At 65.1% G+C, this 56587-nt stretch carries 52 protein-coding genes (1 of these 52 cut by a window edge); 21 read left to right on the forward strand and 31 right to left on the reverse strand.

Annotated features, from left to right (window positions below; genetic code table 11):
• Positions 1-361 precede the first annotated feature (361 nt).
• The gene (locus CMN27_RS00145) at positions 362-1918 is read right to left on the reverse strand and encodes an NAD(P)/FAD-dependent oxidoreductase (protein ID WP_293623312.1); all 1557 of its coding nucleotides are present in this window, start codon (positions 1916-1918) and stop codon (positions 362-364) included.
• 220 nt (positions 1919-2138) lie between these two features.
• On the opposite strand from CMN27_RS00145, the gene fhuF reads away from it, so the two are divergent.
• The 4 genes from fhuF (at position 2139) to CMN27_RS00165 (ending at position 7895) form a co-directional block, all read left to right on the forward strand.
• A complete protein-coding gene (gene fhuF, locus CMN27_RS00150) occupies positions 2139-2891 on the forward strand; it encodes a siderophore-iron reductase FhuF (protein ID WP_293623314.1) in 753 nt (250 codons plus the stop codon).
• Between the two features lie 7 nt (positions 2892-2898).
• Positions 2899-4575 (forward strand): multidrug ABC transporter permease/ATP-binding protein, encoded by a 1677-nt coding sequence (locus CMN27_RS00155; protein ID WP_293623316.1) that lies wholly within the window; start codon positions 2899-2901, stop codon positions 4573-4575.
• A gap of 184 nt (positions 4576-4759) precedes the next feature.
• The gene (locus tag CMN27_RS00160; RefSeq protein WP_293623318.1) at positions 4760-6490 is read left to right on the forward strand and encodes an AAA family ATPase; all 1731 of its coding nucleotides are present in this window, start codon (positions 4760-4762) and stop codon (positions 6488-6490) included.
• Complete coding sequence (locus tag CMN27_RS00165) at positions 6477-7895, forward strand: UvrD-helicase domain-containing protein (protein WP_293623320.1); 1419 nt, start codon at positions 6477-6479, stop codon at positions 7893-7895. Before CMN27_RS00160 ends, CMN27_RS00165 begins: the two co-directional genes overlap by 14 nt.
• A gap of 74 nt (positions 7896-7969) precedes the next feature.
• Here CMN27_RS00165 and fhuB read toward each other — a convergent pair whose 3' ends face one another.
• The 4 genes from fhuB to CMN27_RS00185 all read right to left on the reverse strand — a co-directional run bounded on the left by fhuB (position 7970) and on the right by CMN27_RS00185 (position 12579).
• On the reverse strand, positions 7970-9934 hold the full coding sequence (gene fhuB, locus CMN27_RS00170) for a Fe(3+)-hydroxamate ABC transporter permease FhuB (protein WP_293623322.1): 1965 nt from the start codon (positions 9932-9934) through the stop codon (positions 7970-7972).
• Positions 9931-10782 (reverse strand): iron-siderophore ABC transporter substrate-binding protein, encoded by an 852-nt coding sequence (locus CMN27_RS00175; RefSeq protein ID WP_293623324.1) that lies wholly within the window; start codon positions 10780-10782, stop codon positions 9931-9933. Before CMN27_RS00175 ends, fhuB begins: the two co-directional genes overlap by 4 nt.
• A 74-nt stretch (positions 10783-10856) precedes the next feature.
• Positions 10857-11624, reverse strand: a complete 768-nt coding sequence (locus CMN27_RS00180; protein ID WP_293623325.1) for an ATP-binding cassette domain-containing protein — start codon at positions 11622-11624, stop codon at positions 10857-10859.
• 199 nt (positions 11625-11823) lie between these two features.
• Entirely contained in the window at positions 11824-12579 is a 756-nt protein-coding gene (locus CMN27_RS00185) for an IclR family transcriptional regulator (RefSeq protein ID WP_293623327.1), read from the reverse strand.
• A 109-nt stretch (positions 12580-12688) separates the two neighbouring features.
• Here CMN27_RS00185 and CMN27_RS00190 point away from each other — a divergent pair, with 109 nt between their 5' ends.
• The 4 genes from CMN27_RS00190 to CMN27_RS00205 all read left to right on the forward strand — a co-directional run bounded on the left by CMN27_RS00190 (position 12689) and on the right by CMN27_RS00205 (position 16892).
• A complete protein-coding gene (locus tag CMN27_RS00190) occupies positions 12689-13840 on the forward strand; it encodes an MFS transporter (RefSeq protein ID WP_293623329.1) in 1152 nt (383 codons plus the stop codon).
• A 193-nt stretch (positions 13841-14033) separates the two neighbouring features.
• Positions 14034-14465: a rhodanese-like domain-containing protein gene (locus tag CMN27_RS00195; protein WP_293623331.1), complete on the forward strand. Its 432-nt coding sequence runs from the start codon at positions 14034-14036 to the stop codon at positions 14463-14465.
• Positions 14462-15586, forward strand: a complete 1125-nt coding sequence (locus CMN27_RS00200; RefSeq protein ID WP_293623333.1) for an FAD-dependent oxidoreductase — start codon at positions 14462-14464, stop codon at positions 15584-15586. Before CMN27_RS00195 ends, CMN27_RS00200 begins: the two co-directional genes overlap by 4 nt.
• Before the next feature lie 274 nt (positions 15587-15860).
• A complete protein-coding gene (locus CMN27_RS00205; RefSeq protein WP_293623335.1) occupies positions 15861-16892 on the forward strand; it encodes a ketoacyl-ACP synthase III in 1032 nt (343 codons plus the stop codon).
• 28 nt (positions 16893-16920) lie between these two features.
• Here CMN27_RS00205 and CMN27_RS00210 read toward each other — a convergent pair whose 3' ends face one another.
• The 6 genes from CMN27_RS00210 to CMN27_RS00235 all read right to left on the reverse strand — a co-directional run bounded on the left by CMN27_RS00210 (position 16921) and on the right by CMN27_RS00235 (position 21474).
• On the reverse strand, positions 16921-17271 hold the full coding sequence (locus tag CMN27_RS00210) for an AzlD domain-containing protein (protein ID WP_293623337.1): 351 nt from the start codon (positions 17269-17271) through the stop codon (positions 16921-16923).
• Positions 17268-17963 carry an AzlC family ABC transporter permease gene (locus CMN27_RS00215; RefSeq protein WP_293623339.1) on the reverse strand — a complete coding sequence of 232 codons (696 nt, stop codon included), beginning with the start codon at positions 17961-17963 and terminating at the stop codon, positions 17268-17270. The genes CMN27_RS00210 and CMN27_RS00215 overlap by 4 nt, the downstream gene beginning before the upstream one ends.
• Positions 17960-18502, reverse strand: coding sequence for an XRE family transcriptional regulator (locus tag CMN27_RS00220; RefSeq protein ID WP_293623341.1), 543 nt, complete (start codon positions 18500-18502; stop codon positions 17960-17962). Before CMN27_RS00220 ends, CMN27_RS00215 begins: the two co-directional genes overlap by 4 nt.
• 77 nt (positions 18503-18579) lie before the next feature.
• Positions 18580-19452, reverse strand: coding sequence for an SDR family NAD(P)-dependent oxidoreductase (locus tag CMN27_RS00225; RefSeq protein WP_293623343.1), 873 nt, complete (start codon positions 19450-19452; stop codon positions 18580-18582).
• 94 nt (positions 19453-19546) lie between these two features.
• Positions 19547-20434 carry a LysR family transcriptional regulator gene (locus CMN27_RS00230; protein ID WP_293623345.1) on the reverse strand — a complete coding sequence of 296 codons (888 nt, stop codon included), beginning with the start codon at positions 20432-20434 and terminating at the stop codon, positions 19547-19549.
• A 95-nt stretch (positions 20435-20529) separates the two neighbouring features.
• Complete coding sequence (locus CMN27_RS00235; protein WP_293623347.1) at positions 20530-21474, reverse strand: NADP-dependent oxidoreductase; 945 nt, start codon at positions 21472-21474, stop codon at positions 20530-20532.
• Between the two features lie 416 nt (positions 21475-21890).
• On the opposite strand from CMN27_RS00235, the gene CMN27_RS00240 reads away from it, so the two are divergent.
• Complete coding sequence (locus CMN27_RS00240; RefSeq protein ID WP_293623349.1) at positions 21891-22553, forward strand: response regulator; 663 nt, start codon at positions 21891-21893, stop codon at positions 22551-22553.
• A gap of 155 nt (positions 22554-22708) precedes the next feature.
• Complete coding sequence (locus CMN27_RS00245) at positions 22709-23350, forward strand: hypothetical protein (RefSeq protein WP_293623351.1); 642 nt, start codon at positions 22709-22711, stop codon at positions 23348-23350.
• Between the two features lie 50 nt (positions 23351-23400).
• Here the strand turns inward: CMN27_RS00245 and CMN27_RS00250 are convergent, their stop codons facing one another.
• Both CMN27_RS00250 and CMN27_RS00255 read right to left on the reverse strand, forming a co-directional pair.
• Complete coding sequence (locus tag CMN27_RS00250) at positions 23401-24780, reverse strand: sigma-54 dependent transcriptional regulator (RefSeq protein WP_293623353.1); 1380 nt, start codon at positions 24778-24780, stop codon at positions 23401-23403.
• Positions 24777-26204 carry a HAMP domain-containing sensor histidine kinase gene (locus tag CMN27_RS00255; RefSeq protein WP_293623355.1) on the reverse strand — a complete coding sequence of 476 codons (1428 nt, stop codon included), beginning with the start codon at positions 26202-26204 and terminating at the stop codon, positions 24777-24779. The genes CMN27_RS00250 and CMN27_RS00255 overlap by 4 nt, the downstream gene beginning before the upstream one ends.
• Before the next feature lie 234 nt (positions 26205-26438).
• On the opposite strand from CMN27_RS00255, the gene pqqA reads away from it, so the two are divergent.
• Together pqqA and pqqE are read left to right on the forward strand one after the other, a co-directional pair.
• A complete protein-coding gene (pqqA, locus tag CMN27_RS00260) occupies positions 26439-26549 on the forward strand; it encodes a pyrroloquinoline quinone precursor peptide PqqA (RefSeq protein WP_293623356.1) in 111 nt (36 codons plus the stop codon).
• Positions 26550-26613: 64 nt separating this feature from the next.
• On the forward strand, positions 26614-27792 hold the full coding sequence (gene pqqE / locus CMN27_RS00265) for a pyrroloquinoline quinone biosynthesis protein PqqE (RefSeq protein WP_293623358.1): 1179 nt from the start codon (positions 26614-26616) through the stop codon (positions 27790-27792).
• A 155-nt stretch (positions 27793-27947) separates the two neighbouring features.
• Here the strand turns inward: pqqE and CMN27_RS00270 are convergent, their stop codons facing one another.
• The 7 genes from CMN27_RS00270 to CMN27_RS00300 form a co-directional block, all read right to left on the reverse strand.
• A complete protein-coding gene (locus CMN27_RS00270) occupies positions 27948-28190 on the reverse strand; it encodes a type II toxin-antitoxin system ParD family antitoxin (RefSeq protein WP_293623460.1) in 243 nt (80 codons plus the stop codon).
• A 214-nt stretch (positions 28191-28404) separates the two neighbouring features.
• Positions 28405-28680, reverse strand: a complete 276-nt coding sequence (locus CMN27_RS00275; protein ID WP_366515373.1) for a type II toxin-antitoxin system RelE/ParE family toxin — start codon at positions 28678-28680, stop codon at positions 28405-28407.
• Positions 28680-28949: a ribbon-helix-helix domain-containing protein gene (locus CMN27_RS00280; RefSeq protein ID WP_293623362.1), complete on the reverse strand. Its 270-nt coding sequence runs from the start codon at positions 28947-28949 to the stop codon at positions 28680-28682. The genes CMN27_RS00275 and CMN27_RS00280 overlap by 1 nt, the downstream gene beginning before the upstream one ends.
• Before the next feature lie 198 nt (positions 28950-29147).
• The gene (pqqD, locus tag CMN27_RS00285) at positions 29148-29432 is read right to left on the reverse strand and encodes a pyrroloquinoline quinone biosynthesis peptide chaperone PqqD (protein ID WP_293623364.1); all 285 of its coding nucleotides are present in this window, start codon (positions 29430-29432) and stop codon (positions 29148-29150) included.
• Positions 29429-30175: a pyrroloquinoline-quinone synthase PqqC gene (gene pqqC, locus CMN27_RS00290; RefSeq protein WP_293623366.1), complete on the reverse strand. Its 747-nt coding sequence runs from the start codon at positions 30173-30175 to the stop codon at positions 29429-29431. The genes pqqD and pqqC overlap by 4 nt, the downstream gene beginning before the upstream one ends.
• Complete coding sequence (pqqB, locus tag CMN27_RS00295) at positions 30172-31083, reverse strand: pyrroloquinoline quinone biosynthesis protein PqqB (RefSeq protein WP_293623368.1); 912 nt, start codon at positions 31081-31083, stop codon at positions 30172-30174. Before pqqB ends, pqqC begins: the two co-directional genes overlap by 4 nt.
• Positions 31084-31152: 69 nt before the next feature.
• Positions 31153-33078 (reverse strand): sigma-54-dependent Fis family transcriptional regulator, encoded by a 1926-nt coding sequence (locus tag CMN27_RS00300; RefSeq protein WP_293623370.1) that lies wholly within the window; start codon positions 33076-33078, stop codon positions 31153-31155.
• Between the two features lie 344 nt (positions 33079-33422).
• On the opposite strand from CMN27_RS00300, the gene CMN27_RS00305 reads away from it, so the two are divergent.
• The 5 genes from CMN27_RS00305 to CMN27_RS00325 all read left to right on the forward strand — a co-directional run bounded on the left by CMN27_RS00305 (position 33423) and on the right by CMN27_RS00325 (position 40689).
• Positions 33423-34934, forward strand: coding sequence for an aldehyde dehydrogenase family protein (locus tag CMN27_RS00305; RefSeq protein WP_293623372.1), 1512 nt, complete (start codon positions 33423-33425; stop codon positions 34932-34934).
• A gap of 720 nt (positions 34935-35654) precedes the next feature.
• On the forward strand, positions 35655-36296 hold the full coding sequence (locus tag CMN27_RS00310; protein ID WP_293623373.1) for a response regulator transcription factor: 642 nt from the start codon (positions 35655-35657) through the stop codon (positions 36294-36296).
• A gap of 64 nt (positions 36297-36360) precedes the next feature.
• Positions 36361-37632 (forward strand): histidine kinase, encoded by a 1272-nt coding sequence (locus CMN27_RS00315; protein WP_293623375.1) that lies wholly within the window; start codon positions 36361-36363, stop codon positions 37630-37632.
• Between the two features lie 164 nt (positions 37633-37796).
• Complete coding sequence (locus CMN27_RS00320) at positions 37797-40097, forward strand: TonB-dependent receptor (RefSeq protein WP_293623377.1); 2301 nt, start codon at positions 37797-37799, stop codon at positions 40095-40097.
• A gap of 274 nt (positions 40098-40371) precedes the next feature.
• Positions 40372-40689 (forward strand): hypothetical protein, encoded by a 318-nt coding sequence (locus CMN27_RS00325; protein ID WP_293623379.1) that lies wholly within the window; start codon positions 40372-40374, stop codon positions 40687-40689.
• A 153-nt stretch (positions 40690-40842) separates the two neighbouring features.
• Here CMN27_RS00325 and CMN27_RS00330 read toward each other — a convergent pair whose 3' ends face one another.
• The 8 genes from CMN27_RS00330 to CMN27_RS00365 all read right to left on the reverse strand — a co-directional run bounded on the left by CMN27_RS00330 (position 40843) and on the right by CMN27_RS00365 (position 49477).
• On the reverse strand, positions 40843-42354 hold the full coding sequence (locus CMN27_RS00330; protein WP_293623381.1) for a BCCT family transporter: 1512 nt from the start codon (positions 42352-42354) through the stop codon (positions 40843-40845).
• 391 nt (positions 42355-42745) lie between these two features.
• On the reverse strand, positions 42746-43552 hold the full coding sequence (locus CMN27_RS00335; protein ID WP_293623383.1) for an ABC transporter permease: 807 nt from the start codon (positions 43550-43552) through the stop codon (positions 42746-42748).
• 363 nt (positions 43553-43915) lie between these two features.
• Positions 43916-45151: an amino acid ABC transporter substrate-binding protein gene (locus tag CMN27_RS00340; RefSeq protein ID WP_293623384.1), complete on the reverse strand. Its 1236-nt coding sequence runs from the start codon at positions 45149-45151 to the stop codon at positions 43916-43918.
• 2 nt (positions 45152-45153) lie between these two features.
• Entirely contained in the window at positions 45154-46152 is a 999-nt protein-coding gene (locus tag CMN27_RS00345) for a PQQ-dependent catabolism-associated beta-propeller protein (RefSeq protein WP_293623386.1), read from the reverse strand.
• Positions 46152-46904 carry an ABC transporter ATP-binding protein gene (locus CMN27_RS00350; protein WP_293623388.1) on the reverse strand — a complete coding sequence of 251 codons (753 nt, stop codon included), beginning with the start codon at positions 46902-46904 and terminating at the stop codon, positions 46152-46154. The genes CMN27_RS00345 and CMN27_RS00350 overlap by 1 nt, the downstream gene beginning before the upstream one ends.
• Positions 46901-47698 carry an ABC transporter ATP-binding protein gene (locus tag CMN27_RS00355; protein ID WP_293623390.1) on the reverse strand — a complete coding sequence of 266 codons (798 nt, stop codon included), beginning with the start codon at positions 47696-47698 and terminating at the stop codon, positions 46901-46903. The genes CMN27_RS00350 and CMN27_RS00355 overlap by 4 nt, the downstream gene beginning before the upstream one ends.
• Positions 47695-48483, reverse strand: a complete 789-nt coding sequence (locus CMN27_RS00360) for an ABC transporter permease (protein ID WP_293623392.1) — start codon at positions 48481-48483, stop codon at positions 47695-47697. The genes CMN27_RS00355 and CMN27_RS00360 overlap by 4 nt, the downstream gene beginning before the upstream one ends.
• Complete coding sequence (locus CMN27_RS00365) at positions 48464-49477, reverse strand: ABC transporter substrate-binding protein (RefSeq protein WP_293623394.1); 1014 nt, start codon at positions 49475-49477, stop codon at positions 48464-48466. Before CMN27_RS00365 ends, CMN27_RS00360 begins: the two co-directional genes overlap by 20 nt.
• Before the next feature lie 302 nt (positions 49478-49779).
• On the opposite strand from CMN27_RS00365, the gene CMN27_RS00370 reads away from it, so the two are divergent.
• Positions 49780-50076 carry a c-type cytochrome gene (locus CMN27_RS00370; RefSeq protein ID WP_293623396.1) on the forward strand — a complete coding sequence of 99 codons (297 nt, stop codon included), beginning with the start codon at positions 49780-49782 and terminating at the stop codon, positions 50074-50076.
• 272 nt (positions 50077-50348) lie between these two features.
• Positions 50349-51641: an NAD(P)/FAD-dependent oxidoreductase gene (locus CMN27_RS00375; protein WP_293623398.1), complete on the forward strand. Its 1293-nt coding sequence runs from the start codon at positions 50349-50351 to the stop codon at positions 51639-51641.
• A 17-nt stretch (positions 51642-51658) separates the two neighbouring features.
• On the opposite strand, the gene CMN27_RS00380 is transcribed toward CMN27_RS00375, so the two are convergent.
• Genes CMN27_RS00380 through CMN27_RS00390 form a run of 3 tightly spaced genes read right to left on the reverse strand, consistent with a single transcriptional unit; the run spans position 51659 to position 54571 of the window.
• On the reverse strand, positions 51659-52594 hold the full coding sequence (locus CMN27_RS00380; RefSeq protein ID WP_293623461.1) for a quinoprotein relay system zinc metallohydrolase 1: 936 nt from the start codon (positions 52592-52594) through the stop codon (positions 51659-51661).
• Positions 52594-53388 carry a thiosulfate oxidation carrier protein SoxY gene (locus tag CMN27_RS00385; protein ID WP_293623400.1) on the reverse strand — a complete coding sequence of 265 codons (795 nt, stop codon included), beginning with the start codon at positions 53386-53388 and terminating at the stop codon, positions 52594-52596. Before CMN27_RS00385 ends, CMN27_RS00380 begins: the two co-directional genes overlap by 1 nt.
• 19 nt (positions 53389-53407) lie before the next feature.
• Complete coding sequence (locus tag CMN27_RS00390; protein ID WP_293623402.1) at positions 53408-54571, reverse strand: M48 family metallopeptidase; 1164 nt, start codon at positions 54569-54571, stop codon at positions 53408-53410.
• Between the two features lie 192 nt (positions 54572-54763).
• Between CMN27_RS00390 and gfa the strand changes: the two genes are divergently transcribed.
• Both gfa and CMN27_RS00400 read left to right on the forward strand, forming a co-directional pair.
• On the forward strand, positions 54764-55330 hold the full coding sequence (gfa, locus tag CMN27_RS00395) for an S-(hydroxymethyl)glutathione synthase (RefSeq protein ID WP_293623404.1): 567 nt from the start codon (positions 54764-54766) through the stop codon (positions 55328-55330).
• Between the two features lie 174 nt (positions 55331-55504).
• Positions 55505-56587 carry the 5' portion of a zinc-dependent alcohol dehydrogenase gene (locus CMN27_RS00400; RefSeq protein ID WP_293623406.1) on the forward strand. It continues 81 nt past the right edge of the window, so the window shows 1083 of its 1164 coding nt (coding positions 1-1083); it begins with the start codon at positions 55505-55507; its stop codon lies off the right edge, out of view.

Consider the following 56587-nt stretch of genomic DNA (forward strand, 5'->3'; position numbering starts at 1 on the left):
GCATCGGCGCAAGACAGGGTGTCCTTTGCTTTGGTTACTTTCATTTGGACAAGCAAATGAAAGTCACTCGCGCAGCAGCGCGAAACCCCAAGCCAAAACCGACCCCAGCGTTGATTAAAAACCCCCGAGCATCAGAGCTACCCGCCGCGTAGGTTGGCCTTAGGCCGAAGGCCGTAAGCCAACAAGGAACCACCCCGTGGCGCAATCGAAGGGCACAGTCGAACCGCCCCCCGCGAGCAGCGTTCCTTGTCGGCTTACGCTGCGCTAACCCGACCTACGCCTGCAGCGGACAGAAGCGCATAAAAAACCCCGGGCGTTCTAGATGAGCGCCCGGGGTCGGTTACCGCGTGATGGCCTCGCCTCAGGCCGCTTTCTTGCGCGAACGCGCAACCTTCGGCGCGCTCTGCTTCACCTCTTCGTATTCACTCGGCTTGAAACGCATCAGCCGCAGCTTGTACTCCCAGTTGAACCCGGGATACAGCGTGGTGTTCTTGCCCGAATCGGTCAGATACCAGCTGTTGCAGCCCGAGGTCCACGAGGTGTATTTCATCCGCCACTGGATGCCGCGGTTGAACTTGTCCTGCACGGCTTGCTTCACGTCGATGAAGCGCAGCTTCTTTTTCGCCATGTGGGCGATGGCTTGCAGGATGTAGTCCATCTGCTGTTCGGTAAAGGCCAGCACCGAGGTATGGCTGGGGCCGGTGTTCGGGCCCATCAGGAAGAACAGGTTGGGAAAGCCGGACACGGTCACGCCCTTGTAGGCTTCCGCGCCATCGTCCCAGGCGGTGTTGAGGTCGACGCCCTGGCGGCCCTTGGTGGGGAACGGCGCGGCCTTGCTGGGTACCTTGAAGCCGGTGGCACAGACGATGGCATCCACTTCGATGGTGCGCCCGTCCTGGGTGACGATGCCGTTTTCGGTGATCTTCGCCGGGCCGTCGGAAATCAGCTCCACGTTGTCGCGCTGCAGGGCCGGGTACCAGTCGTTGGAGATGAGGATGCGCTTGCAGCCGATCTTGTAGTCCGGCGTGACCTGCTCGCGCATGGCCGGATCCTTGACCTGCTTCTTGATATGCGCCTTGGCCATGTTCTCGGCCATGCGCTTGAACGGCCCGAAATCGGAAATGACGAAAGGCGCGAACAGTTCGTTGATCCAGTAGATCTTGGCGCGGCGGCGATACAGCTTGGACGGCGATTCCTGGTATTCGGCCTGCCGTTCGGCGCTGATGGGCCGGTCCGGCTTGGGCATGATCCAGCTCGGCGTGCGCTGAAACACGGTGAGCTGGTCGGCCTGCTTGGCCACTTCCGGCACCACCTGGATGGCGCTCGCGCCGGAGCCGATCACGGCGACGCGCTTGCCGGCCAGGTCGTAGTCGTCATCCCACTGGGCGGTATGCATGAGCTTGCCGGTGAAGCTGTCCAGGCCCTCGATCCGCGGCCAGGCCGGGTCGGCCAGCGCGCCGACGGCGGACACCACGACGTTGGCGGTCAGCGTTTCGCCGTCGGCCGTGTGCACGTTCCAGATGCCGGTGTCTTCGTCGAAATCGGCGCCCACGATGGTGGTGTTGAAGCGCACGTGCTGGCGCAGCTTGTACTTGTCGGTACAGCGCTTGATGTAGTCGAAGATCTCCGGCTGCTGGCCGAAGCTGCGCGACCAGGTCGCGCTCTGCTCGAAAGAAAACGAGTACAGATGCGAATGCACGTCGCAGGCCGCGCCCGGATAGTGGTTGTCGCGCCAGGTGCCGCCGACCTCGCTGCCGCGCTCCAGAATGGTGAAGCTGTCCACACCGGCTTCCTTGAGCCGGATGGCCATGCCCAGACCGGAAAACCCGGCGCCGATGATCGCGATATGCATATCGGTATCGATCTTCGGATGGGAGGTAAGCGGATTGAAGCGGGACACGAGTTCGGTAACGGCCATGGGGCGCTCCGTGGCGGTGCAAGTGGGTGCCAGCGGTCTGGCGGACTTCAAAAATATCAATTTCCGCTCTTTCTGACAAGGCGCAATGTCAGATTGGGCTGGCCGGTCTTACCGCATAAACTGGCAAGGGGCAGCCCGCCCGCGTTAACGTATTGATAATCATTCCTATCGTCTGGCGCGAGCGCGGCGCACAAGACTTCTAGCCACCGGCCCGGCTGCGATGTTCGCTGACCATTTCCATGATGATCTCGCCTCGTTTTCGGACGTGCTTCTGCACGCCGAGGCGGCGCCGTCCGCCCGCACCATCGATGCCGGCACGCTCACCGACCCGGCCCGCCTCAAGCCGCTGCTCGTCCACTTCGGCGAACGCCACGAATGCGCCGAGCCGCGGGCCCGCGCATCGCAGTGGTCCAAATTCTTCTTTGCCCGGCTGGGCATCGCCACGCTCGTCGCTCAGCTGTCCACCGACCGCGCGCTCGATTTCGATCTGAACAGGCTGCAGATCGTCTGCGACGACGACGCAACCGTTGCCCAGGTGGTGTTCACCAACGGCAGCGCGGCCATAAGCGACCGGCCGGGGCATGATTTCAGCGCGCTGGTGGACTCGGCGTTCACCCCGGTCATCACCACGCTGGCCCAGCATTGCCGGCTCGCCACCCGGGTGTTCTGGAGCAATGCCGGCGTGTACTTCGACTGGGCGCTGGGCGAGCTGGAACGCCAGCAGCGCATTCCGCCCGAACGCCTGGCCGCCGTGCGCGCCCTGATGACCTGTCGGCAACGCCCGGACGGCGGCTTCAACCCCTTCCACCGCATTCTCAAGCAATGCCCGCCCGGCACCCTCGACGGTAACGACGAACCCGTGGAACAGTGTCGCCGCCTGTGCTGCATGCGCGATCTCGAGCCCAGCCTGGGCCTGTGTTCAAACTGCCCGCGCGCCATGCACAGCGCCGAACCCGACCGCGCTACCGGATAACGCCCGAATGGAACTGCTTCGTCTGATCTGGCGCGACTATCGCGCCGCCTTCATCGCCGTGCTCGTCGGCAGCATGGCCAGCGCGGGGCTGGGCATCGGCGTAATAGCCTTCATCAATGCCCGGCTCATCGAAACCGGTAGCAGCGCGCTGGCGGCCCTGCCCCAGTTCTTCGGCCTCATCGTCCTGCTGCTGGCGATTTCTCTGGCCTCCCAGCTCGGGCTGACCACGCTTGGCCATCGCTTCGTGTTCGACCTGCGCTCGCGGCTGGTCAAACAGATTCTGGATACCGATATCGAGCGGATCGAACGCCTGGGCAGCGCCCGCCTGCTCGCCGCGCTTTCGTCGGACGTGCGCAATGTCACCATCGCCTTCGTGCGCCTGCCGGAGTTGGTTCAAGGCAGCATTCTCACCGTAGCCAGCATCGCCTACCTGGCCTGGCTGTCGTTGCCGATTCTTCTGATTACGGCCGTATGGATCGCGGCCACCATGGGCTTTGGCGCCTGGCTGGTGCGCCGTGTCTATCACCATATCGCGCTCGTGCGCGAGGCCGAAGACGCGCTCTATCGCGACTACGAAAACGTCATCCACGGCCGCAAGGAACTACGCCTGAACCGCGCCCGCGCACGCCGCCTGTTCGACGAAACCTATACCGACAACGCCCGCCGCTACCAGCGCCATATCATCCGTGCCGACACCTTCCATCTGTCCGCCAACAACTGCACCAACATCATGATGCTGGGCGCGATCGGGCTGGTGTTCTTCCTCGCCAACGGCCTGGGCTGGGCCACGCCGGCCGTGGCTGCGACCTATGCGCTCACCCTGCTGTTCGTGCGCACGCCGCTGATCGGCGCCATCGGCGCCCTGCCCACACTGATCGCCGCCCAGGTCGCCTTCGACAAGCTGCGCACCCTGGCCCTGGCGGAACACGCCCACGGCTTCGACCAACCCGCGCCCATCAGCACCGACTGGCAGACCATCGAACTACGCCAGGTCTGTTTTGCATATGACGGCGACGACACAGAAGACAACACGACCGGCGGCTTTGCCATCGGCCCCATCGACCTCACCCTGCGCCGCGGCGAACTGGTGTTTCTGATCGGCGGCAACGGCAGCGGCAAGACCACCCTTGCCCGGCTGCTCACCGGCCTGTATGCGCCCAAATCCGGCCAGATTCTTGTCGATGGCCAGGTCATCGATGCCAACCGGCGCGCATCGCTACAACACCTGTTCGCCGCCGTATTCACCGACTTTCATCTGTTCGAACAACTGCTCACCAGCGACGGCGCCCCCGTGGACGACGCCTTCATTCAGAACTGGCGCGAACGCCTGGGCCTCACCGACAAACTCGCCCTCGAAGGCGAACGCATCCTCGACACCCAGCTCTCCCAGGGCCAACGCAAGCGCGTGGCGCTCATGCTGGCCCTGGCCGAATCCCGCGACATCCTCCTGCTCGACGAATGGGCCGCCGATCAGGACCCCACCTTCCGCCGCGTGTTCTACCGCGAACTACTCCCCACCTTCGCCGCCCGCGGCCATACCGTGTTCGCCATCAGCCACGACGACCACTACTTCGAACACGCCGACCGCCTGCTGGAGATGCGTAGCGGCCAACTCACGGAGCTCACCGGTGCAGCGCGGGATGCGGCTAGTCGGGATGCGGTGGGGCGGATTGCTCAGAGCTGAGGGAACACAGCCCGGCGCCAAGTACCGAAGAAGCAATATCGAGTCTGCTTTCGGCTAAAAGCGGACCCTTGCCCCACTTAAAGTGAGTATCGGGTGATACTCTGATCCGCCCCGCATCGAGTTACTAGCTGCGATCAGTGTGGAGCTTTTGTGCGGTAATAGTGAGCAAGGTTGAGGCGGAAGCATGGGGCGAATCGCGAAGGTCCAAATCCGTAATTTTCGATCCATTCGGCAATTAGACTGGCTACCGAAACCGGGGTTTAACTGCCTGTTTGGACCTGGTGATAGCGGAAAGTCAGCAGTGCTCGACGCTATTAACTGGTGCCTTTCAACTAACTTCACGCGCGCAGCAACCGACGCGGATTTTTATCGGTTGGATACGAACCACCCGATCGAGATATCGTTGGTGATCGCCGATCTAGCCCCTGAACTCGGCTCTCTAGAGCCCTTCGGCCCCTTTCACTGCGGCTTAAATCCCGAAACCGGCGACATAGAAGATGAGCCTGGACGCGGCCTCGAAACAGCGCTCTCTGTCACCCTTCGAATCGACCAATCGATGCAAGGACTCTGGTATTTAAATTCGAGCCGCGTCGAAGAAGAAAGCCACTGTCGAGAAATGGCGTCTCGAATGTTGCGGCGACTTTCGTTACTCCAGTTGCAGGGTGAAAACGCGTCACAACTAACGTTTGGCCGCGGCTCGGTCCTGTTCAATCTAACTGACGACCGGTTGGAGTTGAGCGGCGCTCTAGCTCAGGCCGCACGGGCTGCGCGGGAACAATTCGGCGATTCTGCAAATGCACAGCTTGAGGCTACATTAACTCGCGTTGGGGAGATCGCGGGCGATCTCGGAGTCGACGCTGCGACCGATGCGAGCGCGAGCCTCGATGCTTCGCAAACAACTCTGCGCCCAGGCCATATTGCCCTACAAGACCGATACAGCGTCCCTTTGACTCGCTTGGGACTTGGTTCCTCTCGCCTACTGATCGCGGGACTACAACATGAAGCGGCTACCGGTGCAGATATCGGCTTAATTGACGAATTAGAGGCCGGCTTGGAACCACACAGGATTGTGCGGCTATTGCAAGCTCTTGGTGCAAAGGAGAACGACGCTCCTCTCCAGGTTTTCGCAACAACGCATTCCCCGGTAATTATACGAGAGCTACGTGCCGATCAACTCGTCCGCGTTCGGAATACGGATGGCGTTATGACGATGCCCAGCATGGATGCCTCAGATGACTTGCAAGGGACGCTACGAGCGTTTCCGGAAGCGTTCTTGGCGAAATCTGTCATTGTATGCGAGGGCGCAGGTGAAGAGGGTTTCTTGCGGGGACTGGACTTATACCGATTAGATCATGGCCAGCGCTCACTAACGGCGGTCGGCGCATCGCTCGTTAATGCGGGAGGTTGCAATCAGATTCTTAAGCGTGTGGAGGCGTTCCGTGCATTGGGTTACCGAACGGCGATTCTGCGCGACGACGATAAGCAGCCAGATGCCGACCAAGAGGCGGAATTGGTCAGTCAAGGCTGCTTGTTAGCAAAATGGCCAAAAGATTATGCGCTCGAACACGCACTCTTTATGGGCTTAGATTCCGAAACAGGGGTCGAGCTTGTAAAAAGGGCAGTAGCGCGCTATGGCCAAAAGACGATCGATGCCCAGGTTACCCAAAAGCTGCCGAAAGACAGTTCCTTTGACTTTGAAGTATGTGAGACGAAGGAAGTTCTAACCGAACAAGAGCGTTGGGCCTGTGCGGAGGCCGCTAAATCAAAACAGCGGTCATGGTTCAAAGACCGTGGTGTCGGCGTTATGGAGGAGATCGCTCGGGACGTGGTAGGTCCAGCGCTGGAGAATAGCGCTGATTGGTTTAAAGCTGAGATCGATCGAATATTTAGGTGGGCGGCCGATGGCGGGGGTTGACCTGCTGGCAATACAGCGTGGGCATATCAGCGCGCCGGCGGGTTACGGCAAAACACAACTCATCGCCGAAAGCTTAACTCGTCACGATGAAAGTCTACCCGTATTAGTCTTGACCCATACCAATAGTGGAGTCGCGGCATTACGGAAGCGGCTATCGGGTCACGGCGTCTCAAGTGATGGCTACGTGCTTAGGACGCTTGACGGATGGGCGCTTCGATTGCTGGCTGCCTATCCTGGGCGCGCTCAAATCAATGCCCAGCACCTAAACATCGCAAATCCCGGCGAGGATTATCCTGAGATTCAACGGCGCGCCCGGGGTTTAATCGAAGGTGGTCACGTCGACCGGGTGCTTCGGGCATCCTACAGCCATATGGTCGTCGACGAATATCAGGACTGCTCGCTTGATCAACACGCCATGATCGTGGCCTGTGCTGGCATCCTCCCGACAGTAGTGCTTGGCGATCCGATGCAATCCGTCTTCGGTTTCGCTGGTAGACGAGTGGACTGGAATAACTTGGGGAATGACTTTCCAGAGCACCATGAGCTTGATATCCCGTGGCGCTGGGACAATGCAGGTGCGCCGCAGATCGGCAGCTGGTTAGCAGATGTCCGCCGCGCGCTCCTCGATGGGGCTCCAATCGATCTGAACAACCTACCGGGCGGGGTTGTATGGCGGCGGCCCGCCCCGCCGAGGCAACGAGCTCGTAATGAAACTGCTGAGTTAAGGGAGCTTGCACGCGCAGGTAGCGTGCTGGTCATCGGTCCGAGCGCGAACGCAAACGCGCGTCATAATTTCGCTCGTAACACTCCCGGTGTAATCGTGGTTGAACCAGTGGAGTTAAGCCGGCTAGCGGCGTTCGCCCGCAACTTGAATCTTGATCACCCGTTCTACGCGGTAGAACAATGTGCGAGTTTGGCTCGTGACGTTATGACTGGGTTAGGGCGCGCCGGAGATTTCCGAGCACGTATCGAGCGAATACACCGGAACGGCCAAGGTCGGTTCAAAGTAAACGACGCAGACCGCGCAGCATTGGATTTGGTCGCGAGCCCTTCATATACGGCCGTAGCCAACTTATTAAAGGCACTGAGAGGAACCGCGCAGTCGCGATTATTTCGACCGACGGTATATGACGCCACACTCTGTGCACTTTCGCGGGCGAGCGCCGATCAATTCGAGAACCTAGCCGCTGCTGCCCGAGCGGAACGTGATGTCCGGCGACACCAGGAGCGTACAGCGGGGAAAATAGCCATCGGCAGCACTCTATTGCTGAAAGGGTTGGAAGCTGACTCCTGCATGATCATGAATGCGCACACTTTAAATCGACATGACCTTTACGTTGCGCTTACGCGCGGCGCGAAGCGTATTTGTATTTGGTCGGAACGCGCGACGCTACGACCAGGCTGACTAGCGACCGAGATTTTCACCACACGTGCGTACAACCTTCCAATTCGCGAACGCTTTCTTCGTCCCAAACCCGCCTAAAGCCGCCGCAACCGCCACATGAAGTAACTCCCACCGATCAGGGTAGCGACGATGCCGGCGGGGATTTCGCTGGGGAACAGCAGCATGCGGCCGATCCAGTCGGCCATGACCATGACCAGGGCGCCGAGTACGGCGGCACCCGCGAGCTGGTGGCGGGCGCGGGCGAGGCCCATGATGCGTACGAGGTTGGGGGCGAGCAGTCCGACGAAGCTGAGCGGGCCGACCACGAGCGTGGCGCCGGCGGTGAGCAGCGCGACCAGTACCAGCAGTAGCAGGCGGCTGATGCCGACGTTCACGCCCAGCGACCGGGCGGTGGGCATGCCCAGTGGGAGCAGATCGAGCCAGACCTGCAGGGGCCGGATCAGCGCGAACAGCACCAGCCCGAGTACGGCCACCGTCAATGCCAGCGGCAGTTCGACGTAGTAGGTGGTGCCGGACATCCACGCGAGCAACTGTTGTGTGCGCGGGTCGCCGCCGGCGAGCACGATCTTGGCGACGGCATCGAACAGAAACAGCACGCTGATGCCGGTGAGCAGCACGCGCTCCGGTTCGTAGTCGCTGCGGGCATTAAGGCCGACCAGTACGGCCAAGGATGCGAGCGCACCGAGCATGCCGGCCAGTAGCAGCACGGGCACGCCGGCGCCGGGCACGAGCAGTACCACCGCCAGCACGCCCAGGCCGGTGCCGGCACTGATGCCGAGCACTTCGGGGCTGGCCATGGCGTTACCGGATACGCGCTGGATAACGGTGCCGGCCACGGCCAGCATGGCCCCGGCCGCGCCGGCGGCCAGTACGCGAGGCACGCGCCACAGGCCGGTTTCGTCCCAGGGGCGGGTGAAGGGCCAGTCCCAGCCGTCTGCGCCTTGGCCTACGAACAGCGCGACGATGACGGCCCCCACCAGCCCGATGGCGAGCATGGCCACCAGCCGGCCGGGCGTCTGGCTGCGCGGGGCCGGCGTCGGCGGCGAGCCGGGTTCGCGGGCCAGATTCAGGCGCGGGATGAGCCACAGCAGCAACGGCGCGCCGAGGGCGGCCGTCGTCGCGCCCGTGGGGATGAGCATGGACGAATGCAGCGTGACCAGTTCCAGCACCTGGTCGGTGACGGCCAGCAGCAGGCCGCCGAATATCGGTGCCCAGATCAGCCGGCTGGCCAGTCGTCGCGCGCCGGCCAGACGCACGATCGAAGGCGCGGCCAAGCCGATGAAGCCGACGATGCCCAGCTCGACGATGACCACCGAGCTGGCGAACACGCCCAAACCGAGGCTCGCCGCCCGTAGCCAGGCGAGTGAAATACCGAGATTCTTTGCGTTGGTGTCGTCGAGATCCAGCAGCGCCAGCGCGCGCGATAAGGCCACCGCGGCCACGCCAGCCAGCGCCAGACGCGGCAGCAGATAGAGCACGCCGTCCCAGTTGTTCTGGGCGAGCGAGCCCGCGCCCCAGATCATCATGCCGCGCAGCGCTTCCTCGTTGAACAGCAACAAGACGACCGCGAGCGCGCCGAAATAGAGATTGACCACGAGCCCGGCGAGCACCACCACCGTGGGGGCGAGGTTGCGTCGCCAGGCCAGCGCAAAGACCAACCCCATGGCCCCGGCGCCGCCGGCAAAGCCGACCAGCCCGCGGGCATGCACCATGAGCGCAGGCGCAAACAACGTGCCCACCAGCAATGCCAGATGGACGCCGCCCACCACGCCCAGCGTGGTGGGCGCGGCCAGCGGGTTGCGCAGGGTCTGTTGGAACAGCACGCCGGCCAGGGCCAGCCCGGCGCCGCCGACCAGCGCCGCCGTTACCCGCGGCAGCCAGTTGTAACGGGCCAGTACACCCGAAATATCGTTACCGTCGGCCCAGAGGGCAGCAATGCCCGCCGCCGAATTCTGATCCAGCACGAACGCGGCCAGCACCACCAGCAGCAGCGCGAAACCACCGCACAGACGCGCCGGTGTGACCCATGGCGTGGTCATGAAGCGGCCCCGCCCGCGCTGCAGTCGCGGCCCAGCGCGTCCACCAAGAGGCGGGCAAAGCGGCTGGCCGACGGCAACCCGCCGAAACCCCAGACCGGCGGCACGTAGAGCACGGGGGCGTTGTTCACGGCCGGCAGGTGATGCCAGAGCACGCTGGTATCGATTTCTTCGGCCACGCCGACCGGCAACGGTTTGACCACCACCATGCGGGCGTTGTCGATCGACGCCAGCCGTTCAAGCGGCACGGTGGCAAAGCCCCAGTAGTTGCCGCCGTCCTGCCAGGCGTTGGCGATATCCATGCGCTCGAGCACGCTGCCGACCAGGCTGTCTTCGGTATACACCCGCACATGGCGGGCATCCATGAACTGCACCACGAGCAACGGCTTGACCTGCTCGGGCACCTTCGCCGCACAGGCCGCGATACGGACCTGCGTGGCGTCGATCAACGCTTCGGCGGCGGCCTCGCGGCCCACCAGCGCGCCCAGACGGCGGGTGGATTCCACGGTTCGATCCCAGACCGCACCCTGGCCGTCGTAGATGTCGATGGTCTTGACCGGCGCGATCGGGGCGAGGCGTTCACGCAGCCCGGAATACATGGAGGTGATGGTGACCACGTCGATATCCAGCTGCGAAAGCAGCTCCATGTTCGGCTGTACCCGCAGGCCCAGATCGCGCACGCCCTCGGGCACGTCGGGTGCGGCCACCCACTCGTTGTAGGCCGGGATTTGCGACATGGCGACCGGCGGCGCGCCGATGGCGATGAGGGTCTGGGCCTGGCCCCAGTCGATGACGGCCACACGCGGCGTGTCTTTGGCCTGGGCGACGCCGGCCACGGCACAAAAAAACAAGGCCAGCCCGAGCAGCCAGCCTGTGTAGATCGCGCGCCGTGGCAGAACGGCGCCAGCGGCACCCGCCCGCCGCCTCACTGGACGACGGCGATGGGGTGGTTGTCGGCCGGGTGTTCCATCACGCGCATGCGCACACCGTAAATTTCTTCGAGCGTTTGATCGCACATGAGTTCGCGCGGTGCACCCTGGGCCAGCAGCCGGCCGCCGCGCAGGGCCACCAGCTGGTCGCAATAGCGCGAGACCATGTTCACGTCGTGCAGCACGATGATCACGCCGATGCCGAGGGTGCTTGCCAGTTCGCGAATGAGCGCGAGGGTATCCACCTGATGGGCGATATCCAGCGCCGAGAGCGGTTCGTCGAGCAGCAAAAAGCGGCTGCCCTGGGCCAGCAGCATGGCCAGCCATACGCGCTGGCGCTCGCCGCCGGAGAGCGTATCCACCATGCGGTCGGTCATGGCCTCGATACCGGTCAGCGCCATGGCCTTGGCCACGGCGCGCTTGTCTTCACGGGTCATGCGCCCGAGCAGGCCCTGCCAGGGGTAGCGCCCGAACGACACCAGCTCGCGTACGGTCAGGCTGGTCGCGGCCGGCAGCTGCTGCGGCAGATAGGCCACTTCCCGAGCGAATTCACGATCGCCCCACTCGCCCACCGCGCGCCCGTTCAGCGACACCTGGCCGCGGCTGGCGTTCTGCTGGCGGGCCAGCAGCTTGAGCAGCGTGGACTTGCCGGAACCGTTGTGCCCGATCAAGCCATAGACCAGACCCTGCGTAAAACGCAGATCGGTGGCTTCGAGCAGACAGCGTCCATTGACCTCGAAGCGTGCGGCGTTGAGTTCGAACATGACCTTCTCCGCAGCGTGGCGATACGCCCGCGCCGCGCGGTGATTCGGCAGGGCTCCGAGAATAAGCTAAATACGAATGCTTATCAAAAAGATGAACCGCCACGGGCCGGCCCTCGCCCGACACCAGCCAAGCCAGCCGGGCCTTTGCGGCCAAGCCGGACGCAGGCGCCGCTTGGGCGTAAGGTCCGGGCGCGGCGGTTTAGCGGCCGCCCTGAAAGACCGCCTCGATTTCGGCCCGGCATTTAAGCAATGCCGCGGCCAGCTCGTCGTAATGCGGCTCGAAGCGTAGCGCCGGCACCGCCAGCGAGACGGCGTAGTTACCGCTCAGCCCGGTGCGAATGTACACGCCCAGGCCACAGACCCCGTCGGCGTGTTCTTCGCGATCCACGGCGATGCCGGTGCGCCGGACGGTGCTCAATTCCGCCTGTAACGTGCTCAGCCGCGTGTGCGAGGCCGCCGTGCAGGGTTGCAGGGTCTCGCCGAGCACGCTGGCCAGCCGGGCGTCGTCCTGGGCCGCCAACAGGGCCTTGCCGTGGGCGGTGCAGTGAATGGGGAACGCGGTGCCGACCTGCGACACCACCCGCAGTTCACGATCGGAGACGTACTGATCCACCGAAATGGCATGCGTGCCGCGATCCAGGCACAGGTCGACGGTCTCGCGGGTGCGCCGGCCCAGGGCTTCGATATGCGGGCGTGCCACGGCGACCATATCGGTATGCGCGGCCGTGGCCAGCCGGGCAATCGCCGGGCCGAGCCGCAGCCCGCGTTCGCCCTCGACCAGCAGCTGCTGGTCGAGCAATGCGCTGGCCAGGCGGTGCACGGTGGTTCGCGGCAAGCCGGTGGTACGCGCCAGTTCGGAAACGGTACGCCCCTCCGAGGCCGCTTCCAGAGCGGCCAGGATCTGGGCAGCGCGGGCGATGACCTGGCCGTTCGAGGACTGCTGTACTTCTGTCATGGGCACACGATACGCGCGGTAGACGGATGCGCGGATTCTGCCGCTTGACGCGCCGCCTGTCAGGCTTACCATATCCGCCTATCGGTCATGCCATCCGATAGGCGGTCATATGAGCACGCAAAACCCCGGTCTAGCCGCGGCCTTCAGCCTGCTTGCCGTCGCCTGCCTCACGATCATGGTGGGCTGCGTGGTGGTACCCGGCCTGCCGAGCATTGCGCAAAATCTGGGCGTGGCCTCGGCGGCGAGCTGGCTGGTCACCCTGCCGGCCCTGGGCGTGGTGCTGTTCGGGCCCGTGGCGGGGCATCTGATCGATCGTTTGGGCGCCTATCGCATGCTCTGTGCCGGACTGTTTGCCTATGGCCTGCTGGGCGTGGCCGCTGTGGCCCTACACGGGATGTGGCTGGTGTTCGCCAACCGGCTGTTGCTGGGCGCGGCCACGGCGGTGGTCATGACCTCGGGCACCGCGCTGATATCGGCGTTCTACAGCGGCCAGGATCGGCTCACCATGATCGCCCGCCAGGGCATGACCATCGAGCTGGGCGGTGTGATCTTCATCGCCCTCGGCGGCCAGCTGGCGAGCCTGGGCTGGCGCTGGCCGTTTGTGCTCTACCTGTTCGCCTGGCTGATGCTGGGAATGGTTCTCTGCTGCGTGCCGCGACCACCGGCGACCCGCGAAAACCCGCAGCCCACCGCGCAGGCTCGCCGACTGTCGGCCACGCTCAAAACCGTCTACGTACTCGCGCTGGCGGCGATGACGATATTCTTCTTCGCCGTGGTCAAGCTGCCCATCCATCTGCACGCCCTGGGTTATAGCGAACCGCAAACCGGGTATTTCCTGTCGTTCATTTCGTTGGTCGCGGTGGGCGCCGCCTTTGTCATGCCGCGCGTGGTGAGCAGGCTCGGCAACTTCTCGACGCTGGCCGTGGCCTTTCTGTTCTTCGCCGTCGCGCACGGGCTATTCGCCTGGGTGGGCAGCACCGCCTGGCTGCTGCTGTGCTGTATCGCCATGGGCACGGGCTTCGGTTTGTCGGTGCCGCTGGTCAATCACATGACCGTGGAAAACAGCGCAGCCGAAGTGCGCGGCCGCAATCTGTCCTATCTCTCGGTCGCGATATTCATGGGGCAATTCCTGGCATCGTTCTCGGATTTCCTCCCCGGCCCGCCGACGCTTGCGCTGTGTATCGCGGGCGCGGCGAGCGTGGTGGTGGCGGGGTCGATCGGCGTGGCCCGCGGTCTGTTTGCCCCAGGTGCCACGCGCTGAAACAAGCCGCATGGCCCACCCGCGGCCGGGGCGGGCATTTCAAACCGGCCGATAGGCTCGACCACACATGCCTCGGAGGCGCATCCTTGCCACCGTTCCGCCATTTCCACCTTGGCTTGACCGGTCCGACGCGCCTTCGTTGTAAGGCAGCCGACCAAGCCGGCCAGGCCATGCAAGGAGGCAAACAGCGCCTATGACGATTATCGACAGCTTGCGTCGCTGGTTCGGCCAGCAAAAAAACAGCACATCGAAGGCCCCCGCAGGCCTGGCAAACGCTGCGGCGCCCGATACGCCGGTGGACGTGCTCGATCTCAACGCCGCCTTTGAGGCCCACCAGGCGGGTGCGCGCTTCATCGACGTGCGTGAGCCGGGGGAATGGTCGCAGGGCCATATCGCGGGCGCGGTTCACCATCCCATCGACACGCTGGAAGCCCAGCCGCAGATTTCGGTCACCCGTGATACCCCGGTGGTGACTTATTGCGCCGCCGGCATCCGCGCCGCGCGCGGGGCGGCCGCGCTTGCCGCGAACGGCTATCGCGACGTGAAGGTGCTCGAAGCCGGCTATGGCGACTGGCGCGCGGCCGGGTACCCGGTCGAACATCCGGACCGCGACACCCCGGCGTGAGCACACAGGCGAAGGTGGTACTCGTGGGCGCCGGCCATGCCCATCTGCATGTGGCTGCCCATGCCGATGCGCTGGCCGAGGCCGGCGCCAGCGTCACGCTCGTGGACCCCGGCACCTTCTGGTACTCCGGCCGGGCCACCGGCATGCTCGGCGGCCGGTTTGCCCCCGAAGACGACCAGATCGACCCGCGGGCCGTGGTCGAAAACCACGGCGGCGCGTTTGTAGCCGGGCACGTCGAGACGGTCGACCGCGAACGCCAGCGCCTACATCTGGCCGATGGCCAAACGCTCGCCTACGACTGGCTGTCGTTCAACGTGGGCAGCGGCGTGAACAGCTCGGCGATCGACGGCTGTACGGCCGAGGCGAACTGCTGGCCGGTCAAACCCATCGCCAATCTCGCGCCCCTGCGTACCACGCTGAGCCGGGCGTTCGCGGCCGGCGAGGCACCCGCCGTGGCCGTGGTGGGCGGCGGCAATACCGGCTGTGAAATCGCGGCCAATATCGCGGCCCTGGCCCGTCGCCATGCGCCGACCGATGCACGCCCCGCCATCCGTCTGCTGCAGGGCGGCGATACCTTCGCGCCGTCGCTGCCGGCCAGCGCAGGCAAACGCCTTGCCGACAAACTCGCCGCCCTCGGTATCGACGTGCAATACAACCGCCGTATCACCGAACGCCGCGACGGCGAACTGATCTGCGACGACGGCGAACATATTGCCGCCGCGCATGTGGTGATTGCGACCGGGCTGGTGGCACCGCAGTGGCTCGCCCACCTCGGCCTTGCCTTTGACGATGGCCTGGTGGTCGACGACACCCTGCGCAGCGTCGACGATCCGCAGGTATTCGCGGTGGGCGACTGTGCGCATATTCGTGGCCATGCGCTGGCCCGCCTCGGCGTTTTCGGTGTACGTCAGGCGCCGGTGCTGCTGGCCAATCTGCTGGCCGGTCTGCGCGGGCAGGCGCTCGAAAACTATGAGCCGCAGTCGAAGTGGCTGTCGATTCTCGACCTCGGCGACGGCACCGGTCTGGCCAGCCGCGGGCAGCGCTGGTGGCTGGGCCGTAGCAGCGTGTGGCTCAAGCACTGGCTCGACCGCCGCTTCATCGAAAGCTACCGGCCGCGTTGAGCCGCCACGGGGCGCAGCAACCGCCCATGCTGCGCTGCGTCAGGCCGGGTGGCACACCGCCGGCGAAGCACGCCGGGCCCGCGCCCTATCGGCATTGCAGGCGCCACGGCGCAGCATACGCTCGCGTACGTGCATTGACGCGCACCGTACGGACGCCGATATTGAGCGTTTTGCGCCTCGGCGCCTGTGTTATGCATAGACTCGTGATTGCCGCTGTCATCGGGAGAGATACCTTGCCCTGTCGAGCCCTCCGCCACCGTCGAGGCCGCTACTGATGGCCGCCGTGATTGATGCCATCGAGTACATGCTGCCGGCGCGCACGGAGTCGATCGAGGAAATCGCGGCGCGCTTTCCTAACTGGCCGCTGGAAAAGATCGCCGAAAAAACCGGCATCCGCGCGCGGCATGTGGCCTCCGACGAGGAATGCGCCTCGGATTTCGGCGTGATCGCCGCCGAGGCGCTGATCGAGCGTACCGGCACCGACGTGGCCGATATCGACTACCTGATCTTCTGTACCCAGACGCCGGACTATCTCGCTCCGACCACGGCCTGTCTCGTGCAGCAGCGGCTTGGCCTGAGCACACACATTGGCGCGCTGGATATCAACCTCGGCTGTTCCGGCTATATCTATGCGCTGGGCGTGGCCAAGGCCCTGATCGAAACCGGCCAGGCCCAAAAACTGTTGCTCATCACCGCGGATACCTACAGCAAGTTCGTCAACCCCGGCGACAAGAGCGTGCGCGCCCTGTTTGGCGATGCCGCCGCGGCCACGCTGATGAGCGCCGGCGAAGGCGCCGAAGCGATCGGCCCGTTCGTCTACGGCACCGACGGCTCGGGCGCACAGGATCTGATCGTACCCAACAGCGGCCTGCGCAACCGTGCGATCGACCGCCCCGTGGAGGAATACACCGACCGCCACGGCAATACCCGCAGCGACCACAACATCTACATGAACGGGCGCGCGGTGATCGAATTCACCCTGCGCGAAGTGCCGAAGGCCATTGATGCCCTGTGCGCCAAGGCCCATGTGAGCCTGGACGAAATCGATGCCGTGGTGCCCCACCAGGCCAGCGCCACCGTGCTCGAAGGCATTCGCAAGAAGCTGGACCTGCCGGCCGAGCGCTTTGTGGTGTGCATGGAAGACATCGGCAACACCGTGTCCTGCAGTATTCCCATCGCCATCAAGCGCGCGGCCGCAATGGGCCAGATCAAACCCGGCGCCCTGCTGTTGCTGGTCGGCTTTGGGGTCGGGCTGTCCTGGGGCGCAACGCTCGTACGGCTGCCCGACGACTTCGCCGCTGCCTGATTCACTCACGGCCGGGCCGCGTGCGGCTCTAGGACAAAAGCCAGCGCGTGGCCGGCCCGGCGAGCCCGAAGGCGACGATTCCCGCCACCACGGCCAGGCCCACGCTCTGGCGCCAGCGTAGAACCACGGCCGTCGCCACCGCGCCCGCCGCGTAGCTCAACAGCGTCTGCCACGACGGGCTTTCGATGGATGGCCCAGCCAGGCTCGCCACGGCCAGGCCGACCAGCAACGCGGGGCCGGCGATGCGAATCGCCGGATGGTCGCCCGAAAGCAGCCTGAGCAACCGGCTGTCGGGGGCCAGCAGAAACGGCAGAACGCGGCTGAACGCCGTCACCCCCGCCATGGCCGCGATAGCGATGAACAGCGACCGGTCGGTCATGCCGTCTCCGACCGATGGCGCCAGCCCGCCGCCGTGACCGCCACCACCACGCCGGCTGCCAGCGCGAGGGCGATATTGCCGAGCCAGACGGCCACAAGCGCCGCGCCCGCGCCGGCCAGCAGCGGCACGGCCGTTTCGCGGTTCAGGTTTTCCAGCGAAAGCGCCAGAAACAGCGCCGGCAGGGCAAAATCCAGGGCATGGGTCAGCGCCGGCGCGGCATGGCTGAGCACCGTGCCCAGCACAGCACCCAGGGCCGTGCCGGCAACCCAGCAGAGATACGCCGCCGCGGCCAGGCCGACAAGCCAGGCGGTCAATTGCCGCCCCGGCGTGGCATCACGCCGCGTGAGCGCGGTGGCGAACACTTCGTCGGTCAGGCCCAGGGCCAGAGGCAAGCGCGCCGAAAGTCGCGTCGGGAAGATACGGCGCAGGAAGGCTCCGTAGACGATATGCCGCGAATCGATCAACGCACACAGGGCCACCACATACGGCCACGGCGTGGCGTCCTGTAACGCGGCCAGCAGAATGAACTGGCTGCCGCCGGCAAAGATCGCGGCCGAGAACAGCAGCGGCACATAGACGGGATAGCCAAAGCTCGTCGCCGCGGCGCCGAACGTGATCGCCACCGGCACATAGCCCAGACAGATCGGCCCCGCCGACTGCAGCCCGCGCACAAGACCGCGTCGCCGGCTCATGTCGGCTGCGCTTCGGGGTAGACCACCGAAACCAGCGCGGCCGCACCGGCCCTGCCCGCTTCGTAGCGATGCGTCTGATCGGCGGCGAACGTCCAGGCCTCGCCGGCCTGCAACACGGCACGCTCGGCCGGCGTTGTCACCGTCAGCGTGCCTCGAAGCACCAGCACGTGCTCGCTTACGCCAGCGGCATGCCCGTCGGCCTGCCGACAGGCGCCGGCGTCGAAGTGCATGCGAAACGTTTCGATCCTGCGCTCGGCGTCTTCGCGATCGACGAGCACGACCGACACACCGGCCGCCGCCGATGACTGCGGCGCGGCAGACCCCACGAGCTCGCCATAGCCGACCTGAAGCCCCTGGGCGAGCTGCCATATCGTCTCGATCGTGGGGTTGCCCTCACCGCGCTCCAGATTCGACAGCGTGGACTTGCCGATTCCGGTCAGCGCCGCGAGGCCGACCAACGTCAGGCCGCGCTCGGTTCGAAACGCCTTGATGCGTTGGGCGAACTGCCGGTGCAGCTCCTGCGGGGTGGCGTTATCCATAGAAAACTAATCATCGGCTCTAATTCCGTTATATTGGAATTAAAGGCCAACCCGCAAAAAGCGCCTGCCGGCACGGCTCAGCCTGCAGCGCGGTACTCGGGGCGCACGGGCGCCACCTCCGCCCAGCGGGCGGCCAGGCGTTCGGCGCTATCGGCGGCCACCCCGCGGATATCGCGCGGGTAGTCCACGTCCACGGCTTCCTGAGCGCGCACGGCATGGAACTGGCCGTTGGTTGCACGCAGAATCCAGCCGCTGTCTTCGCAGGCCGCGCTGACCAGAAATACCGCGCCGGGGGCGACGCTCTCCGGGGTGAGTTCGGTGGGCTGTTCGGTCACGCCCCACATACGGGTCTTGGCCACCGGCGATATCGCATTCACACGAATATCGTGAGGCGCGCCTTCCAGGGCGAGGGCATGCATCAGCCCAACGGCCGCCATTTTCGTTGCGGCATAGGCTGCAAGGCCGGCCTGGGCATATTGCGGATAGAGGGCGCGGTCGGAGGTGGTGAGCAGAATACGGCCATGGCCCTGGGCGACCATTGCCGGCCAGGCGGCCTGGGCAAGCCAGGCCGGCGCGTTCAGGTGGATGGCCGTGGCACGTTCGAGAAAGGCCGGGGTGAGCGCTTCGATGGCCTCATAGCCCACCCAGCCGGCGTTGTGGATCAGGATATCCAGCCGCCCGTGCTCGGCGACGATACGTTCGACCAGCTGCCGACAGCCCTCGCGTGTATCGATGTCGTCGCTGGCGGCCTCGGCCGAATGGCCCTCGCGCCGAAGAACCTCGACGGCCTGTTCGGCCACCGTCTCGTCGCGGCCGCTGCCGTCGTTACGGGTGCCGCCGTCGTGCACCACCATGTGGGCGCCGCGGGCGGCCAGCGCCCGGGCATAGGCCAGGCCGATACCGCGCCCGGCGCCGGTGATCAGGGCGATACGTTGACTGAAATCGAGCATGGGATTCTCGTGCGGGAAATGAGCGCGCAAGGCTAGGCGCCGCCCGCCCCGCCGGCTAATACCTTTCAGCCGCGCTGGCAATACCCGCGGCGTATCAGCGCCTGTCTTGTACGCCGTGCAGGAAGTTGCGCACCACCGGCGAATCGCAGTCGGCGCGGCGGGCGGCGGCCAGTTCGAACACGGCCGCCGGGTCGGCGTCGAGAATGCGGTAATGGACTTCGTTGCTGCGTACCGAGGCCATGCTGGCCGGCACGATCGCCACCCCCGCTTCGGCGGCGACCAGCGCGATCACGCCGTGCATCTGACGGGCTTCCTGGACGATATCCGGCTCGAAACCGGCCGCATGGCACAGGTCGAAGGCGCGCCGGAAAAAGCCACGGCCTTCATGCCCCGGCCAGAACACAAAGGCCTCGCCGGCCAGATCGGCGACGGCGAGGTCGGATTTGCCCGCCAGGGGATGCTCCGCCGGCACTGCGATCGCCAGACGGTCGCGATCGAAGGGCTGCAGCATGAGGTGGCTGTCGTCAGCCAGCGGCGGCAGCACCACGGCCAGGTCGAGGGTCTGCTCGTGCAGGGCTCGAATCTGGCCGGCGGTGGTTTCCTCGACCAGATCGACCTGCACCTGCGGCCAGCCACGCCGGAATGCCCGTACCGCGGCCGGCAAACGCCCGTACATTGCACTGCCGACATAGCCGATACGCAGCCGCCCGGTCTGGCCGGCCGCGGCGGCGCGGGCCGCAGGCAGGCAACGCTCGGCCGCAGCAAGCGTCTGTCGTGCCTGTTCGGCGAATGCCGCACCCGCCGCGGTGAGGCGGTTCTCGCGCTGGCCGCGCAGAATCAGCGCTTCGCCGACCTCGTCTTCGATACGTTTGATGGCCGCGCTCAACGGCGGCTGCGACATGTTCAGCCGCCGTGCCGCACGATGAAAATGCAGCTCTTCGGCCACCGCCACGAACTGGCGCAGCTGGCGTAATTCGATCATCCCAACCCCGCGAACCGGCCTTGAACGCAGCAGCCTACACGCGCCGGCCTGCGCTCCGCCGGGCGATGCATTCGGTACGGCTCGGCCGTTGTGAGTTACAGCGTAATCACGACCTTGCCGACCGTACGCCCGCTTTCGATATGTTCGTGGGCGGCGGCCGTGTCTTCGAGCGCATAGCGCGCGGCGATATGCGGCACCAGCGCGCCGTCGGCCAGCATCGCGGCGATTTCGCGCATATTCTCGCCGCTCGGAAAGACGTGCATGAAGTAGTTCACAACCAGCCCCTTGGCCTCGGCGGCCTCGCGATCGCTTTCGACCAGCCCGGACGGCAGGTTGATGATCGTGCCGCCTTCGCGCATAACGCTCACCGAGCGCTGGAACTGGGGCCCGCCCTGGGTTTCCAGACAGAAATCGATATCGCCGGTCACATCTTCGAAGCGCACCGCCTTGTAGTCGATATGTTCGTCGGCGCCGAGCGATTCGACGAACGCCTTGTTCTTTGCCGACGAGGTGGCGATGACATAGGCGCCCAGATGCTTGGCCATCTGAACCGCGAAATGGCCGACGCCGCCGCTGGCCGCATGAATCAACACTCTGTCGCCGGCCTTGAGCTCGCCGAAATGGGTGAACGCCTGCCAGGCGGTGAGTGCGGCCAGCGTGCTCGCCGCGGCGGCCTCATACGACACGCCCGCGGGAATGACGGCGAGCTCATCCGCCGGCGCGTTCACGTACTGCGCATAGCCGTTGGGCGGCAGCGGGAAACGGATCATGCCGAATACGGCATCGCCTTCGTTGAGGTGCTTTACGTCATCGCCGACTGCGACGACTTCGCCGGCCACGTCCCAGCCCAGGATCAGCGGCAGGGCGTGTTCCAGCTGCGAGGCCAGCGCTTCGCCCTGGCGGGTTTTGATATCGACCGGGTTCACGCTCACGGCGGCCGTCTTGATCAGCACCTCGCCCGGGCTGCAGACAGGCATGGGACGCTCGGCGAGCACGAGGTTCTTTGCAGGGCCGAACTGTTCGAAGGCAACGACGTTCATCGGGGACAGGCTTCAACTGATTGTTTGGATAATACAAATATATCGCACCAGGCCCACCGGCCTCACGTCCACAGCCACGGCACAAGACCGCCCGGCCCATGACGGCGCGGTATGGCGAGCGGCGAGGAATTTTGCGTACCGCCCGTCAGCGCCGCCGGTGCGCTATTGCGCCCTGCCCACGGCACGCCCGTGCACGAGACTGGTGTGGGCAAATGAACTCTTGAAATTCGAGCGAACGAGCGTAGATAGTCTGTTCGCGGCGTGGCTGTATGTCCGGACAGTCGCCGCGATTCATTATCCAACTCAACCCTCCGGACCGGGGCATGCGCCCCGCGCAGGCCAAGGCAGGCCTGCTCGTACAAGGCCTGGGCTCCCGTCAATAACGCAGCAACGCAAGAATCGCCCAGGAGCAACAAGTGAACGAGACCATTTATGTCGTAGAAGACGACGACGCGATACGCGAATCCCTGAAAGGCCTGGCCAGCGATGCCGGCTACGCGGTGCGCTGCTTTCGTAGCGCCGAACGATTCCTAGGCCATGCGCCGCGTATCGACGCGGGCTGTGCGCTCGTGGATATGCGCCTGCCCGGCATGGACGGCCTGCAGCTGCAGCGCCGAATCAGCGCCGCGGGGCTGGGCGTCAGGACGGTGTTCATCACCGGCTATGCCACGATCCGGCTGGCCGTAGAGGCCATGCAGCTTGGCGCCTCGGGGTTTCTGACCAAACCCGCGCGCGCCGAGCAGCTGCTCGCCGAAATCGAACGCTGCCTGCGCCGCGGCAAGCGCCAGCGTGGGCGCCACGAGGCCGGCCGTGCCTATGCCCGCCAGCTCGAACGGCTCACGCCGAGAGAGGCGGAAACGGCGAACGGCCTGGCCAACGGCCTGACTACGCGACAGGTGGCCCTCGCGCTAGGCATCAGCAAGCGCACGGCGGAAAGCCACCGCGCAAACATCATGGCCAAGCTGTATATCACCTCGGTAGCCACGCTGACCAAGATGGTCTGCCTGGCCGCATCTGACCACCAGCTGCCAGCGCACGGCGCCACCGCTGGCAAACGGCCGCCAGACTGCCGGCCATAGCGACGCGCCCGGCCGGCTTTTCGGGCCGGCCGGGCGGCTAGCATCGCGTCCTCGCGCCTCGCTACCCGTATATTTTCCGACCGGTTCGTCCCGATATACCGCCACGGTTTGCGCTTTCTATATTGCGCATCCATTTAGCGCGATGGAGCGCTGTCATGTGGCAATTCATCAGCGAGCATGCCGCCGCACTCACCGTGATCGTCACCGGGGTGACCCTGATCGTCTGGACCGTTTACGGCCAGCTCATGTCCGCGAATCAGAGCCGCCAGCAGAAGACGCGTCTGTTCGTGACCCAGGGCAACGGCAGTGGCCTGGATTCCACCTGCCTGCTGACCAACATGGGCAAGGAGTTCGTGTTTCTGCGCGGTGTGTTCGTCGATCTTCACGACCGCGACGGCCATCACTACAGCGAGCCGGTGGAGAAGGAGTGGCAGGAACAGCCACAAAGCTATACGGCCGAAGACATCGGCCAGGGCCCGGTCGGCGCCAGCCAGCAACTGGCGCTCGGCCCGTTTCGATGGCTGGTAGCCGAAGCCGCCCGCAAGGCCGGCCTGCCCGAACAGGACGAGGATGCCGAACTCTGGCAACGGCTCGAGTCGTTCACCGTGACCGCGATCATCACCGCCGGCCCCTACGAACGCCTGATCGGCGCCGCCCATCGCTTTTTCGTGGATGCAGGCGACCGCCGCATCCGACCCGACCCGGAAGGCACGCGCCTGCGTACATCGCGCCGTGACGTGCGTGCGCTGAATCGGCGTCTGCGGGCCATGACCGAGGGCAGCGACCCGCCGGCCTAATCACGGGCCGCCGTGCTACGAGTGCGGCAATGTGTGCATCGACTGCCCGCTCAATCCTCCGTCAGGCCGTATTTTTCCAGCCGGTAACGCAGCGCGCCCCGGCTCAGGCCCAGGCGGCGGGCCGCGGCGGAGATGTTGTGACGGGTTTCGGCCAGCGTGCGTTCGATGAGACGGCGTTCGCTATCGGCCAGCGTTGGCGTGGCCTCGCGCGGCGTGGCGCCGGCTTCAAAGCCGGCCGGGGCGGCCGGCGTGGCCGTGGGCAACTGCAGGTGCGCGGCCTGGACCACATCGTCGGCGTGCACGAGCACGGCCCGCTCGATGACGTGGCGCAGTTCACGCACGTTGCCCGGCCAGGCGTAGGCGCATATCGCCGCGCGCGCGGCGGCATCGATACGCGGCACGGGCCGGCCGTAGCGTTCGGCGGTTCGCGCAGCGAAGTGTTCGGCCAGGGCCAGCACATCGTCGCCGCGTTCACGCAGCGGCGGCAGATGCAGCGTGAGCACGTTGAGCCGGTAGTAGAGGTCCTGGCGAAAATCGCCGCTCGCCATCATCGCGGCCAGGTCGCGGTTGGTGGCGGCCACGAACCAGGCGCCGATCGCCCGCTCCGTATCGCCGCCGATCTCGCGTACGGTACGTGCTTCGAGGGCGGTCAGCAGCTTGGCCTGCAGCGACAACGGCAGCTCGCCGATTTCGTTGAGAAAGGCCGTGCCCTCGCCGGCCGCCGCCAGCAACCCGCGCCGGGCGCGATGGGCGTGGGTGAAAGCGCCTTTTTCATGCCCGAACAGCTCGGCTTCGACCAGATCCTGCGGCAGGGCGGCACAGTCCACCTGCACGAACGGGTGCGCGCCGCGCGCCGAGCGCGCATGCAACAGACGCGCGACGCGATCCTTGCCGGTGCCGGTTTCGCCGGTGAGCAGTACGTTGGGCGGTGCCTCGCCGGTACCCAGGGCCGCGATCCGATCGAGCTGGGCATACAGCTCGCGCATGGCTGCGCTGTTGCCGATCAGCGCCGTGTCCGGCGCGCTATCGGCCGGGGTGTCGCAGGCCGAGCGCGTGCCCGGGGTTTCGCGCGCCAGCGCATCGGCGACCACGCGATGCAGGGCGTCCAGATCGAGCGGCTTCTTGAGAAAGTCCACCGCGCCCAGGCGCATGGCGGCGATCGCATCGTCGAGCTCGCCGTAGGCGGTCATCACCAGCGCCGGTATGTCCGGGATTTCGCCGCGCAGCCAGTCGAGAAAATCCAGCCCGTAGCCGTCGGGCAGGCGCAGATCCAGCACCGCGAGATCGGGCCGCCGGCGACGCGCGGCCAGTTTGGCGTTGGCGATGTTCTCGCACACCGCCACGGTATAGCCATCGCGGCGCAGACGCCGATCCAGCGCGCGGGCCAGCGCGCCCTCGTCTTCCAGCAGCAGGATGTGGGCGCTACTCATGGCGGATCGCTCAAAGGCAGATGGATAGTTACGCAGGTGCCGCCACCGGGCGCCGGCGCATAGTCCAGCGTACCGCCATGGGCGTGAATGACCTTGTAGGCAAAGGGAATTCCCAGGCCGGTGCCGCGACGCTTGGTAGTCGGTAACGGCGCGCTCGCGTGCGGGTCCGGCCGTACCGCCATGCCCGGCCCGGCGTCGACGATGTCGAGCCGGGCCCGGCCGTCGTCGGCGGTGCCGGTGGTGACGCGTATGCGCGAGCCGGCCGGCGAGGCTTCAAGCGCATTCGCGAGCAGGCCGTGCAGGGCCTGTTCCAGCAGCGGCGCGTCGGCGTTCACCGCGACCGGCCCACGCCCGCGAACCAGCTCGATATCGGCCGCGGCCAGCCGGCCGCCGAGGGCGGCGATCGCGCCGTCGACGATGGCGTCGAACGGGCCAGGGGTACGCTTGAGATCGAGCGGGTGCAGGTAGGCCAACAGCGCGTTCAGCCAGCGTTCGAGCCGATCCGCGGCGTCCATGATGTCGGCGCCGGTTTCCTCGATTTCGTCGGCGGTGGCCTGGTGATCGAGCATTTGTGCGTTGGCACGAATACCGGCCAGCGGATTGCGGATGTTGTGGGCGATGACCGGTACGAGCGCGCCGAGCGCGGCCTCGCGCTCGCGTTCGACCAGCGCCTGGCGCTTGTGTTCGAGTTCGGCGGCCATCGTATTGAGCGTATCCGCCAGATGGCGAACCTCGGCGACGCCCTGCGGGCGCAGCCTGTAATCGAGCCGCCCCTGGGCGATTTCACCGGTGCCGGCCACCAGCCGTTCCAGCGGGCGCAGGAATTCGCGCACGAAACGGCGATTGAGCCAGAGCGCGAGTGCGATGCCGAACAGCAACGGCAGCCACGCCAGCCATGGCGCCATGCGGTTCCACAAGTCCATGCGCTCGGCCAGGGCATCGCGGCGGGCGGCCACCTGCCGGGTAAGCCGGGCGTAGGCGCTTTCGAAATCGCCGGTCTGCCAGGTGTCGAAGGCGACCTGGTTCGTGTCGCCGCCCGGCGTGGTCACCACCCGGTTCATGGCCGCGAGAATCAGGCCGTAGGCGGTTTCCATACGGGCGATGCTGGCCTGCTCCTGGGGGGTGTCGGCTGCCCGGCGCATCCGATAGAAATGCTCGTCGATACGATACAGCCGTTGCCAGTAGTCGTCGCTCGGCCCCGCGGCGCCGTACTCGTCGACCGTCTTGATCTGGCGATACAGATCGCCGCGTACCGCCTGGGCTTCGATCAACAATTCGTTGAAACGCAGCGAGCGCTGATAGCCCGCCTGCCAGAAGCTCGCCCACAGCGCGCCCAGGCCCGCGGCCGCCATCAATACCAGCAGCAGCGCGAGTTGATAGCGCTGAAGCAGGCGCTTGAGCGAATCGGCAGGGCGACGAATCATTCCGCGAGTCTAGCCGTCGTGGGCGCCTCCCCGAAATGCCGATGGCGCCACGCGTTGCGACTCCGGCCAGGCGGCCAATAGTAGCCAGCCTCATCGGCCATTATTGGCCAATATGGCCAGTGACTGACCAAGGCGGGCACAGCGAACCTGGCGGTTGAAAAAGCCGTTGGCAGGCAAGCGCTTGCCGCGCGAACCGCGAGGTTGTCGCTGGCATGGTCGATGCATCGATCACGGGTGCCAATCAATGATCAAACCAAGGAGATCGCGATGAAACAGTGGACGACCCCGAAGGCCCACGACCTGCGTCTGGGCTTTGAAATCACGATGTACATCAACAACCGCTAAACCCGGTTGTCGTGTACGACGAGGGGGCTTTACGGCCCCCTTTCTTGTGCGCACCGAGTTCACCATGAGCGCCACGATTCCCACATTGCCGACCCGCCATGACAGCGAAACGACCGCCCGGCCGCTCTGGCTGCTGGCCGAGCTGACCTATGCCTGCCCGTTGCAGTGCCCCTACTGCAGTAACCCGACGGAGATGGCACAGATCGGGCGAGAGATTTCCACCGAGGACTGGAAGCGCGTACTGCGCCAGGCCCGCGGCATGGGCGCGGCCCAGCTCGGGCTGTCTGGCGGCGAGCCGCTGGTGCGACAGGATCTGGAAGAAATCGTGGCCGAAGCTCGACAGCTCGGCTACTACAGCAACCTGATCACCTCCGGCATCGGCATGGACGACGCGCGCGTGCAACGGCTCGCCGAGGCAGGCCTGGATCATATTCAGATCAGCTTTCAGGCCAGCAATGCCGAGCTGAACAACTTTCTCGGCGGCAGCGACAGCTTCGAAAAGAAGAAGGACATGGCGCGTGCGATCAAGCGTCACGGCTATCCGATGGTGCTCAATATCGTGCTGCACCGGAAGAACATCGACGATATCGAAGAAATCATTGCGATGGCGGAGGCGCTCGATGCCGACTATGTAGAACTGGCCAACACCCAGTACTACGGCTGGGCCTGGCACAACCGCGATGCACTCATGCCCACCCGCGAACAGCTCGCTCATGCCGAACGCGTGACCACGGCCTATCGCGAACGCGGCGGCGCGATGAAGCTCTATTTTGTGGTCCCCGACTACTACGAAGACCGACCCAAGGCCTGCATGAGCGGCTGGGGCGATATCTTTCTCACTGTCGCCCCCGACGGCGCCGCCCTGCCCTGCCATGCCGCGCGCCAGCTACCCGGCCTGGAATTTCCGAACGTGGTCGACCACGACATCGACTGGATCTGGGGCGAATCCCCCGCCTTCAATCATTTCCGCGGCTACGACTGGATGAAGGAGCCTTGTCGCAGCTGCTCGGAAAAAACCAAGGACTTCGGCGGCTGCCGCTGCCAGGCCTATATGCTCACCGGCGATATGTACGCCACCGATCCGGTGTGTGCGAAATCACCCCAGCACCATCTCGTCACCGATGCGGTCGAGCGCGCGAACGCACAGCCGGCCGACGCCCCCGCGGCCCAGCCGATCGTGTTTCGCAACCCGAAGAATTCGAAGCGGCTGCATGGATCACGGGTGGCACGCGAACGGCCGTAAACTCCACGATCAGTCGATATCCAGATCGTCGAAATGCCGCAGCGGCTCCATACGCTGATGGAGCAGGCGGATAACGGAGAGGCCGCGTGCGAGCGCGATAGAAAACTAAGGTAACGGTGATCGTGACGAAATCTTCCAGCGCCCGATTCAAAAGCCTATACGCCTTGACGATGCTTCATCCGGTCGGCAATATCTCGTAGTGATTCGTCGCTCTCACCGCTGCGTTCTCCGGCTTCTACAGCCGCGCGAAGTGCACCACTTGCCTGCGCCCGGCGTTCGAACAAACGCAATGCGCAGCGCACGACTTCGCTTGTCGAGCCGTAGCGGCCCGAGGCGACCCGTTGGCTCACAAACTCGTCCATCCGAGGACCAATCGTTATACGGGTCGTCCTGCGCATGTAACGCCCCACGTGTGATTTATTCACGCAATATAGCGAATCCGAAGACGCTTGGAATCTTCATTCTCCGCTTGCAGAAAACCGGAAACTCGATCAGAACCCACCGCCCTATTCCGCACGGCTAAGCGCAATAAACGTTGGTTTGTCGACCATACATCCCGTGCGTACGACACCGTCAAAGAATGGCGTGGTCAGGGTCGATGCCTGTGCGCTGCTACCTATCCTCGCGCGTGTGCCATAGACGCAGTACGTAGACGGTATCGCCCACGACTTCGTAGCGAAGTTCGTATTGGCTCACCAGAATACGGCGCACCATCCGCGGTTCGAACTGAAACAGGTGCTCGCCGATATGCGGGTTGGTTAGCAAGGTACGGGGCGCCTCTGTAAGCGCTTGAACGGCCCGTACGGCCGCCGGTTTATTGGCCGCTGCCAGGAATTCATACAGTCGCGCCAGATCGGACAGCCCCTTGCTTGTCCATTTCAGCTGCATCAACGCGGTATTGATCGCGGTTCGTCGGTGTTCAGACTGTCGGCCCATGCCTGTACCGCATCGTGGTCGACGACCCGGCCTTCATCAACTTCCGCGAGGGCCTCACGTGTCAGCCGATCACGTTCTTCCTCCTGGGCGATCCAGGAGGATAGCGCCTGCTTCATGATCCAGCCGCGCGAACGTTCCAGGCGCTCGGCCAGCTGGTCCACCTTCTCCGCCATGGGAATCGGCACATGGGCGGTCAAAACACGGGTTTCGGTCTTTGCCATCGGGATTGCTCCATCCAACGACTCAATGTCGGCTTGCTCAACAACGCGGGTCGCTTCTAAAAGCCCTGAAGGGCGTTCTCGATTTATTTTTAATCATATCGATTAAAAAATAATCGGCAAGACGTAACCGAACGTCGAGCCCTCACCGGGGCGTCGGAGCAATAGCGAGACTGCGCTACACAATCTATCGCACTCGCCTCAAGCCAATACGACCCAACCGTGGGAGGCGGCAAGCTTCAAGAAATCATGCACATCGGCCGTGACCTCGGCCCCGTCGAACGCCGCCGAGAGATCATCGCAGATCGCCTGCACGGACCGCTGGCCGTCGCAGCGCTGCAGGATTTCCGCCGCACTGTCGTTGAGGGTGATCATGCCTTCTGGGTAGAGCAGGACATGGCAGTCCTGGGCCGGCTCGAACTGCAGGCGGTGGCCGCGGGCGATACGGGGCACAGCGTTGGCGCTAATCGTTTTCGGCGTGCTCATCGGCTCGGCTCCGGGCAGCTGTGGTAGGGCGGGCGGTCTTCGACATAGGCCATCCACATGGCATCGAGCATGCTCCAGAGCACGTCGAGCTTGAACTGCAGAATGTTCAATGCGTGTTCCTGCTGTGCGCGGGTGACGAAATGGTCGAGCGTAACGCGCAGGCCGTGTTCCACATCGCGCCGGGCTTCGGACAGGCGTTTGCGGAAATAACTCAGGCCGGCATCGTCGATCCAGGGGTAGTGATCGGGCCAACCGGTCAGGCGCTGCTGGTGGATTTCGGGGGCGAACAGTTCGGTGAGCGATGAGCAGGCCGCTTCCTGCCAGGTCGCCCGCCGGGCGAAGTTCACGTACGCATCCACGGCGAAGCGCACGCCAGGCAACAGGTCGGTGAGATTCGCGACGCGTTCGCGATCCAGACCCGTGGCTTCGGCCAGCATCAGCCAGGCTTCGATACCGCCGGTTTCGCCGGGCGTGCCGTCGTGGTCGATGATGCGCTGGACCCAGAGTTGGCGCGCGGCCGGGTCCGGACAGTTGGCAAGCACGTTGGCATCCTTGATGGGGATGCACACCTGATAGTAGTAGCGGTTGAGCACCCAGCCGCGTATCTGATCCGGCGTGCAGCGGCCCTCGTGCATCATCCGGTGATAAGGATGATGAATGTGATAGCGGGCACCGAGTGCCCGCAGGCGGGCTTCGAACTCGTCGCGCGGCCAGGCTTCGCGCTCGTCAATCGCAACACTCACAGTTCCAGCTCCATGCCGTCATAAGCCACTTCCACGCCCGCGTTTTCGACCGTGGCGCGCTCGGGCGAATCCGGATCGAGAATCGGATTGGTGTTGTTGATATGAATGAGCACCCGCCGCTTGTCGGGGAAATTCGCCAGCCAGGCCAGCATGCCGTTCTCGCCGGACTGCGGCAGATGACCCATGGCGGCGGCGGGCTTTTTGCCCACGCCCTGGTCGATCATCTCGGTTTCCGTGAAGAAGGTACCGTCGACGAGCAGGCAGTCGGATTCGCGGGCGATCGCGGCGATGTGATCGTCCGGCGCGCCGAGGCCGGGGGCATAGAACAGCGTGCCGCCGGTGGCGTCGTCGGTGACCAGCAAGCCGATGTTGTCGCCCGGGTGCGGATCGCCCCCATGCGGCGAATACGGCGGCGCGGCCGAGGACAGTTCGACTGCACGAAACGACAGCCCGGGCACGCCATCGATCGCAAAGCTTTCGGCGGCGGTGTCGATCTCGTGCCAGTCCACGCCGCAGTAGTGCGAGAGCACGTTGAACAGCGGCAGACCGGTAGTGAGGTCTTCGTAGACGGGGCGCGTTGACCAGACGGGCAGCGTGTCGCCCTCGCGCAGGATGATCAGCCCGGTCGCGTGATCGATCTGGCTGTCCATGAGCAGCACCGCGCCGATACCCGTGCCCCGCGTTTCCGGTGCTGGGCGTAATGCCGGAAAATCGAGTATCTGCTGGCGCACGTCGGGCGAGGCGTTGACCAGCAGCCAGTGCTCGTAGTCCGCGCTGACCGCGATCGACGACTGGGTGCGAGCCTGGGCACGGGTCGTGCCCTCGTGGAGCTGTCGGTTGAGCCCGACATTGGTGTTCCACTGCGGAAAGCCGCCGCCGGCGGCCGATCCGAGTACGCGTACATGCATGATTTCATCCTGCGAAGACCGTTTCGTTGGCCCAATCAGGCAGGAGTCGTGCCAGCTCTCGGCTTGGCCTCAGCGCATTCGCGATGGCTCGATGGCGTGTTTTTTCATTTTTCGATACAAAGTGTTGCGGCTTGTTTCCAGCTGCAGCGCGGCCCGGGTGACGTTCCAGCCATTGTTTTCAAGCGCGGCGATCAGGGCATTGCGTTCGGCGCTGGCCAGCGGGTTGGGGGCCGCCGCGTGCGCTGCGCCTGCGTGGGCTGGCGCATCGCTGCGCGCTGCATAGCCCGCCAGTTCATGCGGCAGGTCCGACAGGCGCAGGCACCCGTCTTCGCATAGCGCGAGCGCGGTGCGTACGACGTTGCGCATCTGGCGGATATTGCCGGGCCAGTCGTAGTGCAGAAGCGCGGCCATCGCATCCTCGGCGATGCAAACGGCGCTGCCGCCCTCCTGTTCCGCGGCGATCACCGAACGCAGTAGGGCCTCGCGATCGGCACGCTCGCGCACCGAGGCGAGCGTGAGGGTGATGCCGTCGAGCCGGTAGTAGAGATCGGCCCGGAAGTCGCCCGCGGCCACGCGTTCGCCCAGGTCGGCATGGGTGGCACAGATGACGTTGAGATCGAGCGCGATCGGCGTATCGCCGCCCAGCGGCACGACTTCGCGTTCTTCGAGCACGCGCAACAGTCGCGTCTGCAGCGCCAGCGGCATGTCGCCGATTTCGTCGAGAAACAGCGTGCCGCCGGAGGCCTGCAGCAGCTTGCCGCGCATGCCCTCGCGGCTGGCGCCGGTAAAGGCACCCGGCTTGTAGCCGAACAGCTCGGCCTCGATGAGCGTTTCCGGAATGGCGGCACAGTTCACGGCCACGAACGGGGCCCTGGCCCGCGCGCTGGCCGCGTGGATGGCACGGGCGAAGACTTCCTTGCCGGTGCCGGTTTCGCCGCGCAGCATGATGGCGATGCGGCGATCAACCACGCGCTTGGCGCAGCGTACGTTTTCGCCCATCACCGGATCGGCTCCGGCGAGTTCATCCAGGCCGGGGCGGCGATCACTCCCACGAGCCGGTATGTAAAGGCCGCGCGACTCGGTACGGCGGCCCGACGGCGCACACAGCCGGGCATGGTAGCGGCGCCCTCGGGCACGCTCATGCACAGGCCAGACGGTTTGCATGCCGTCGCCGCAAGCCGCTTTCAGCCCGGTACCCACGATATCGAAAACCTGTTCGATCGATTGGCCGATCAGTTCGCGACGCCCCTGCGCGCCCAGCTGCAGGGCGGCGTTGTCGTCGGCCGCGATAATCCGGTCGTTGTCGTCGATGGCGAGCAGGCCGTCGTGGATCAGGCCCACGAACTCGGGCCGGCCGTGAAAACGCAGCACCCGCGAATCCCGGTGCGCGTTGAGGAACACGCTTTTTTCGATCAGCCGTGCCGACATGCTCACCAGCGCCACGGTATGCATCTGCCCGGCGCGGGTGCCCTCGCACTGCACGGAGGAGGCATCGAGCACGGCCAGCAGCTCGCCGGCAGCATTGCGAATCGGCGCGGCCGAACAGCTCAAGCCGGTGTGGCGAACGGCGAAATGGTCGGCACAATGGATGACCACCGGCCGCTGTTCGACAATACAGGTGCCGATGCCGTTGGTGCCCTGGCGCCACTCGCTCCAGTTGGCGCCGTCCCACAGCCCGGCAGCCCGGAAGTTCTCGCGCAGGCGGGCCTCCACCCGGTTGTAGAGAATCACGCCCTGGGCATCGGTGAGCATCAGCGCATAGCCGGCGCCGGCAATCTGGGCCGCCAGATCGTCCATTTCACCGCGTGCAAGGGAAACGACCTCGGCCAGCTCGTCGCGATGGGCGCTGAGCTGGCTGCGCGACAGCACGTCCAGCTCGATACGCGACGGGTCCAGCCCGTAGTCGCGAATACAGCGATTCCAGGAACCCGCCACCAGATCGGCCGAGTCGCCATGGACGGTTGCCGTCGAAGGATGCGCCGCCAGATCGACCATCGCTGCTCCTCGCTGGACACCGCGCCGCGCACGGGCCCTCGCATGCATATCGCCCGCTTTCAACGCGGGTCTGACTCGGTTCTAGCAGGTTCGAAAAGCGCAGACAAGCGGGCGTATCGGCCATGGCACGAACTGCAACACCGCCGTATCGAAAACGTGACAGTGACAACGGCATGCGGTGAGCACGCCCTCTTTCAAACGACTGTTTTAAAAGCGAGTTGTGAATGGCCTGGATCTTGCGATTCTCGATCGTGGTGTCGCCGTTGCTACGACGACCATACAAAGAACCGTGTGCCGGCACAGCGTTGCCGGCGCGATAAAAACCGATGGAGGAGAGAATCGATATGTGTGCAGTAGCTGCTTCTGAAGTATCGCTCGAGCCGAATGTCCAGCAATTCATCGACAGCCCACGCAAGATGCTCATCGACGGCCAGTGGGTGGCCTGTGAATCGGGCGAGACCTTCGATGTCTACAACCCGTCCAACGACCAGGTCATCGCCCAGGCTCAGGCGGCCACCAAGGTGGATGTCGACAAGGCCGTAAAGGCCGCGCGCCGGGCATTCGACGACGGCCCGTGGACGAGGATGGCACCCGCCGAACGCCAACAGATCGTCTGGAAGATCGGCGATCTGATCATGGACTATCAGGAAGAGCTGGCCCAGCTGGAATCGCTGGACAACGGCAAGCCGATTTCCATCGCCCGGGCCGCCGACGTGCCGCTGGCCGCGGAGATGTTTCGCTACATGGCCGGCTGGGCCACCAAGCTCAACGGCGAAATGATCACCCCCACCGTGCCCTATGCGCCCGGTGCCGAATGGCATGCCTATACCCGGCGTGAACCGGTGGGCGTGTGTGGCCAGATCATCCCCTGGAACTTCCCGCTGCTCATGGCTGCCTGGAAGCTGGCCCCGGCGCTGGCCACCGGCAATACCATCGTCATGAAGCTGGCCGAGGAAACCCCGCTATCCGGGCTCAAGCTCGCCGAGATCATGCAGGAAGCCGGTGTGCCGGACGGCGTGGCCAACATCATCACGGGTTTTGGCGAAGACGCCGGCGCGCCGATCGCCGCCCATCCCATGGTCGACAAGATCGCCTTTACCGGCTCCACGGAAGTAGGCCGGCTGATCGTCGATGCGGCCAAGGGCAACCTCAAGAAGGTATCGTTGGAGCTGGGCGGTAAATCGCCGAACATCGTGCTCGACGATGCCGACCTGGAAAAAGCCATTCCGGGGGCGGCGAACGCGATTTTCTTCAACCACGGCCAGTGCTGTGCGGCCGGCTCGCGGCTGTTCGTGCATGAAAAGATCTACGATCAGGTGGTCGAAGGCGTGGCCGACTTCGCCCGCAACATCAAGCTTGGCCCGGGCCTGGATCCGGAAACCCAGATGGGCCCGCTGGTATCGCGTACCCAGTTCGACCGTGTGACCGGCTATCTGGAATCCGGCAAAAACCAGGGCGCGAGGGCCGCGGCCGGCGGCGAACGCGGCGACGGCGACGGCTATTTCGTGAAACCGACCGTGCTGACCGACGTAACCGACGATATGAAGGTGGTACAGGAAGAGATCTTCGGGCCGGTGGTCACGGCGACGAAGTTCTCCGACTTCGACCGCGATCTGGTCAACCGCGCCAACGACACGGTGTTCGGCCTGGCCTCGGGCGTATGGACCCAGGATATCGGCCGCGCGCACAAGCTGGCTGCCAAGCTGCGTGCCGGCACGGTATGGGTGAACTGCTACAACATCTTCGACGCGGCATTGCCGTTCGGCGGTTACAAGCAGTCCGGCTGGGGCCGCGAGATGGGCGCCCAGGTGCTCAACAACTACACCGAAACCAAGACAGTGACGGTGTCGTTGTAGCCCGGCACACGGCCGCCGCGCCCCCTCGGCGGCCATGTACCCGAAGCCGGCTGCGCCCTGCAGCTGGCTTTTTCTTTATTGATTTATGGATGGACCGCCGGCGGCACCCAACAAGCAGATTGTCCGCGAATGAACGCGAAGACACGCGAATAAGACAAAAGGCAGATCGCGCGGAGCTTAAGGGGCTTATGTTCGCGCCGAACGCTAAAGCCGGCCCGCAGGCGCAGCACGATATGCGCGCAGTTCGCTCATCGACCGCGAGATGGCTTCGTTGCTCAGGAGCAACCGCAGATTTCGCAGATTACACAGATGAAAGAGCGCGCCACATGCGCTGGACGGCATCGAACGACCGGGTTGTCCTGTCTTTGCGCTGCTATATATGCGTCGACCTGCGAACCATTCCCTACCGCGAGTGCCAGCGAAGCCAACACGCCAAAGCGCTCGGTTGCCCACCCTGGCCAAATCAACAAATCGGCGTAATCTGCGGATAAATGGCGTTCTGGTTATCTATGAAACGCCGCTGACTTGTCTCGAGCAAGCAGGTGATGGGCCAATAAAGCCCGACCGCTCGGAGGCCGGGGCGCGTGTACTTACGCCACAGCCCGAACTTGGCACAATCGAGAATTTTCTTTTGCCGCCGCCGGGTTGGCGCACCCGGACCGGTATTCGATTACGCTATCGTAAGGCCCAATGCGTACTCGAATGCGTCAGGAGTTTGCCATGCCCAAGCAGCCGATCCGGGTTCTGCTCGTCGACGATCATGCCGTCGTGCGCGCCGGCTATGCGCGCCTGCTCAAGCTGGCCGGCGATATCGAAGTCGCCGGCGAGGCCGATAGCGGCGAACGCGCCTATGCCCTGTGCCGCGAGCACAACTTCGACGTGATCGTCATGGACCTGTCGTTGCCGGGCATGAGCGGCATCGAAACCACGCGACGTATCTGCAGCCGTCACCCGGGTACACGGGTGCTGGTGTTTTCGGTACACGAAGAAGCCATTTTCGTGCGCCGTGCGCTGGCCGCGGGCGCGACCGGCTATATCGGCAAACGGGCGGTGGCCGACGTATTGATCGAGGGCGTGCGTCAGGTGGCCTGCGGGCGCGAATATCTGGACCCGGGCCTGGCTGACGATATCGTCGCCTCGGCACAGGACAGCACGTCGCCGCTGGCCTGTCTGTCTTCGCGCGAGTTCGAGATTTTTCGCCTCGTGGCCTCGGGCATGAGCGTGACCGATATTGCCGAGGAGCTGTTCGTCAGCCCCAAGACCGTTGCCAACCATGCCTCGCGCCTGCGCGCGAAGCTGGGCGTGGGCGGCACCGCCGAGCTGACCCGACTGGCGATTCGTACCGGTGTCGTCGGGCTCTAGGCAGACTCAAGCTACGCCCCCGCGCCAGCGGATCGGGGCGCGACTGCGCCTGCGACAGCGGCTGATGTTTGCCGTGACGCTGCTGCTGGCCGCCATTCTCGGCGCGGCGGTCTGGCTGGTCATCCACAATGCCCAGCGTGCGGTGAGCGAAGAGATGCAGGCGAGCATCGCCCTGGCCGGCGACCTGGTCGATAACACGATCCGCAGGGATGACGACGCCCTGGGCGCCGCGCGCCGGCTCTCCGAGATAGGCCATCTGCGCCATCTATGCCTGTCGTTGATCGAGCGGCGCGGTGCGTCGCCAAGCGGCGGCTGCACCAACCCCGAATCGGCCGGCGCACCGGCTTGGTTTGCGGCCCTGACCCGACCCGAGACCCTGCCCGAACGCCGACTCATGGTCGCGCCCGACCACGCGATGGTGATCCTGGCCGACCCGGACGACGAAATCGCCGAAGCCTGGCAGGACACACGCGGCCTGCTCGCACTGCTGGTCGTGTTCTATCTGGCGACAATCGCGGTGGTCTATCGGCTGTTCGGGCGCGCGCTCGTGCCGGTACGGCGTATCGACGCCGCGCTCGCGCGTATCGAGCACGGCGACTACGGCATCCGCCTGCCCCGCTTCTCGCTGCCCGAGTTCGACGGCATCGCTGCCCAATTCAACCACATGGCGGCCGCACTCGATGCCGCCCAGCACGAAAACCGGCGCCTGCGCGAACATTCCCTGCGTATCCAGGAAGACGAACGCCACAACATCGCCCGCGAACTGCACGACGAACTCGGCCAGAGCCTGACCGCGATTCGCGCCGATGCGGCCGGTATTCTGGCACGCGGCGACCGTCTGCCGGCCGGGGTGGCCGAGTCCGCCCAGGCGATTGCCGCGGTGGCCGGGCGCATCTACGACCAGACGCGGCTGATGATGCGCCGCCTGCGCCCGCCGGGCCTGGACGAACTCGGCCTCGATGCCGCTCTGGAGGATCATGTGGCGAGTCGCCAGCGCAGCCATCGTGACGTATCACTGGCCTATACCGGCTGCGATCGCCTGGCGGATGTGCCCACCGCGGTCGCCATTCATGTATTCCGCCTGGTCCAGGAAGCCCTGACCAACGCCCTGCGCCACGGCCGCCCGTCACGCATCGATATCACGGTCGGCCTGGAGGCCGGCCGACTTCGGGTCGATGTGCGTGACGACGGCGACGGTTTCGACTCGCAGGTCTGCCGGCCCGGCGTCGGGCTCTCCGGCATGGCCGAACGTATCGACCTGCTCGGCGGGCAGCTGCAGGTGGACAGTCGCCGCCGCCACGGCACCCATATTCATGCCGATATTCCACTCGCATGAGCGGTGTCAGCAAATGGTCGTATACCCTCGATACCGGGAAGAATTCCCATTGAGCGAAGCAATTGCCCCGGTCGAGACTCAATAGCACTAAATAATAAGAACAGTGCGGGGGAGAAATGAATTATCGCAGGGGATTCGGCCTTACGGTGGGCGCGGTATGCGTCATGGGTGGACATAGCGCCACCGCCCAGCCACTCGAACTGGGCGGCATCGATATCATCGGCGCCACGCCTTTTGCCGGCAGTGAGGTGGACGCCGACCGCTACCCGGCCAACGTGCAACACGCCGAAAGCCAGCGCATCGAACGCGGCGAAACGCTCAACCTGAACCAGTTCATGCAGCAGGAGCTGGGCAGCGTCCACGTCAACGACGCCACCAACAACCCGTTCCAGCCGGACCTCAATTACCGCGGTTATACCGCCTCGCCCCTGCTCGGACTGCCGCAGGGGCTGTCGATCTACCAGGATGGCGTGCGTATCAACGAGCCCTTTGGCGACACCGTCAACTGGGACCTGATACCGCAGGTCGCGATCGATTCGATCGATCTGATCCCGGGGGCCAACCCGTTGTTCGGCCAGAACACGCTCGGCGGTGCGGTATCGATCAAGACCAGGACCGGCTTCACTTATGAAGGCGCCGAGGCCGAGCTGTTCGGTGGCGACTTCGGCCGTTTCGGCGGCCATGTGCAGGCTGGCGGCAACAACGGCACCGACGCATGGTACTTCGCGGCCCAGGGCGTGTCCGAAGACGGCTGGCGCGATTTCTCCGATTCCGACGTGGCCCAGCTGTTCACCCAGTTTTCCACGCTCACCGACCACGGCACCCTGGATTTTTCGATCACCGCCGCCGACAACAGCCTGCGCGGCAATGGCGCGATTCCGGCGGAGCTTGCCGACGCCGAAGGTCGCGATGCGGTGTTCACCTACCCGGACGAAACCAACCCGGACATGGTGATGTTCAACCTGCGCGGCACCCGCGACTACAGCGACGACTTTACCCTGGCCTGGGGCGCCTACTATCGACGTACCGAAATCAACACCTTCAACGGCGACGGCTCCGAGTTCGAGGACTGCGAAGACGCCGCCAATGCGGGCCTGCTCTGCGAAGAAGCCGAAGACGGCGGCGACGAGGAAATCGTCTTCGATGCCGATGGCAATCCGGTGGTGGCCCGCGACGGCGTGATCGGCGGCACCGAAAACACCTCGCAAACCAAGGAAAACGGCTTCGGTCTGAACCTGCAGGGCCGGCAGAACAGCGTGCTCGGCGGCGAGCTGATCGTCGGCACCAGCCTCGACTACGCCAGCAGCGATTTCTCGCAGCAGACCGAACTGGCCAGCCTCACCGACGAGCGCGGCACCGTGGGCAGCGGCATCGTCTCCGGTGAATCGCTGACCGGCGTGTCGGCCCACAACAGCACCGCCAGCCTGTTCTTTCTGCAACGTGTGCCGATCACCGAGACGCTCGAAGGGACGCTGGCCGGGCGCTACAACCGTACATCGATCTCGTTGCACGACACCTCGCCGGAGGTGGAATTCGCCGGCGGCGACGATGACGACGACACCAGCCTGTCCGGCGATCACGAGTTCAAGCGCCTGAACCTGGCCGGCGGGCTGACCTGGCAGGTCAACGACCACCTGACCAGCTTCGCCAGCCTGTCGCAGTCGTCGCGCGCGCCCACGCCGGTCGAGCTGACCTGTGCCAACCCGGATGCGCCGTGTCGGCTGCCCAACGGCTTCGTCGACGATCCGCCGCTGGAACAGGTGGTCACCACCACCTACGAACTGGGCCTGCGCGGCGGCGACGACGACCTGCGCTGGCACGCGGCCGTGTTCCGCTCGGACAACCAGGACGACATCCTCTTCATCGCCGCCGAATCGCGTTTCGAAGGCTATTTCGACAACGTTGGCGAAACCCGGCGTCAGGGCGTGGAACTGGGTCTGGACTGGGCCTTCGCCGGACGCTGGCGACTGTCGGCGAACTACACCTATCTCAACGCCGAGTTTCGCGACTCGTTCATCACCAATTCGCCCAACCACCCGCTGGCCGATGAAGACGCCGCACCCGGCGAAGACCCGACCCAGCAGGTCGAACCCGGCGATCGTATCCCCCTCATTCCGGAACATCTGTTCAACGTCGGCATCGACTGGGCGCCGACAAACCGGCTTCGCCTGGGCATGGACGTGGTCGGCAACGGTGATCAGATCTATCGCGGCGACGAATCCAACACCGACAACGAAAAGATCGATGGCTATGCCATCGTCAACGCCAACGCCGCATTCAAGATCACCGACCGCATCACGACGTTCATCCGGGTGAACAACCTGCTTGATTCCGACTACGAAACCTTCGGCCTCTACGGCGAAGCCGACGAAGTGCTCGAAGGTGATCGCTACGACGACGCCAGTCGCTTCATCGGCCCCGGCGCGCCGCGCGGCATCTGGGGCGGCGTGCGCGTGGAGCTATAGCCTCTTCTTCGATCTCCTCCGGCAGGCGCCGGCCCGCAGGGAACGGGTCCCAAACGCGGGTCGGCCGCCTGTTTTTCGATGCCTCGACAGCACGGAGCAGCGAAGGTTTTCGACCGGATATCGGCCGGGTCGGTCATGCCCACGACACGCCCCGGCGAAGACGGCATGGCCGGCCGCTTGAAAAAGAAAAATACTTGACCGGAAACACTTCATCCGGCGCTCGGCGCGCCGATACTCGGGCGTGCCGTGACAACCTCCCCCGAGAACTCAAACGATGAACATGACCGACGCCCGGTCGCTGCTCCACAAACGACTGACCAATATCCGTGAATACGACAGCGTGCTCGTGCTCAACGGCGTGATCTGCCTGGGCCTGAGTCTTGCCATGCTGCATGGCGAGCCCGTCGGCGGACTCGTGTTCGGCGTCATCGCCGTACTCTCGTTCATGGCACGCCACCGCCTGCGGCGCTTCGGCCGATTGCTCGCCGCCGATCTGGCCGGCCTCGGTAACGACACCGCCACTCACGAGTACGGCCCGGCTACGTTCGATCGCGCCCGGACGAGCATCTGGCGGATCGTGTTCGCCCGCTAAGCCCACGGCACGGACGCACGCCGACTGCCGGCGGCTATTGGCCGTGGCGCGGCCGCCCACAGGGATGTATTCGTCGACGCAGCATGGCGGGCAATCGGCGTTTCGTCGTTCGAACAGGGCGGCACGAGTGCCGCCCGCTAGTCCTATGCCTGGCTAACCGCTATTCGGCATCGCAGGCGTGGCGGCGTGTTTTGCCGCCAGTTCCATGCGCATGCTCTTCACCACGGCGATACACATCAGAATCATCACCACCGAAAACGGCAGCCCGCCGACCAGCGAGGCGGTCTGCAGCGCGGCGAGCCCGCCCGCAACCGCCAGGGAAATACTCACCAGCCCCTGTACGATCACCCAGAACGCGCGGGTGAGCACCGGCGGTTGCTCGAGACCGCCGGTGGACAGCACCGACACCACGAACGCGCCGGAATCGGCGGAGGTGATGAAGAAGGTCACGATCAGCACGATCGCCAGCAGAGAGCTGAAGAACGCGAACGGCAGATCGCTGAGGTACTCGAATATCACCAGCTGCGCCGGCAGATCGCCCAGGCCGCCCGAGCCCATCATTTCGCGATGCAGCGCGGCCCAGCCCATGACGCCGAACCAGACGAAAATGCCGAGCGTGGGTATGATGAGTACGCCGAGCGTGAACTCCCGCACCGTACGCCCGCGCGAGATGCGCGCCAGGAACGTGCCGACGAACGGCCCCCAGGCAATCCACCAGGCCATGAAGAAGACCGTCCAGTAGGACTGCCATTGGTCGCTACCGGTGGCGAAATCGGTCTCGAAGCTGGACTGCAGGATGTTCTGGAAGTAGTAGCCAAACGACGACGTCAGCGCCTTGAGAATGAAGACCGTCGGCCCGGCAAAGAACACGAGCAGCAGCAGAACCAGCGCCAGCGCGATATTGAGGTTCGAAAGCCACTTGATCCCTCGCGACAGGCCGGACAATACCGATACGCCGGCAGCGAGACTGATCAACGCGATGATGGTGACCCGCAGATCCAGCGAGGCATCGAACAGGTTGAGAAAGTCCAGGCCGGCGTTGATCTGAATCACCCCCAGCCCGAGCGATGTCGCCAGCCCGAACACGGTGCTGACGATGGCAACGATATCGATCAAGTCGCCCACCCAGCCGTGCACCCAGCGGCCCAGAAGCGGTTCCAGGCCCCAGCGAATAGCCAGCGGCCGGCCGCGTCGATGGGTGGCGAACCCCAGCGCCAGGCCGACGATGATATAGATGGCAAAGGGCGCCGCGCCCCACTCCATCCAGGCCAGATGCACGGCATAGCGTGCCGCTTCCACCGTTTCGGAGGTCAGCTGTCGCGGCGCGTTGTGGTAGTGGGCCACCGGCTCGGCGGTGCCATAGAAGATCACGCCGATGCCGATTCCGGCAGAGAACAGCATGGTGTACCACGACAGGCGCGAAAACGCCGGCCGCGAATCATCGGGCCCCAGCCGGAGCTTGCCGAACGCACTGCAGCCCACCCAGATCGAAAACCCGATGAAGCCGGCGCATACGAAAATGTAATACCAGCCGAAGTAGTGGACCATCCAGGCCAGGATTTCGTCGAAGGCCTGCTTGGTCGCCTCGGGTGCTGCCACGGTCACGCCGATCAGCAGGGCCATCAGCAGAAGCACCGGATAGAAAACCCGCCCCACGAGTTTCATGGGCCCATGTCGGGACACGGCGTCGTGCCCTGTACTGTAAGTCGAGTCGTTCAATGCACGTTCCGTTTCTGGGCGACGGCTTCACGCAGGCGCCGCCGGCATCACGCCCAGCCGGCGTTCACGGCAACGGCTGCCGGTGCACGTCGGGCCTGGGCCTGAATCGGGTTGGATGAAGATACCCCAGCCCCGGGGGGTGAAACCGCTGGGGCAAGTCGTTCATGACAAACGACCGGGGATCGCACAATAAAGCAACGGCGCCTCGAACGCTCTCCAGTGCCTGGCGCCGGCGACGAAAAACCACTGAACCAAGCCAGGCGCGGCCGTAACGGCGTGTCCGGAAACAGGGGATGAGCCGGTGCTCACCGGCCCCCGGGCCGAGGCGCGACCGCAGCTACCCTTTGCGCCGCACCAGTCCGCGCTGTGGATCATAGCCCCAGACGGCCAATGCGAAAAACACGATCAGCGTACCGGCGACGACCGCCAGTGCGACGAGATTGATCTGGCCGTAGAGGGCAAAACGCACCAGCTCCACGCCGTGGGTAAAGGGGTTGATACGCGATAGCTGGTAGATCACGGTCGCCCCCGATTCCTGTAGCCGCCAAAGCGGATAGAGTGCCGGCGACAGGAAGAACATGGGAAAGATCACGAAGTTCATGGTGCCGGCGAAGTTCTCAAGCTGCTTGATATAAACGGACAGCAGCAGACCCAGCGCGCCGAGCATGAGACCGGTCAGGATCAGGGCGGGCAGTACGGCAAGCAGGCCCGGCCACCAGGGCAGATCGACGCCGAACAACGCGCACACGAGGAGAAACGCGTACGCCTGCAGCACCGACAGAAACGTGCCCGCCAGCAGCTTGCAGGCCAGCAGCACCGAGCGCGGCAAAGGCGCGGTGAGCAACAGGCGCATGAGCCCCATTTCGCGGTCGTAGACCATGGCCAGCGATGACTGCATGCCGTTGAAAAGCAGCACCATGCCCAACAGCCCGGGGACCACATAAACCGGGTATTCGATATAGCTGTCGTAGGGCGGCAGTACGGAAATACCGAAGACGTTCTTGAAGCCGGCAGCGAAGATCAACAGCCACAGGCTCGGGCGGACCACGGCCGAGGCCAGCCGCCCGCGCTGATGCATGAACTTGACGGTTTCGCGCGAGGAAACCGCGGTCAATGCTTGCAGAACATGGCTCAATCGCGGCATGACAATCCTTTCGGTCTATGCGTCGGCACGCGCCGCCGTGGTACTCGCCCGACGCGCAACCTCGGCCCGTCGTGCTCGTTAAACACGCCGTTTTCGTTCGCGAAGGCTTCTTGTCCGCAAACGCACGCAAATGAGCGCAAATAAGAAAAGAAATCGCTGGCCCGGTACACCATAGATAGCCTGTTTGGCATCCGCTGGCTCGAGACAACGCTTCCACGGCGCGTCGACTGCCCGCCACGACCGCTAGGCCAAGCTTCTTTATAAAACCTCACTGGCTTCTTCGCTTTGTGCTGCTTTCTTGTCTTCCATCTGCCGTCATATTTGCGTTTATTCGCGTTCATTTTCGGACGGTGTCTTTCCAGATCAGTCTCGCGCGAGCTTGCAGGTACTTTCACGCGGGTCGAAACCGAGCGTGTCGAGATAGTTGTCCGGGTGCAGAAAACCGTCCAGCGGTGCGCGTGCGACCACCCAGTTGCCGCTGCCCAGCAATATGGGCTGGCGTAGCTGGCCGTTCCAGTCGCGAAAGCCCATGCGATAGCCCTTGAAGCCGTCGAGATTGATTGCGTCGCCGCGAATGTACTCCGCCAGGGTTTCGTAGTCGGTGCTGTCGGTGCGTTGCACGGCTTCGACCACCGCCTTGACCGCCACCCAGGCGGCCCAGTCGTAGGCGGTCATGTGACGGTTGGCCTTCTTTTCCAGACGATTGTTGAGCTGCCGGGCGCCGTGGCGCAGCCAGGCCCAGTGCCAGGCCTGTGGCACGAGCCCTGCGCTGCCGACCACCGGCCGGGGCTTCTGAATGGCGAAATTGGCGTTGCGGGCGAATTCGCCCTGGGTATCGGCGATATAGACCGCGTCGTAATCCACGCCCGACGTGAGCAGTCTGGGGTTGTTGTGCTCGCGCTCACGCGGATCGTTGCCGAGCACGAATTCACGCCGGCCGGTGATATTCAGGCCGAAGCGATCCGCCGAGCGTCGAAAGGACCGGGCCAGCACCTGGTCGGCCGGTTCGGGGCCGACCAGCAACAGCACCTTCTTCCACTGACGCGACACCAGATATTGGGCCAGCGCATCGTTGCGCATGGCATCCGAGGCAATCGTATGCAGCAGATTGGCCTGGCAGTGGGCACCGCGCAGACGGTCGTCGTGGGCCGCGACGTTGAACAACGTCAGCTCATCGCCGGCGAACTCGGCCGCGACTCTAGAGACGGTACCGGCCGGCAGATCGAGCAGGATGAAGCGGGTGCCGCCATCGCGCATGCGGCGTACGGTTTTAAGCACCTCACGCGTATTCGAAACGAGTTGCTCGTCCAGCCCAAACTTCACCCCCGCCGCGATGCCGGGAAAACGTGCCTCGTCGACGGCCACGCGCGCGCCTTCGACCGGTCGGCCCCAGGGCTCGCCCTGGTATTCGTGCTCGATGCGCGCCGGCGAATAGCGCGGGTCGTCGTTCCAGCCGATATAGCCCAGCTCGAATGCTTCGAGATCCGACTGGGCGACGGCCAGACCCGGCAGCATGCAGAGCATTACAGCCAGGCAAAGGACCGGCAGGCCCGCATGCTGCACCATTCGCAGCAGCGGCGTCGTTGCAACACGGCCCATGGTCATTCGGCGCGCGTGTCGATCACCACGCTATGCGGCACCCGACCGGCGGCAATCGAGCGCAGTGTCTTGCGCTGGTCGATATCCACGATCGACATATCGTCGGACAGACCGTTGGTGACATAGAGCTGTTTGCCGTCACGGCTCTGGGCGATACCCCAGGCCCGATCGCCGACCAGCACATGGTCTTCCACCGCATGCGTTTTCGTATTCACGAAGGCCACGTGGTTGGCGCGCCCGAGGGTGACAAAGGCCTGCCGACTGTCATCGGCGAGCTTGATGCCCACCGGGGTGACGTCTTCCGGGCGAAAGCCCTGCGGCTTGAACTCGATGGTGTCACTGACTTCATTAGTCTGCGTATCGATCAGTGATACCGAGCCGGACAGCTCGTTGGTGACCCAGAGCGTGTTGCCGTCCTCGGACAGCGCAAAACGCCGCGGCCGGTTACCGACAACGATATTGGCTTCGATCTCGTGGCTGTCGAGGTTCACGCGGTGCACCATGTTTGCCACCTCCGACGTCACGTAGGCGGTCTTGCCGTCCGGCGTGACCAGTACGCCTTCAGGCTCCTGGCCAACATCGATTCGCGTCACGGCCTTCTTGGCGCCAATGTCGTAGATGGTGAACTGGGCATCGTCCTCGTTGGAGATATACAGATGTCTGCCGTCGGGGCCGATGGCGAAGATTTCCGGATCGTCGATATCGGTAAGGCGATCAACGACCTTGCCCTGGGCAACGTCGATGACATCGATGGAGTCGTCGTCACCGCAGGCCACATACAACTTTTTGTGGTCGGGCGAAAAGGCGAGCCAGCGCGGGCGCTCGGATACCGCGATGGTGTCGATCTTTTCCAGGCTCTGGCCGTCGAAGACGGTGACCACGTCGTCGTCTTCGCTGGAGACATACACCTGGCCAGTGCCGGCCGCGAACAGCGCCGGGCTTGCGGCAAGCCACGCCGCGGCCAGGGCCAGCCGGGCCTTCGGGTATCGATTGCAATGCATCAGACGGTCTCCTCTTTTTTCTTCGGCGCCTCGCCGGTGAGGGCCAGAAACGCGGCCCCCAGCGAGGTCGTGTCGGTTTGTTCGCACAGTGCGCGCGGCGTATCCACGGCGATGCGGCGGCCCTTGTGCAGCACGATCACCCGGTGCGCACGTTCGGCCTCGTCGACCAGATGGGTCGCCCAGAGCACACCCATGCCGCGCTCGGCACAGAGTTTGTGGACATAGTCGACCAGCAGCTCGCGCGAGCCGGGGTCGAGGCCCACGGTGGGCTCGTCCATGAGCAGCAGGGCCGGCTCGTGCAGCAGCGCCCGGGCCAGCTCGATCTTGCGGCGGTTGCCGCCGGACAGCGCCCGGGCCGGGTCCCGGCCTCGTTCGGCCTGGCCGATACGCACAAGTTCTTCATCGATACGCGGCTTCGCTTTTCTGCCCATGCCGTGCAGGCGGGCATGAAACTTCAGATTCGCGACCACGCTCAGATCGAGATCGAGCGTGGGTTGCTGAAACACCACGCCGAGCCGGGCCAGCGCCGCGCGGGCATTACGCCGCATGTCGTGGCCGGCCACTTCGATCGCGCCTTCGTCGGGCACGAACAGTCCGGTCAGAAGCTGGAACAACGTGCTCTTGCCGGCACCATTGGGGCCCAGCAGGGCCACGAACTCGCCCTGCTCGACGCGCAGCGACAGGCCGTCTAGCGCCTTGGTCGGGCCATAGGATTTGCTCACGCCATCGACTTTGAGCGCAGCCTGGCTCATACGGTGTCCTTGTCTGTGGCCGGTACGGCGTTCGCTTCGAGTATGCCGGAGAGCAGCCGCGGATAACGGGCCAGCAGCGCCTGCTGGGCCGCGGCCACATCGGCGCTTTCCAGATCCCGGCCCGCTGCCTTCTCGACCGGGTGATCGAGCAGCACTCGGGCCGGCGTATCGCCCATGAACAACACGCGATCGGCCAGTGCCAGCGCTTCGCGCAGATCGTGGGTGACGAACAGCACCAGCGGGCGCTGGCGCTCGCACAGGCGCAGCAACGAACGGCGCAGGCGATTGCCGGTGGGCATGTCCAGCGATACGAACGGCTCATCCATGAGCAACAGCTGCGGCTCGACGACGAACGCCCGGGCCAGCGCCCCCCGCCGCTGCATGCCGCCCGACAGGTGATTGGGCCAGACGTGCAGCGCCTCGCCCAGGCCGACTTCTTCGAGCAGCGCCGCCGCCCGCGACCGATAGCCCGGCTCGCGGGCGCAGCGTTCGGCCTCGGCGAGCTTGACGTTGTCGAGCGCGCTCAGCCACGGCATGAGTCGCGGCTCCTGAAACATCATGCCCATATGCGCCGGCGACTGACCGGCCGCCGACAGCGGCCGACCGTGCCAGCGGATGTCGCCGTCGTAGTCCTCGTCGAGGCCGGCCACCAGCGACAATAGCGTGCTCTTGCCGGCGCCGGAGGGGCCGACCAGCGCGATGAACTCACCCGGCGCGGCCTCGATCGTGCATTCGCCCAGCACGGCGGCACCGTCGAAGCGCTTTTCACGAATATGAATACTCAGACCGCTCATGCCCGCCACCGTGTGAGCCGGTTCTCGAGCGGGCGCATCACCCAGGCTTCGATGAGCAGCACCACGCCGGCGAACGCCAGCGTGTACGCAAGAATGGCGGCGATATCGAAGAACTGATAATAGACATGCAGCTGGAACCCCACGCCGTTGCTGCGCCCGAGCAGTTCCACCACCAGCACGATCTTCCAGATCAGCGCCAGGCCGCTGCGGGCCGCGCCCATCAGATAGGGATAGAGCTGGGGCAGAAACACCCGCCGCAGGGTCACGAGCCGAGGCACACGGTAAGCCTGGGCCACGGCGAGCAGTTTGGGGTCCACCGCGCGTGCGCCTTCGCGCACCATGACCACCACGGTGGGAATCTTGTTGAGCGCGACCGCCAGCACCGCGGCGACGTCGTTCAGCCCAAACCACACATAGCAGAGAATGATGGTGACCAGCGCCGGGATATTGAGCCCCAGCACCAGCGCGCCGTCGAACACGAGGTCGAGCTGGCGATAACGTCCGAGCGCAATACCCACCGCGGTGCCGATGGCCATCGCCAGCAAAAAGGCCACCGCCACGCGAGCCAGGGTGATCACCAGGTGGTAAGGCAGCTCGCCCGACAACGTATGCGCGAACAGCGCATCCAGCACCGCCAGCGGCCCGGGCAGCACGTCGCTGCGGGCGACCAGTGCGACGATCTGCCATGCCGCCACCAGACCTGCGAACGACGCCGCACGCACCAGCGCCGGACGCCGGTGCACGGGCAAACGCCCCGGCGCTACTTCACGGCTGGCGATAGCCATCCCAGAACACATCGGGCGACAGCCGGGTGACACCGCCGGTGAGACGGCCATCGCTTTCGCTGGCGAGCACGTCGAACAGCTGTCCGGCCGCCGCGATCTCCGGGGCGCCGTAGCGCTTGATGATGCCGGCACGATAGCCGTCGCGAATGGCGGCGAACACGGCCTCGCTTTCCGGCTTGATCATCGGCTCAAGCGGCGACCAGGCCTCGTCGGACTCGTCGAGCAGGCGCTTGGCGTCCTGGCTGGCGGCCAGAAAATGCTGCAGTTCGGCGCGGTGTTCGTCGGCCCAGTCTTCGGCAAAGACCCAGCCGAGCAGCGGCGGTACCGTATCGATACCCAGGCCTTCGAGCATCTGCTCCACGCTGACCAGCGGTCGCATGCCCAGTGCCGACAGGCGTGCGTTGTAGTGCCAGAAGTTCACCGCCGCCGGCAGATCGCCATCGAGCAGCAGCCGATTGATCATCGGCGGCGCGGCATAGGTTGGCTCCACGGCCTGTTCGAGATCGAGGCCATGGGTCTTCTGGGCGTACGCACGCAGCAGCAGCCAGGTCTTGTCCACCGGGCCACCGGCAATGCCCAGCTTCTTGCGGTCGAGATCGGCCAGCGTGGTCACCCCCGAGGCCGGATTGACCATGACCGCGCCCACGGCCCGCGAATAGGGGGCGAACTGATAACGCCGGCCGTCGGCGCGCTGACGCGCGGCCCAAAGCCAGTCGGAGACGATCAGATCGACGCGCCCGCCCTGCAGGGCCACCGCCAGCGCGTTCTCCGATGCCAGCGGTACCACCTCGATGGCCACATCGTGTTTTTCGGCCAGGCCGTGGCGCTGGATCGTATCCATCTCCCAGCTGACGGTGCCGAACTTGAGTACGCCGATACGCAGGGGCGCGTCGGCGTTCTCCGGCGTATCGGGCGCACAGCCGGCCAGCCACGACACGAGCAGGATCAGGCCTGCCAGCCATAGCCGTGTTGCGCCACCTGCGGGTGTCGTCATTGAATCTCCTGCCCGACGTCTCGGCCGCACCGCCTCGACACCGTCGCCCTGGGTCGGCTCTTTGGCCGACCGCGTTATTCGTCATCCCGCCGCGTTCGAGCACGGACGTGGATATATCGTTGTTTGAAATTCTAAATTGCCCGCTAACGGCGGCTGCGCGCAAGCCCGCGAATAGTCGCAGACCGCCCGGCTCGATCGATGCCCTGGAACGACCCCGCGCCGGTCACCGCGCCCCCATCTCGCGCTTGCCGCCCGCCCGCGGCGGGCGTAGTTTCGAATGGATGAGATACCGGGCATGGACCATGGCGGCGCTGCTGAGTGTGTTCGCAAGCGCTGTGCTGGCTGCGGGCGAAGGCGAGGCTTTGGCCGGCGCCTGCACTGCCTGTCACGGCCCCGAGGGGCGCTCCGTGTCCGGCCTGCCGACCCTGGCCGGCATGGATCGACGCCGGTTCATGGATCGCATGCAGGCATTTCGCAACGGCGAAGGCACGATCATGAATCGTATCGCCCCCGCCTACGACGAGGCCCAGACCGCGGCCCTGGCCGACCATTTCGCCGCGCTCGACCGCGTCGACGACGACCGGCGCCATGCCCCCTAAGGAAGCTCTGCATAACCTCTCGCGGTTCGCGTTCGAGTCCTCACAGACGGTGCGGCAAGGCGTCGGAGCGCAGCGCCTGCCTTATTGGCAGGTCAAGCCTGGCAACGCAGCCGCGGCGTCTGTGAGGCCGAACCGCTTGCGGCCGCCGGCTTTGCGCGCGCTTGAGCGGCGTCAGTGTTCGCTACCGTGCCACGTGTTATTGGCTTGGGCACGCTACGCTCTCACTTGCTGGTCATCGCGCGCAAAGCACGCCGGCGCGACCGTGACAGGTTATGCAGAGCTTTCCTAACGATCGGCGAACCCTGCTGCGTGGGCTGGCCGGCGCGGCCGCGCTCGGCGCGCTTGGCCTGCCCCTTGGCCGCGGCCGGGCCGCGCCCCCTTCGGTGGTCATCGCGGGCGGCGGTTTCGCGGGCGCCAGCTGTGCGCTCGCCCTGCGCCAGTTCGCCCCCGAGGTTCGCGTAACGCTCGTGGATCGACAGCCCCGTTTCGTCACCGGCCCATTTTGTAATGCGGTGATCGCCGGCCTGCGCCCGATTTCTTCCATCACCCAAAGCCACGCCGGCCTGAGCGCGGCGGGCGTTCGCGTGCTGCATGCCGATATCGACGGGGTCGAGCCCGCCGCCCGGCGCATCCGCCTGGCCGATGGCCGCAGCATCGGCGGCGACCGGCTGGTGATCGCACCCGGCATCGATTTTGACTGGGCCGCGATCGACGGTTATGGCCCCGGCCATGTCGCGCGTATTCCCCATGCCTGGCCCGGCAGCGCCGACCAGCTGCGCAATCTGCGCCAGCAGCTGCGAACCATGCCCGACAACGGGCGCGTGGTGATCAGCGTGCCGGACAACCCCTATCGCTGCCCGCCCGGCCCCTACGAGCGCGCCAGCCTGATCGCGCACTTTCTCAAGCAGCACAAGCCGCAGGCCGAAGTGCTGATCCTCGACGCCAAGGATCATTTTTCCAAGGAGCCGCTGTTTCGGACCGGCTGGGGTGCACGCTACGGCGAACGCCTGCAGTGGCGTGGCGGGCGCCGCGACGGCGCGCGCGTGGTGGCGGTGGATACGCAAAGCCGGCGTGTGCGTACGGTCGGCGGCGACGAATACGCAGCCGACGTGCTCAATATCATCCCGCCGCAGCGGGCCGGCCGACTCGCCCACGACGCCGGGCTGACCGATGCCGCCGGCTGGGTGCCGGTCGCCGCCCACGATTTCTCGGTGCCCGGCCACGCCGGCGTGCACGTGATCGGCGATGCTGCACGCGCCGAGCCCATGCCCAAATCCGCCTATGCCGCCAATATGCAGGCCAAGCTCTGTGCCCATGCCATCGCCCGCGAGCTGGCCGGCGAGCCGGTGGCCGAAACACGGCTGATCAACGCCTGCTACAGCCTGGTCGCCCCGGACTACGGCATCAGCATCACCGAGGTATACCGGCTCGATGGCGATACGCTCGCCGCCCTCGCCAACGCAGGCGGCATATCCGCGCTGGCGGCCGATCGCCAGACCCGTGCGGCCGAAGCCGACTATGCCCGGGCCTGGTACGAGAACATCGTGCGCGACAGCTTCGGCTAACCTCGCCCCGGGCTATCCTACTTGAGCGTGGCCCCTTCCAGCGCCGGATAGAGATACGTCACCGAGCGCCGGTACTCGGCCGGCTGCACGGCAAGCGCCGCCCAGCGCGGCGGCAGCGGTTCGAACATCAGTTCGGCAGCACTGTCGCCACGCGCCGCACCGGCCCGCAGGCGCTCGGCCAGCCAACGCAGATAGGCGCCGGTCTGCTCGAGCGGTGTGTCGTTCTCTGCCACCGGGCCGTGACCCGGCACCACGATACGAAAGCCGCTGTCGGCGGCGGTCGTCAGCGCACGCTGCCAGCCGGCGAAATCGCCATGCGGCGTGGCCGGGGCGCGGTCGTGGAAGACGACATCCCCGGCAAAAAGCACGCCGGTACGACGATCCAGAATCATCAGATCGGCCGGGCTGTGGCCGGCCGTGGCGATCAGTTCGAGCCGATGATCGCCGTAGTCCACGAGCGGGTCGGCGCGGCGATCAATGATCTCGTCGGGGACAACGACCGACGTGCCGCGCATGGCTGCGCCGACGCGGTCGTAGAGATGCCGCGCCATCGCCTCGCCGGCGCTGCGAATGGTCTGCGCCGTGGCCGGCAGCGCGGCAATGGGCACGCCCGCGAACGCGTTGTTACCCAGAAAATGATCAGCATGGGCATGGGTGATATACACCCGCACCACCGGGCGCTCGGTCACGCGGGCGATGGCCGCACGCATGGCCTCGCCGTAGAGCCGTGAAGGGCCGGTATCGATGACCACCACGCCCTGCTCGGTCACGATGAAGCCGCTGTTGGCCACCGCGCCATGGTTGTCGAAATCGAAGGCTTCCAACGCGCCGAGGAACACATAGGTATCGGGGGCGATGCGTTGCGGGGCCAGATCGTAATAGCCATCGGCGAACGCCGGGGCGACGGCGCAGGGCAACCACAGGCACAGCACGACGATACAACGCGCCCACATCACGGCAGCGCCCTGGCAGCCGAGCCAACGCCCCTCTCGTAGCGCTGCCCCCGGGCATCGCGCACGTCGATATGCAGCGGTTCGCGACTGGCGATATCCAGCGTGAATACCGCCGTGGGGTCCAGGGTTTTGCCCGGGACGAGACGCGCCCGCAGCCTGCCTGCGCTATCGCTTATGGTGATCTGCGTGATCGCGGGCCACGACTCGCGGGCCGAGGCCGGCGCTTGGATACGAAACTTCAGGCGCTGATAGCCCGCCGGTCGCGGCCAGGCACGGGCCTCGATGCCAGGCGCCAGGCCTTTGCCTGCGCCCGCGCTCTCGGGCAGGGTCATGCTTGGCGCGGCACAGCCGCCGCCCTGGGCATCGATCCAGCGGCCACCGATATGCCATACGCCGTCGCCGGTGAGTACGGCCGCCCGCAACGGCGTCGCCTGGGCCAGCCGCAGACCAAAACCCAGGCTCAAATCGCGGGCTGCGGCCCCCGAGTCGGGAAAATAATCCAGCACCGCGCCGGGCGCGACGGCATCGGCCAGCACGCGAATGCGGCGTACGTCGTCCAGACCGGATATACGCACGAAAACCGGCGTGGCCCGCCCGTCCTCGACCGCGTCGGGCGCCCGCACCTGCACGCGCTCGTCGAACATGAGCCGCGCATCGCGAAAATGCTCGGCCACGATATAACGCCAGCGCGACGAATCCAGCGGGTCGGCCGGTATCGACGCAGTGCCCGCGGCCTGTGCGCCGAGGGCATAGCCGAACAGGCACAGCCATAGCAGGCCTGTGCCCGCGCGCATGCCCTGGCGCCGTCCCGCCCTAGCCATCGATCGCGCGCAGACGGGCCAGCCTTGCGGCGCCGGGCGGATGCGTTGCAAACACTGCGGCATACCAGCGGTCCATGGTCGGCGCGGTGAGATTGTTCGCCAGCAGCTTCTCCAGCGCCGAGATCAGTGCCCCCGGCTGGGCGTGTTCGGCGGCATAGGCATCGGCCTCGTATTCGTAGCGACGCCGACGCGCGGACTGCCAGGCCTGCAGTGGCCAGCCCAGAGCCGGCAGCATCAGATAGGCCGCCACCGCGAGCACGGTCGGCGCCACCGCCAGATCCGCCCATGCCACGGCCATGCCGATCGCGAGATAACCGCCAAACAGAAGCAGCGCCTGGCTGGCATAGAAACGCTGCAGATGACCACAGCGGTAATGACCGAGCTCATGGGCCATCACGGCCTCCAGTTCCGCTGCCGACAGATGCGCGATCAGCGTATCCGAAAGCACCACCCGCTTGGATCGCCCCAGGCCGGTGAAATAGGCATTGGCTCCGCGCGAGCGGCGCGAGGTATCGACCACCAGCACCTGCTCCAGGCGCGTGCCGCAGCGCTGCATCATGGCGTCGAGGCGGCGGCGCAGCTCGCCCGGCGCCAGCGGCGAGAAGCGCTCGAACAGGGGCGCGATCAGGTTCGGGCGCGCCCAGAAAAGAAACGCGATACCCGCGATCATCAGCACGCCGCTGGCCGGCCAGGCCCAGCCGAAGGGCGCCACGGCGAACGGCCACAGAATCCACAGGCAAGCCGGCACGGCGAGCATCGAATTGATCATTAAACGACGGGCGCTGTCGCCCGCGACGGCGCCGACCGTGCTTGTGGACATGCCGGCCGCGCGGTCGACGCACCACCAGCGTGCCCACAGGCGTATTTCGCACAGCAGCTGATCGAGGGCCGCGAATACGACCGCAAACAGGAGCACACCGACGCCGCCGTATGCTTGCAGGGCGGCATACAGGCCTGCGAGCGCGCCGGTAGCCAGCCAGAACGCGATACGTGCGACCCGTTCGAAACCCGCCAACCACTGGAACAGCGCCCGCCGCTGCCCGTAGCGCAGAAGCCGTTGCTGCGAAGGCGAGCGCAGCGCGGCGGCCAGATGGCGCCACTGGCGCAGACAAACGATCGCCTCGAACACCAGCCCGCCCAACAGCCAGGCACTCATGCACCCGAACAGCGCCGCCCCGCTCATCGTCGACGCAACCACGACGGGGCCTCGCCCGTTCGCGGCACCCGGCTTACGTCGCATTTGATCGGCTTAACCGAGGGCGTAGTGTGAATCGAGAACCGGCGCAAAAGCCGGCATATAACAGGCCGACGGCCCATAAATCGATTCATTGCGAGACGAGGAACAGCCATGACGATCACGATACATCCCAGCGTCGATAAAGGCATGACGCCGGCCGCGGAGAATTTCTCCGGCGGTACGCTGAAATGCCGCTGCAGCAGCGACCCTGTCCAGGTCGAGGTTTCTTCCCAGTGCGCCCACAACCATGTCTGCGGCTGCACGATGTGCTGGAAACCCGAAGGCGCGACCTTCGCCCAGATCGCAGTGGTGCCCAGCGACAGCGTCAAGATCCGCGAAAACGAAAAGAAACTGAAGGTCGTCAACGAGAACGCGGCGATCAAGCGCCATGCCTGTACCGACTGCGGCACCCACATGGTCGGGCATATCGAAGACAGCAAGCATCCGTTCTACGGCCTCGACTTCATTCATACCGAGCTCTCCGACGAGCAGGGCTGGGAACCGCCCCAGTTCGCGGCCTTCGTGTCGTCGATTATCGAAGCCGGCACCGATCCGAACCGTATGGGCGAGATCCGCCGTCACCTGCACGATGCCGGCCTGGAACCCTACGACTGCCTGTCGCCCACACTCATGGACGTGATCGCGACCCATACCGCCAAGCAAAAAGGCGTGCTCTAGGAGAGCTCTGTATAACCTGCCGCCGGCTGGGGCCGAGCCGGCGGCTTTCTCGAGCGCTTTGCTGCGGCCAGGGCAAAAGTCTTTTCCCGGCGGCAGGTTCAGTGGAATTGCGCATTCCAGGCGGCCTTGCCCGCATGCAGGATGCCGCTTCGACCTTTCGAACAAGAGCGCCTCATGAAAGCACTCACCTGGCACGGTACCCATGACGTACGCGTGGACAACGTCGACGATCCGAAGATTCAGCAGGATCGCGACGCCATCATCAAGATCACCGCGACCGCGATCTGCGGCTCCGATCTGCATCTCTACAACGGCCTGATGGCCGGCATGCAGGCCGGCGACGTGCTCGGCCACGAATTCATGGGCGAGGTCGTGGAAACCGGCTCGGCGGTGAACAATCTCAAAAAGGGTGACCGCGTGGTCGTACCCTTCACCATTTCCTGCGGCGGCTGCTTTTTCTGCAACAAGCATCTGTATTCGCTGTGCGACAACTCCAATCCGAACGCCGATCAGGCCGCCGAGCTGATGGGGCATTCCCCGGCCGCGCTGTTCGGCTATTCGCATGTGCTCGGCGGCATCCCCGGCGGTCAGGCAGAGTACGTGCGCGTGCCCTATGCCGACGTCGGCCCGATCAAGGTCGAATCCGACCTGCGCGATGATCAGCTGCTGTTTTTGTCGGATATCTACCCGACCGGCTATCAGGCCGTCGACCAGTGCGATATGGAAGCCGGCGACACGGTCGCCATCTGGGGCTGCGGGCCGGTCGGCCAGTTCGCCATTCGCAGTGCCTGGATGATGGGCGCCGGCCGCGTGATCGCCATCGATCGCGTACCGGAGCGCCTGAAGCTGGCCCACGACAAAGCCGGCGCTGAAGTCATCAACTTCGAAGAAGAAGACGTCTACAGCAAGCTGCTCGATATGACCGGCGGGCGCGGCCCGGACTGCGGTATCGACTGTGTCGGCGCCGAAGCCCACGGTCAGGGCGATCCGGAAGCAATCCGCCGCAACGCGGATTCCACCGAAGACAATCATCCGCATGCGATCAACGAAATGATCATGTCGGTGCGCAAGGGCGGGCGGCTGTCGCTGCCGGGCGTCTATACCGACAAGGTGGACGGTTTCGCGATCAACGCGCTGATGAACAAGTCGCTATCGGTCAAGGGCGGCCAGACCCATATGCAGGGTTATCTCAAGGGCCTGCTCAATACCGTGGAACAGGGCCTGATCGACCCGTCGTTCATCATCACACATCGCTAC

Source organism: Salinisphaera sp. (assembly GCF_002729955.1).
Lineage (GTDB): Bacteria > Pseudomonadota > Gammaproteobacteria > Nevskiales > Salinisphaeraceae > Salinisphaera.

What these genes read in the sequence shown, in the direction of transcription:
- CMN27_RS00145 (WP_293623312.1), bottom strand. Translation starts at nt 1,918, where the DNA reads ATGGCCGTTACCGAACTCGTGTCCCGCTTCAATCCGCTTACCTCCCAT.
- fhuF (WP_293623314.1), top strand. Translation starts at nt 2,139, where the DNA reads ATGTTCGCTGACCATTTCCATGATGATCTCGCCTCGTTTTCGGACGTG.
- CMN27_RS00155 (WP_293623316.1), top strand. Translation starts at nt 2,899, where the DNA reads ATGGAACTGCTTCGTCTGATCTGGCGCGACTATCGCGCCGCCTTCATC.
- CMN27_RS00160 (WP_293623318.1), top strand. Translation starts at nt 4,760, where the DNA reads ATGGGGCGAATCGCGAAGGTCCAAATCCGTAATTTTCGATCCATTCGG.
- CMN27_RS00165 (WP_293623320.1), top strand. Translation starts at nt 6,477, where the DNA reads ATGGCGGGGGTTGACCTGCTGGCAATACAGCGTGGGCATATCAGCGCG.
- fhuB (WP_293623322.1), bottom strand. Translation starts at nt 9,934, where the DNA reads ATGACCACGCCATGGGTCACACCGGCGCGTCTGTGCGGTGGTTTCGCG.
- CMN27_RS00180 (WP_293623325.1), bottom strand. Translation starts at nt 11,624, where the DNA reads ATGTTCGAACTCAACGCCGCACGCTTCGAGGTCAATGGACGCTGTCTG.
- CMN27_RS00185 (WP_293623327.1), bottom strand. Translation starts at nt 12,579, where the DNA reads ATGACAGAAGTACAGCAGTCCTCGAACGGCCAGGTCATCGCCCGCGCT.
- CMN27_RS00190 (WP_293623329.1), top strand. Translation starts at nt 12,689, where the DNA reads ATGAGCACGCAAAACCCCGGTCTAGCCGCGGCCTTCAGCCTGCTTGCC.
- CMN27_RS00195 (WP_293623331.1), top strand. Translation starts at nt 14,034, where the DNA reads ATGACGATTATCGACAGCTTGCGTCGCTGGTTCGGCCAGCAAAAAAAC.
- CMN27_RS00205 (WP_293623335.1), top strand. Translation starts at nt 15,861, where the DNA reads ATGGCCGCCGTGATTGATGCCATCGAGTACATGCTGCCGGCGCGCACG.
- CMN27_RS00210 (WP_293623337.1), bottom strand. Translation starts at nt 17,271, where the DNA reads ATGACCGACCGGTCGCTGTTCATCGCTATCGCGGCCATGGCGGGGGTG.
- CMN27_RS00215 (WP_293623339.1), bottom strand. Translation starts at nt 17,963, where the DNA reads ATGAGCCGGCGACGCGGTCTTGTGCGCGGGCTGCAGTCGGCGGGGCCG.
- CMN27_RS00220 (WP_293623341.1), bottom strand. Translation starts at nt 18,502, where the DNA reads ATGGATAACGCCACCCCGCAGGAGCTGCACCGGCAGTTCGCCCAACGC.
- CMN27_RS00225 (WP_293623343.1), bottom strand. Translation starts at nt 19,452, where the DNA reads ATGCTCGATTTCAGTCAACGTATCGCCCTGATCACCGGCGCCGGGCGC.
- CMN27_RS00230 (WP_293623345.1), bottom strand. Translation starts at nt 20,434, where the DNA reads ATGATCGAATTACGCCAGCTGCGCCAGTTCGTGGCGGTGGCCGAAGAG.
- CMN27_RS00235 (WP_293623347.1), bottom strand. Translation starts at nt 21,474, where the DNA reads ATGAACGTCGTTGCCTTCGAACAGTTCGGCCCTGCAAAGAACCTCGTG.
- CMN27_RS00245 (WP_293623351.1), top strand. Translation starts at nt 22,709, where the DNA reads ATGTGGCAATTCATCAGCGAGCATGCCGCCGCACTCACCGTGATCGTC.
- CMN27_RS00250 (WP_293623353.1), bottom strand. Translation starts at nt 24,780, where the DNA reads ATGAGTAGCGCCCACATCCTGCTGCTGGAAGACGAGGGCGCGCTGGCC.
- CMN27_RS00255 (WP_293623355.1), bottom strand. Translation starts at nt 26,204, where the DNA reads ATGATTCGTCGCCCTGCCGATTCGCTCAAGCGCCTGCTTCAGCGCTAT.
- pqqE (WP_293623358.1), top strand. Translation starts at nt 26,614, where the DNA reads ATGAGCGCCACGATTCCCACATTGCCGACCCGCCATGACAGCGAAACG.
- CMN27_RS00270 (WP_293623460.1), bottom strand. Translation starts at nt 28,190, where the DNA reads ATGCGCAGGACGACCCGTATAACGATTGGTCCTCGGATGGACGAGTTT.
- CMN27_RS00275 (WP_366515373.1), bottom strand. Translation starts at nt 28,680, where the DNA reads ATGCAGCTGAAATGGACAAGCAAGGGGCTGTCCGATCTGGCGCGACTG.
- CMN27_RS00280 (WP_293623362.1), bottom strand. Translation starts at nt 28,949, where the DNA reads ATGGCAAAGACCGAAACCCGTGTTTTGACCGCCCATGTGCCGATTCCC.
- pqqD (WP_293623364.1), bottom strand. Translation starts at nt 29,432, where the DNA reads ATGAGCACGCCGAAAACGATTAGCGCCAACGCTGTGCCCCGTATCGCC.
- pqqB (WP_293623368.1), bottom strand. Translation starts at nt 31,083, where the DNA reads ATGCATGTACGCGTACTCGGATCGGCCGCCGGCGGCGGCTTTCCGCAG.
- CMN27_RS00300 (WP_293623370.1), bottom strand. Translation starts at nt 33,078, where the DNA reads ATGGTCGATCTGGCGGCGCATCCTTCGACGGCAACCGTCCATGGCGAC.
- CMN27_RS00305 (WP_293623372.1), top strand. Translation starts at nt 33,423, where the DNA reads ATGTGTGCAGTAGCTGCTTCTGAAGTATCGCTCGAGCCGAATGTCCAG.
- CMN27_RS00310 (WP_293623373.1), top strand. Translation starts at nt 35,655, where the DNA reads ATGCCCAAGCAGCCGATCCGGGTTCTGCTCGTCGACGATCATGCCGTC.
- CMN27_RS00315 (WP_293623375.1), top strand. Translation starts at nt 36,361, where the DNA reads ATGTTTGCCGTGACGCTGCTGCTGGCCGCCATTCTCGGCGCGGCGGTC.
- CMN27_RS00320 (WP_293623377.1), top strand. Translation starts at nt 37,797, where the DNA reads ATGGGTGGACATAGCGCCACCGCCCAGCCACTCGAACTGGGCGGCATC.
- CMN27_RS00325 (WP_293623379.1), top strand. Translation starts at nt 40,372, where the DNA reads ATGAACATGACCGACGCCCGGTCGCTGCTCCACAAACGACTGACCAAT.
- CMN27_RS00330 (WP_293623381.1), bottom strand. Translation starts at nt 42,354, where the DNA reads ATGAAACTCGTGGGGCGGGTTTTCTATCCGGTGCTTCTGCTGATGGCC.
- CMN27_RS00335 (WP_293623383.1), bottom strand. Translation starts at nt 43,552, where the DNA reads ATGCCGCGATTGAGCCATGTTCTGCAAGCATTGACCGCGGTTTCCTCG.
- CMN27_RS00340 (WP_293623384.1), bottom strand. Translation starts at nt 45,151, where the DNA reads ATGGGCCGTGTTGCAACGACGCCGCTGCTGCGAATGGTGCAGCATGCG.
- CMN27_RS00345 (WP_293623386.1), bottom strand. Translation starts at nt 46,152, where the DNA reads ATGCATTGCAATCGATACCCGAAGGCCCGGCTGGCCCTGGCCGCGGCG.
- CMN27_RS00350 (WP_293623388.1), bottom strand. Translation starts at nt 46,904, where the DNA reads ATGAGCCAGGCTGCGCTCAAAGTCGATGGCGTGAGCAAATCCTATGGC.
- CMN27_RS00355 (WP_293623390.1), bottom strand. Translation starts at nt 47,698, where the DNA reads ATGAGCGGTCTGAGTATTCATATTCGTGAAAAGCGCTTCGACGGTGCC.
- CMN27_RS00360 (WP_293623392.1), bottom strand. Translation starts at nt 48,483, where the DNA reads ATGGCTATCGCCAGCCGTGAAGTAGCGCCGGGGCGTTTGCCCGTGCAC.
- CMN27_RS00365 (WP_293623394.1), bottom strand. Translation starts at nt 49,477, where the DNA reads ATGACGACACCCGCAGGTGGCGCAACACGGCTATGGCTGGCAGGCCTG.
- CMN27_RS00370 (WP_293623396.1), top strand. Translation starts at nt 49,780, where the DNA reads ATGGCGGCGCTGCTGAGTGTGTTCGCAAGCGCTGTGCTGGCTGCGGGC.
- CMN27_RS00375 (WP_293623398.1), top strand. Translation starts at nt 50,349, where the DNA reads ATGCAGAGCTTTCCTAACGATCGGCGAACCCTGCTGCGTGGGCTGGCC.
- CMN27_RS00380 (WP_293623461.1), bottom strand. Translation starts at nt 52,594, where the DNA reads ATGTGGGCGCGTTGTATCGTCGTGCTGTGCCTGTGGTTGCCCTGCGCC.
- CMN27_RS00385 (WP_293623400.1), bottom strand. Translation starts at nt 53,388, where the DNA reads ATGCGCGCGGGCACAGGCCTGCTATGGCTGTGCCTGTTCGGCTATGCC.
- CMN27_RS00390 (WP_293623402.1), bottom strand. Translation starts at nt 54,571, where the DNA reads ATGAGTGCCTGGCTGTTGGGCGGGCTGGTGTTCGAGGCGATCGTTTGT.
- gfa (WP_293623404.1), top strand. Translation starts at nt 54,764, where the DNA reads ATGACGATCACGATACATCCCAGCGTCGATAAAGGCATGACGCCGGCC.